This is a genomic window from Marinobacter sp., from assembly GCF_041690455.1.
Taxonomy (GTDB): Bacteria; Pseudomonadota; Gammaproteobacteria; order Pseudomonadales; family Oleiphilaceae; genus Marinobacter.
The window spans coordinates 23,510-79,366 of sequence record NZ_JAWLHI010000004.1 but is presented as its reverse complement, the minus strand read 5'-3'; the positions used below and the strand labels follow the sequence as shown (position 1 = coordinate 79,366).

At 58.5% G+C, this 55,857-nt stretch carries 58 protein-coding genes and 1 tRNA gene (1 of these 59 running past the window's edge); 34 read left to right on the top strand and 25 right to left on the bottom strand.

Going from position 1 to position 55,857, the window contains the following annotated elements:
- On the top strand, positions 1-17 hold the 3' end of the coding sequence (locus ACESMW_RS01680) for an electron transfer flavoprotein-ubiquinone oxidoreductase (RefSeq protein WP_372985354.1). It extends 1,636 nt beyond the left edge of the window; the window shows 17 of its 1,653 coding nt (coding positions 1,637-1,653); its start codon lies beyond the left edge, outside the window; it ends in the stop codon at positions 15-17.
- A gap of 420 nt (positions 18-437) precedes the next feature.
- Here the strand turns inward: ACESMW_RS01680 and ACESMW_RS01675 are convergent, their stop codons facing one another.
- From ACESMW_RS01675 to ACESMW_RS01645, 7 genes are all read right to left on the bottom strand, one after another.
- The gene (locus tag ACESMW_RS01675; RefSeq protein WP_372985353.1) at positions 438-899 is read right to left on the bottom strand and encodes a peptidylprolyl isomerase; all 462 of its coding nucleotides are present in this window, start codon (positions 897-899) and stop codon (positions 438-440) included.
- Positions 900-1,101: 202 nt separating this feature from the next.
- Complete coding sequence (locus tag ACESMW_RS01670) at positions 1,102-1,671, bottom strand: DUF1285 domain-containing protein (RefSeq protein ID WP_372985352.1); 570 nt, start codon at positions 1,669-1,671, stop codon at positions 1,102-1,104.
- Positions 1,672-1,684: 13 nt separating this feature from the next.
- On the bottom strand, positions 1,685-2,581 hold the full coding sequence (locus ACESMW_RS01665; protein ID WP_372985351.1) for a radical SAM protein: 897 nt from the start codon (positions 2,579-2,581) through the stop codon (positions 1,685-1,687).
- Between the two features lie 37 nt (positions 2,582-2,618).
- Complete coding sequence (locus ACESMW_RS01660; RefSeq protein WP_092005980.1) at positions 2,619-3,068, bottom strand: SixA phosphatase family protein; 450 nt, start codon at positions 3,066-3,068, stop codon at positions 2,619-2,621.
- A 21-nt stretch (positions 3,069-3,089) separates the two neighbouring features.
- On the bottom strand, positions 3,090-4,157 hold the full coding sequence (locus ACESMW_RS01655; protein WP_372985350.1) for an NAD(P)H-dependent glycerol-3-phosphate dehydrogenase: 1,068 nt from the start codon (positions 4,155-4,157) through the stop codon (positions 3,090-3,092).
- A gap of 23 nt (positions 4,158-4,180) precedes the next feature.
- The gene (locus ACESMW_RS01650) at positions 4,181-4,672 is read right to left on the bottom strand and encodes an STAS domain-containing protein (RefSeq protein WP_372985349.1); all 492 of its coding nucleotides are present in this window, start codon (positions 4,670-4,672) and stop codon (positions 4,181-4,183) included.
- Positions 4,673-4,686: 14 nt separating this feature from the next.
- The gene (locus ACESMW_RS01645) at positions 4,687-5,895 is read right to left on the bottom strand and encodes a PP2C family protein-serine/threonine phosphatase (protein ID WP_372985348.1); all 1,209 of its coding nucleotides are present in this window, start codon (positions 5,893-5,895) and stop codon (positions 4,687-4,689) included.
- 114 nt (positions 5,896-6,009) lie between these two features.
- Between ACESMW_RS01645 and ACESMW_RS01640 the strand changes: the two genes are divergently transcribed.
- Positions 6,010-7,494: a phosphohydrolase gene (locus ACESMW_RS01640; RefSeq protein WP_372985347.1), complete on the top strand. Its 1,485-nt coding sequence runs from the start codon at positions 6,010-6,012 to the stop codon at positions 7,492-7,494.
- Between the two features lie 5 nt (positions 7,495-7,499).
- Here the strand turns inward: ACESMW_RS01640 and ACESMW_RS01635 are convergent, their stop codons facing one another.
- On the bottom strand, positions 7,500-8,513 hold the full coding sequence (locus ACESMW_RS01635) for an NAD(P)/FAD-dependent oxidoreductase (protein ID WP_372985346.1): 1,014 nt from the start codon (positions 8,511-8,513) through the stop codon (positions 7,500-7,502).
- Positions 8,514-8,619: 106 nt separating this feature from the next.
- On the opposite strand from ACESMW_RS01635, the gene ACESMW_RS01630 reads away from it, so the two are divergent.
- The 10 genes from ACESMW_RS01630 to ACESMW_RS01585 all read left to right on the top strand — a co-directional run bounded on the left by ACESMW_RS01630 (position 8,620) and on the right by ACESMW_RS01585 (position 17,051).
- Entirely contained in the window at positions 8,620-9,576 is a 957-nt protein-coding gene (locus ACESMW_RS01630) for an acyl-CoA desaturase (RefSeq protein WP_372985345.1), read from the top strand.
- Positions 9,573-10,040, top strand: coding sequence for a nuclear transport factor 2 family protein (locus tag ACESMW_RS01625; RefSeq protein WP_372985344.1), 468 nt, complete (start codon positions 9,573-9,575; stop codon positions 10,038-10,040). Before ACESMW_RS01630 ends, ACESMW_RS01625 begins: the two co-directional genes overlap by 4 nt.
- The gene (locus ACESMW_RS01620) at positions 10,037-10,837 is read left to right on the top strand and encodes an SDR family NAD(P)-dependent oxidoreductase (RefSeq protein WP_372985343.1); all 801 of its coding nucleotides are present in this window, start codon (positions 10,037-10,039) and stop codon (positions 10,835-10,837) included. Before ACESMW_RS01625 ends, ACESMW_RS01620 begins: the two co-directional genes overlap by 4 nt.
- Positions 10,834-12,099 (top strand): NAD(P)/FAD-dependent oxidoreductase, encoded by a 1,266-nt coding sequence (locus ACESMW_RS01615; protein ID WP_372985342.1) that lies wholly within the window; start codon positions 10,834-10,836, stop codon positions 12,097-12,099. Before ACESMW_RS01620 ends, ACESMW_RS01615 begins: the two co-directional genes overlap by 4 nt.
- Before the next feature lie 2 nt (positions 12,100-12,101).
- The gene (locus tag ACESMW_RS01610) at positions 12,102-12,986 is read left to right on the top strand and encodes a DUF1365 domain-containing protein (RefSeq protein WP_372985341.1); all 885 of its coding nucleotides are present in this window, start codon (positions 12,102-12,104) and stop codon (positions 12,984-12,986) included.
- On the top strand, positions 12,974-14,251 hold the full coding sequence (locus ACESMW_RS01605) for a class I SAM-dependent methyltransferase (protein ID WP_372985340.1): 1,278 nt from the start codon (positions 12,974-12,976) through the stop codon (positions 14,249-14,251). The genes ACESMW_RS01610 and ACESMW_RS01605 overlap by 13 nt, the downstream gene beginning before the upstream one ends.
- A complete protein-coding gene (locus tag ACESMW_RS01600; protein ID WP_372985339.1) occupies positions 14,248-14,769 on the top strand; it encodes a DUF2878 domain-containing protein in 522 nt (173 codons plus the stop codon). Before ACESMW_RS01605 ends, ACESMW_RS01600 begins: the two co-directional genes overlap by 4 nt.
- Positions 14,766-15,509: a hypothetical protein gene (locus ACESMW_RS01595; RefSeq protein ID WP_372985338.1), complete on the top strand. Its 744-nt coding sequence runs from the start codon at positions 14,766-14,768 to the stop codon at positions 15,507-15,509. Before ACESMW_RS01600 ends, ACESMW_RS01595 begins: the two co-directional genes overlap by 4 nt.
- Positions 15,510-15,590: 81 nt before the next feature.
- On the top strand, positions 15,591-16,403 hold the full coding sequence (xthA, locus tag ACESMW_RS01590) for an exodeoxyribonuclease III (RefSeq protein ID WP_372985337.1): 813 nt from the start codon (positions 15,591-15,593) through the stop codon (positions 16,401-16,403).
- An 18-nt stretch (positions 16,404-16,421) separates the two neighbouring features.
- Positions 16,422-17,051, top strand: coding sequence for a TetR/AcrR family transcriptional regulator (locus ACESMW_RS01585; protein ID WP_372985336.1), 630 nt, complete (start codon positions 16,422-16,424; stop codon positions 17,049-17,051).
- Between the two features lies 1 nt (position 17,052).
- On the opposite strand, the gene ACESMW_RS01580 is transcribed toward ACESMW_RS01585, so the two are convergent.
- Positions 17,053-17,469: a phasin family protein gene (locus tag ACESMW_RS01580; RefSeq protein ID WP_372985335.1), complete on the bottom strand. Its 417-nt coding sequence runs from the start codon at positions 17,467-17,469 to the stop codon at positions 17,053-17,055.
- Between the two features lie 346 nt (positions 17,470-17,815).
- Here ACESMW_RS01580 and ACESMW_RS01575 point away from each other — a divergent pair, with 346 nt between their 5' ends.
- Genes ACESMW_RS01575 through hemH form a run of 4 tightly spaced genes read left to right on the top strand, consistent with a single transcriptional unit; the run spans position 17,816 to position 20,308 of the window.
- Entirely contained in the window at positions 17,816-18,253 is a 438-nt protein-coding gene (locus ACESMW_RS01575; protein ID WP_372985334.1) for a YeeE/YedE family protein, read from the top strand.
- A 6-nt stretch (positions 18,254-18,259) separates the two neighbouring features.
- A complete protein-coding gene (locus ACESMW_RS01570) occupies positions 18,260-18,685 on the top strand; it encodes a DUF6691 family protein (RefSeq protein ID WP_372985333.1) in 426 nt (141 codons plus the stop codon).
- 45 nt (positions 18,686-18,730) lie between these two features.
- A complete protein-coding gene (locus ACESMW_RS01565) occupies positions 18,731-19,162 on the top strand; it encodes a TIGR01244 family sulfur transferase (RefSeq protein ID WP_372985332.1) in 432 nt (143 codons plus the stop codon).
- Positions 19,163-19,198: 36 nt separating this feature from the next.
- Entirely contained in the window at positions 19,199-20,308 is a 1,110-nt protein-coding gene (gene hemH / locus ACESMW_RS01560) for a ferrochelatase (protein ID WP_372985331.1), read from the top strand.
- A gap of 24 nt (positions 20,309-20,332) precedes the next feature.
- On the opposite strand, the gene ACESMW_RS01555 is transcribed toward hemH, so the two are convergent.
- The 5 genes from ACESMW_RS01555 to bhcA form a co-directional block, all read right to left on the bottom strand.
- Entirely contained in the window at positions 20,333-20,563 is a 231-nt protein-coding gene (locus ACESMW_RS01555; RefSeq protein WP_372985330.1) for a hypothetical protein, read from the bottom strand.
- 78 nt (positions 20,564-20,641) lie between these two features.
- Entirely contained in the window at positions 20,642-21,646 is a 1,005-nt protein-coding gene (gene bhcD, locus ACESMW_RS01550) for an iminosuccinate reductase BhcD (RefSeq protein ID WP_372985329.1), read from the bottom strand.
- 10 nt (positions 21,647-21,656) lie between these two features.
- On the bottom strand, positions 21,657-22,826 hold the full coding sequence (bhcC, locus tag ACESMW_RS01545; RefSeq protein WP_372985328.1) for a 3-hydroxy-D-aspartate aldolase BhcC: 1,170 nt from the start codon (positions 22,824-22,826) through the stop codon (positions 21,657-21,659).
- Between the two features lie 25 nt (positions 22,827-22,851).
- The gene (bhcB, locus tag ACESMW_RS01540; RefSeq protein WP_372985327.1) at positions 22,852-23,814 is read right to left on the bottom strand and encodes a beta-hydroxyaspartate dehydratase BhcB; all 963 of its coding nucleotides are present in this window, start codon (positions 23,812-23,814) and stop codon (positions 22,852-22,854) included.
- 19 nt (positions 23,815-23,833) lie between these two features.
- On the bottom strand, positions 23,834-25,003 hold the full coding sequence (gene bhcA, locus ACESMW_RS01535) for an L-aspartate--glyoxylate aminotransferase BhcA (protein ID WP_372985326.1): 1,170 nt from the start codon (positions 25,001-25,003) through the stop codon (positions 23,834-23,836).
- A gap of 297 nt (positions 25,004-25,300) precedes the next feature.
- Here bhcA and ACESMW_RS01530 point away from each other — a divergent pair, with 297 nt between their 5' ends.
- Together ACESMW_RS01530 and ACESMW_RS01525 are read left to right on the top strand one after the other, a co-directional pair.
- Positions 25,301-26,068, top strand: coding sequence for an IclR family transcriptional regulator (locus ACESMW_RS01530; RefSeq protein ID WP_372985325.1), 768 nt, complete (start codon positions 25,301-25,303; stop codon positions 26,066-26,068).
- Between the two features lie 375 nt (positions 26,069-26,443).
- Positions 26,444-27,751 (top strand): carboxylate--amine ligase, encoded by a 1,308-nt coding sequence (locus ACESMW_RS01525; protein ID WP_372985324.1) that lies wholly within the window; start codon positions 26,444-26,446, stop codon positions 27,749-27,751.
- Between the two features lie 42 nt (positions 27,752-27,793).
- On the opposite strand, the gene ACESMW_RS01520 is transcribed toward ACESMW_RS01525, so the two are convergent.
- Both ACESMW_RS01520 and ACESMW_RS01515 read right to left on the bottom strand, forming a co-directional pair.
- On the bottom strand, positions 27,794-28,933 hold the full coding sequence (locus ACESMW_RS01520; protein ID WP_372985323.1) for a histone deacetylase: 1,140 nt from the start codon (positions 28,931-28,933) through the stop codon (positions 27,794-27,796).
- Between the two features lie 214 nt (positions 28,934-29,147).
- Positions 29,148-29,238 (bottom strand) — tRNA-Ser (locus ACESMW_RS01515).
- Between the two features lie 213 nt (positions 29,239-29,451).
- Between ACESMW_RS01515 and ACESMW_RS01510 the strand changes: the two genes are divergently transcribed.
- From ACESMW_RS01510 to ACESMW_RS01490, 5 genes are all read left to right on the top strand, one after another.
- Positions 29,452-30,150, top strand: coding sequence for a Bax inhibitor-1/YccA family protein (locus tag ACESMW_RS01510; RefSeq protein ID WP_343809739.1), 699 nt, complete (start codon positions 29,452-29,454; stop codon positions 30,148-30,150).
- A 90-nt stretch (positions 30,151-30,240) separates the two neighbouring features.
- Positions 30,241-30,657 (top strand): sulfurtransferase complex subunit TusD, encoded by a 417-nt coding sequence (tusD, locus tag ACESMW_RS01505; RefSeq protein ID WP_372985322.1) that lies wholly within the window; start codon positions 30,241-30,243, stop codon positions 30,655-30,657.
- 2 nt (positions 30,658-30,659) lie between these two features.
- Entirely contained in the window at positions 30,660-31,010 is a 351-nt protein-coding gene (locus ACESMW_RS01500) for a DsrE family protein (protein ID WP_372985321.1), read from the top strand.
- 4 nt (positions 31,011-31,014) lie between these two features.
- Complete coding sequence (tusB, locus tag ACESMW_RS01495) at positions 31,015-31,296, top strand: sulfurtransferase complex subunit TusB (RefSeq protein WP_372985320.1); 282 nt, start codon at positions 31,015-31,017, stop codon at positions 31,294-31,296.
- A 3-nt stretch (positions 31,297-31,299) separates the two neighbouring features.
- Positions 31,300-31,626 carry a TusE/DsrC/DsvC family sulfur relay protein gene (locus tag ACESMW_RS01490; RefSeq protein ID WP_372985319.1) on the top strand — a complete coding sequence of 109 codons (327 nt, stop codon included), beginning with the start codon at positions 31,300-31,302 and terminating at the stop codon, positions 31,624-31,626.
- Positions 31,627-31,636: 10 nt separating this feature from the next.
- Here the strand turns inward: ACESMW_RS01490 and ACESMW_RS01485 are convergent, their stop codons facing one another.
- Both ACESMW_RS01485 and nfuA read right to left on the bottom strand, forming a co-directional pair.
- Positions 31,637-32,803 carry a hypothetical protein gene (locus ACESMW_RS01485; protein ID WP_372985318.1) on the bottom strand — a complete coding sequence of 389 codons (1,167 nt, stop codon included), beginning with the start codon at positions 32,801-32,803 and terminating at the stop codon, positions 31,637-31,639.
- A gap of 239 nt (positions 32,804-33,042) precedes the next feature.
- A complete protein-coding gene (gene nfuA / locus ACESMW_RS01480; protein ID WP_372985317.1) occupies positions 33,043-33,630 on the bottom strand; it encodes a Fe-S biogenesis protein NfuA in 588 nt (195 codons plus the stop codon).
- 244 nt (positions 33,631-33,874) lie between these two features.
- Here nfuA and metH point away from each other — a divergent pair, with 244 nt between their 5' ends.
- The 4 genes from metH to ACESMW_RS01460 all read left to right on the top strand — a co-directional run bounded on the left by metH (position 33,875) and on the right by ACESMW_RS01460 (position 40,283).
- Positions 33,875-37,573, top strand: a complete 3,699-nt coding sequence (metH, locus tag ACESMW_RS01475) for a methionine synthase (protein ID WP_372985316.1) — start codon at positions 33,875-33,877, stop codon at positions 37,571-37,573.
- Between the two features lie 18 nt (positions 37,574-37,591).
- Positions 37,592-37,831 (top strand): DUF2970 domain-containing protein, encoded by a 240-nt coding sequence (locus ACESMW_RS01470; RefSeq protein ID WP_372985315.1) that lies wholly within the window; start codon positions 37,592-37,594, stop codon positions 37,829-37,831.
- A 300-nt stretch (positions 37,832-38,131) separates the two neighbouring features.
- Positions 38,132-39,784, top strand: a complete 1,653-nt coding sequence (locus ACESMW_RS01465; RefSeq protein WP_372985314.1) for a nitrite/sulfite reductase — start codon at positions 38,132-38,134, stop codon at positions 39,782-39,784.
- The gene (locus ACESMW_RS01460; RefSeq protein ID WP_372985313.1) at positions 39,777-40,283 is read left to right on the top strand and encodes a DUF934 domain-containing protein; all 507 of its coding nucleotides are present in this window, start codon (positions 39,777-39,779) and stop codon (positions 40,281-40,283) included. The genes ACESMW_RS01465 and ACESMW_RS01460 overlap by 8 nt, the downstream gene beginning before the upstream one ends.
- 65 nt (positions 40,284-40,348) lie before the next feature.
- On the opposite strand, the gene ACESMW_RS01455 is transcribed toward ACESMW_RS01460, so the two are convergent.
- Together ACESMW_RS01455 and sohB are read right to left on the bottom strand one after the other, a co-directional pair.
- Positions 40,349-41,347, bottom strand: a complete 999-nt coding sequence (locus ACESMW_RS01455) for a YhdH/YhfP family quinone oxidoreductase (RefSeq protein ID WP_372985312.1) — start codon at positions 41,345-41,347, stop codon at positions 40,349-40,351.
- Between the two features lie 23 nt (positions 41,348-41,370).
- On the bottom strand, positions 41,371-42,435 hold the full coding sequence (gene sohB, locus ACESMW_RS01450) for a protease SohB (protein WP_372985311.1): 1,065 nt from the start codon (positions 42,433-42,435) through the stop codon (positions 41,371-41,373).
- 183 nt (positions 42,436-42,618) lie between these two features.
- Here sohB and ACESMW_RS01445 point away from each other — a divergent pair, with 183 nt between their 5' ends.
- Entirely contained in the window at positions 42,619-42,933 is a 315-nt protein-coding gene (locus tag ACESMW_RS01445; protein WP_092005880.1) for an SCP2 sterol-binding domain-containing protein, read from the top strand.
- Positions 42,934-42,998: 65 nt separating this feature from the next.
- Here ACESMW_RS01445 and ACESMW_RS01440 read toward each other — a convergent pair whose 3' ends face one another.
- From ACESMW_RS01440 to ACESMW_RS01420, 5 genes are all read right to left on the bottom strand, one after another.
- Positions 42,999-43,646, bottom strand: a complete 648-nt coding sequence (locus ACESMW_RS01440) for a multidrug transporter (RefSeq protein WP_372985310.1) — start codon at positions 43,644-43,646, stop codon at positions 42,999-43,001.
- A 5-nt stretch (positions 43,647-43,651) separates the two neighbouring features.
- A complete protein-coding gene (locus ACESMW_RS01435; protein ID WP_372985309.1) occupies positions 43,652-45,358 on the bottom strand; it encodes a chemotaxis protein in 1,707 nt (568 codons plus the stop codon).
- A 217-nt stretch (positions 45,359-45,575) separates the two neighbouring features.
- Positions 45,576-46,286, bottom strand: coding sequence for a DNA polymerase III subunit epsilon (gene dnaQ, locus ACESMW_RS01430; protein ID WP_372985308.1), 711 nt, complete (start codon positions 46,284-46,286; stop codon positions 45,576-45,578).
- Entirely contained in the window at positions 46,283-46,726 is a 444-nt protein-coding gene (gene rnhA / locus ACESMW_RS01425) for a ribonuclease HI (RefSeq protein WP_372985307.1), read from the bottom strand. The genes dnaQ and rnhA overlap by 4 nt, the downstream gene beginning before the upstream one ends.
- 19 nt (positions 46,727-46,745) lie before the next feature.
- Complete coding sequence (locus tag ACESMW_RS01420) at positions 46,746-47,546, bottom strand: class I SAM-dependent methyltransferase (protein ID WP_372985306.1); 801 nt, start codon at positions 47,544-47,546, stop codon at positions 46,746-46,748.
- A 94-nt stretch (positions 47,547-47,640) separates the two neighbouring features.
- Here ACESMW_RS01420 and gloB point away from each other — a divergent pair, with 94 nt between their 5' ends.
- From gloB to ACESMW_RS01390, 6 genes are all read left to right on the top strand, one after another.
- A complete protein-coding gene (gloB, locus tag ACESMW_RS01415) occupies positions 47,641-48,435 on the top strand; it encodes a hydroxyacylglutathione hydrolase (protein ID WP_372985305.1) in 795 nt (264 codons plus the stop codon).
- 193 nt (positions 48,436-48,628) lie between these two features.
- On the top strand, positions 48,629-50,323 hold the full coding sequence (locus ACESMW_RS01410; RefSeq protein WP_372985304.1) for a LysM peptidoglycan-binding domain-containing protein: 1,695 nt from the start codon (positions 48,629-48,631) through the stop codon (positions 50,321-50,323).
- 7 nt (positions 50,324-50,330) lie between these two features.
- A complete protein-coding gene (locus ACESMW_RS01405; protein ID WP_372985303.1) occupies positions 50,331-52,154 on the top strand; it encodes an extracellular solute-binding protein in 1,824 nt (607 codons plus the stop codon).
- 46 nt (positions 52,155-52,200) lie between these two features.
- Positions 52,201-53,286, top strand: a complete 1,086-nt coding sequence (locus ACESMW_RS01400) for a microcin C ABC transporter permease YejB (RefSeq protein WP_372985302.1) — start codon at positions 52,201-52,203, stop codon at positions 53,284-53,286.
- Between the two features lie 2 nt (positions 53,287-53,288).
- On the top strand, positions 53,289-54,311 hold the full coding sequence (locus tag ACESMW_RS01395) for an ABC transporter permease (protein ID WP_372985368.1): 1,023 nt from the start codon (positions 53,289-53,291) through the stop codon (positions 54,309-54,311).
- A 1-nt stretch (position 54,312) separates the two neighbouring features.
- Positions 54,313-55,857 (top strand): ABC transporter ATP-binding protein (locus tag ACESMW_RS01390; RefSeq protein ID WP_372985301.1); only part of this gene is annotated, 1,545 nt, incomplete at its 3' end.

Genomic DNA, 55,857 nt, shown 5'->3' with positions numbered 1-55,857 from the left:
ATTATCCGAACATGTAAGCTTCGGAGTTCGAGGTGAACATGGGGTCAGATGAAAGCGTTCATCTGACCCCTTTTTTTGCCTGGAATTTGGGGGAAGTCTGAGGTGAAGAAGGGGTCAGAAGAAGGCTTTCTTCTGACCCCGTAGTCCAGGTCAACTCCGAGGTCTGCATAACCCCAGGGGTCTGAAGAAATCCTTCTTCTGACCCCATTTTCAAACGCTCCCCCTTTCTTCCAGGCACAAAAAAACGGCCCACAAGGGGCCGTCTTTTCGCAGAGGCGGGAGGCGGATCCAGGTTGGGGTCAGATGAAAAAATTTCATCAGACCCCGTTGCCATATGGCTGAACCTGGAGGAGGCCTTAAGTTGGGGTCAGATGAAAGATTTCATCAGACCCCGCTGCCATAACCCCGTTGCCATTTTCCCGCCTTCAGGCGCGACTTCAGTGCACGTGGCCGTGCTCTTGCTCTTCTTCAGTCGCGTCGCGGGTCTCGACCACTTCCACGTCGAAGTGCAGGGTCTGGCCAGCCAGCGGGTGGTTGGCGTCGATGGTGACGGTTTCGTCGCCAACTTCCACTACGCGAACGATCTGGGGGCCGCCCGGAGTCTGTGCCTGGAACTGCATGCCCGGCTCGATGGTGTCAACGCCTTCAAAGGCAGAGCGGGGAACCGGCTGGATCAGTTCTTCGTTTACTTCGCCGTAGCCTTCTGCCGGCTCAACGGAAACCTTCACCTGATCACCAGAGTCCTTCTCGGTCAGTGCAGTTTCCAGACCACCGATGATGTTCTGTGCACCTTCCAGGTAAGTCAGAGGCTCACGACCTTCTACACGGGAGGAATCGAGTTGCTCTCCCTGGTCGTTGGTGAGGGTGTAATGAATGGTAACAACACGAGGTTGGGCCATTTTATCTCCTTGCGTGTCGCAATGACTGCATTTATGAATTAAAGGCAATCGAAAGTGATCATGAACAGCCGGACTGCACAGAGGGACTAACGACCACCGGGCCTCGTTAGAGAGCCAGGCTCGATAACAAGTAAGAAAACACAGTTTAACAAGTGACAGGATGCGTTTTCTACCGTGATTGATGGGGGCAGGCCGGAGTTTTTCAACCGCCCTGCCCGACTTTCCAGAACTTTCCGTGGCTCATGACGCCGTAAACGGTCTGGCCACCCTTATTTTTTTGCTCGGTCACCAGGTCAGCGAGCTCGTAGAAAGCTGCCGTAACAATCCGGGCCTCGACACCGTGGCGGACCTTGATAACAGGCCTTGGCTCGCCCGAATCCGGATACTGCCCGACTTCCAGCGGGTGCTCGTCACTGATTTCCAGCCTCTCCCCTACATTGGTTGTCAGACTGAGCACCTGATCATCCCCGGTGCCATCCACTTCCAGAGAATGGGCCAGCAATGGCGTATCCTCTACCTGGATGCGCCATTTCTCCACCGGCGTGACCAGGTAGAACTCCCCGTCCTCCTCACGCCGCAGGATGGTGGAGAACAACCGGACAATGGCCTCACGGCCCAGGGGCTCACCCTTGAAGATCCACTGGCCGTCCCGGCGAATCACCATATCCATGTCCCCGGACAGATCCGGGTGCCATTGATCCAATGGCGGAAGCCCCGGCTTCTTGACGGTCTCCTCGACTTCTTTGGCAAAGGTTTCCGGATTCTTGTTCATGGCTCAGTGCCTCCTAGAGTCGACGCATCCATTCTGCCCGCAGGGGCGCGGCACCGGGATTGCTGATGGCGAGGTTGACCTGGTCCAGCAGCTTCGGCTTGTCCCGGCCGAGAATGCCCTTGAGCACCAGATAGTTGGAGGCGTGGTCGCTCCGGAACACGGTCTTCTCCAGTTCAAGGTGCTCCAGGAACAGGCGAATTTCCTCGAACAGCCCCTGCTGTGACAGCGGTACAAAATCATCCCCGAACCCGGCGCGGAAGCGCTCCTCGCCCTGTGGAAAGCTCACCACCAGGGTCGACAGGTAATCCGGCTGGGTTTCGTTGCACAGCAACGCCGTGTTGATGGCATGCTGACGGGACAGGACTTCACCACCCAGGCCATTCAGCACCATGACAGAGCTGGTCAGCCCCGCTTCCCGGATCTTGACCAGGGCCGAGCGGGTGGACTCCCAGGTTTCACCCTTGTTGACCCGCCGAAGCACCTCGTCATCGCCGGATTCCATGCCCACATACATGATGGCCAGCCCGGCTTCCCGGAGTTCCGCCAGCTCCTCGACGCTTTTCTTCGCCAGGTTCCGTGGCAGGCAGTAACTGGACACCCGCTGCAGGTCCGGGAACGCGGCCTTGAGGTCGGCAAGAATCTCGAGCAAACGGCGGGTTGGCAGGACCATGGCATCACCGTCGGCCAGGAACACCCGCCGGACGCCGCCTAGGGTTTTCGCCGCGTTCTCGATATCCCTGCGAATGTCTTCCGGTTTGCGGGCCCGGAACTTCTTCTGCGGCTGAGTATACATCTCGCAGAAGGTGCACTTGTTCCAGGAACAACCGTTGGTCACCGGCAGTATCAGGGATTTGGCTTCACTCGGTGGGCGAAACACCGGCTCGACATAGTCGATGGGAAAGCTGTACATAGGTGCTTCCGAAATCAGAAAGTGTTTGTGGGTAAGATCAGGGCAAAAACTGGGCTTTCAAGTCCGCGCAACCCGGACCGACCACGGGCATGTCCAGGCACACGGCCTGGGCCGTCATGAAGGGAATGCCACGGCGGTGGCCATCCACCAGCAGTGTGGACAGACTGCCGACAAACGGCATGTGGGAGACAATCAGCAACCGGGATTCACGGACTTCCAGCAGGGCATCCAGGCAGGCGCCGGGATCGTCATCCGGGGTGATGAAGTCCTTCTCGTCAATGCGGCAGTTCAGGATCTCGGACATGATGCCCGCGGTCTGACGGGCCCGGACATAGGGGCTGCTCCAGATCAAGGACGGCCGCCAGGGGGATTCCGCAATCCGGTGAGCGACCGCGCCGACCCCTTCCCGACCGGCTTCAGTCAGTTCCCGTTCCTGGTCCAGAGTGTGCCAACCGGCCTCGCCGTGGCGCATGATGATCAGTTGCACGGGAACCTCCAATCCTTACGGTTACTGGCTGATGGTACGGGGCAGGATGAACTCCACGTCGGAGTTCTGGACTGCCATCATCAGACTGTTGATCACCGCCTTGATCGAGGCTGTACCATAAAGGATCTCGTAGAGGCCGCGTACCAGCGGCATATAGATGCCGATGGACTCGGACTTCTCCTTGACCAGCTTCAGGGTATAGATACCCTCGGCCACCTGCCCCAGTTCCTTGACGGCTTCATCCAGATTCTGGCCCTTGCCGACCGCGTAACCGACCCGGAAGTTACGGCTCTTGGAGGAAGTACAGGTCACGATCAGGTCACCCACGCCGGCCAGGCCCATGAAAGTCATGGGGTTGGCTCCCAGACTCACGGCAAAACGGCTCATTTCCGCCAGACCGCGGGTGATCAGCATGGCCTTGGCGTTTTCGCCCATATCCAGTGCCGAGGCCAGACCTGCAACAATGGCATAGATGTTCTTCAGTGCCCCGGCGAGCTCTACACCATAAACATCGACGTTGGCGTATACACGAAAGTACTCGCAGCCCAGCAGATCCTGAACGGTGCGGCGTACATCCGGATCCTTGGCGGCAATCACTGTGGCCGTCAAATCCCGGGCCGCAATCTCCGCTGCCAGGTTCGGGCCACTGAGTACTCCGATCTGGCAGCGGGGAATTTCTTCCTGCAGGATCTCGCTCATCAGCTTGAAGCCCTGCTCTTCGATGCCCTTGGTGAGACTGACCACAATCTGACCATCGCGGAAATCGTTACTGTGCTCGCGGATAACCGCCCGGAAGGCCTTGCTGGGAATGGCAACAAAGACTACTTCTGCCTTGCTGACGGCATCAGCAAGATCTGTGGTGGGCTCAATATCGCCCTCGAGTTTGACGCCGGGCATGTAGCGGCTGTTGATGCCCGTTTTCCGGATTTCGTCAGCCTGGCCCTGGTCCCGCATCCAGAAGTGCACCCGGTGACCGTTTTCACCCAGGACTTTGGTCATGGCGGTTCCGAAACTGCCACCTCCCAGTACTGCAACGTCATGTGGCGGGTTCTGGGCCCCTGAATCGCGGGACGCGTTAGTATCAGACATAATCATTCCGTGTTGTTATCGGATCAGCCGTGCTCTTCGCATTCCAGAGCACGCACCAGATTCTTGAACTCTTCCCGGTTCTTCCGATTCATGCCCATCAGTACTTTATGGGCGTCGAGAACCTTGTCGCGAACCTGCTGTTCGCTCGCTTTAAGTACCGGAATCTCTTCCAGTTCCTCAATACGGGAGGCGGGTTCCCGGACAATGATGAAGATCTTGTCGAACCCCATGGAGGTAATGATGCGGGTGATATCAGGATTGGTGGAAATAAGCGTCGGCAGGAAATGACTCTGTTTCTGGGCTGCCATGGCGATCTTGGCGAGCAGACCGAGGGTGGTGCTGTCGATAATCTCGGTCTCGGTCAGATCGATAACCACGGTCTTGAACTGAGGATCCTGGGTAATGGACTCAACCAGATTGTCCAGCGTCGAACAAAGGTTCAGCCGGATTTCACCGATAAACTTGAGGACATAGATGCCCTGTTGCTCAGCTTGCAGGATCTTGTAACCAGTCATGTTTCACACTGCCACTATTTAGGGGACGTGCTGCCTGACCTTTCAATGGTATCAGTTACCGATACGATAGCGATATCGTCCGGAAGTTCTGTCATGCCGTCCAGACTCAGCGCCTCGTTGAGGGATGCGATAGTGTGACTACCTCCCGAGACGAGTTCAAGTAGTGTCTTTTCCTTTTCATCAAGGGATTTGGCCCGGATTACCTCCAGAATGCCATCGGAAAACAGCAGAAGCCTGAATGGTTTGTCGAGGGGCACCTCATAAACTTCCCACTGGGGCTCTTCGAACAGCCCTACCGGCAGCCCGCTGCCCTGCAGGAAGGCGGTACTTCCGCCCTCGAAGGAGAGGATCGGCATCGGGAAGTGTGCCCCGACAGCGTACCGGAGCTTGCGCTCGGATTCGGAGATGATGCCCACAAAAACGGTCACATGCTTGCCCAGCCCCGTGTCCAGCAACTCCGAGTTGATTCGTTCGAGAAAGCGCTCCGGATAAAGGATGTCATCACTGGATTGCCGCCGGAGGTTGCGTTGCAACCGGTTGGTCAGGTTCTTGAGCAGCACAGTCACGAAGGCCGAACTCGCACCGTGGCCGGACACATCGGCGATGTAGACCAGCAACTTGTCTTCCGAAATCCGGAAATAGTCGAGAAAGTCGCCGCTGAGGTACAGGGAGGGCTTGATCAGGTGGTCCACATGCAACCCACCCATCATCTGTTCCCGGTCCGGCAGCATCCGCAGCTGTACCTTGCGCCCTGCCCTCTGGTCGGCCCTGAGCTCGGCAATGCCATCCCGCAGGTCCCGGTTCGCCTCCTCCAGTTCCTGACGATAGAGCTGGTTCAACCGGTTCACCCGGACCCGGTCCAGCAATTTGCCGATCACATCGTCCAGGGCCCCCTTGTCATCGCTGCAGGGCTTGAGCACGACATCGGCAGCACCCGCACGAAGGGCGTTCACCACATCGGCACTGGATTCGGTGCTGGAACAGGCAACAATCGGGGTGAATGTCTCGGATTCCTCCAGCCTGGCCGCAAGATCACGGATGGCTTCGGGGTCCAGATCTGCAAAGATGACATCGGGAGTGTTATCGTCAAAGAGGCTCCTGGCTGCAGCCACGTCGGGAAAACCGGTCACGTAGAATCCGCGCGCCTCAAGATACCGGGAGAGGTCGACACGGGCCTTTTCGTCGGCGTCAATAATCAGAATGCGCTCGGTGCGCGATGCCATGGCTGTTGCCCTAAACTACCATCGATAAACGATAAATTGGCTTGATAAAGCCTATTCTGGCACGACCCTGTGATATAACAAGGCCAGTTTCGCGAATTGGGGAGAATCCTGACCATGAGACGTGCGGTAAACGATTTACTCGGGGCTTATGACAAGCTGATCATGGATCCGGTTCACGGCGGGATCCCTTTATACCGGCATGAAATCCAGGTGATCGACCATCCCCTCTTCCAGCGACTGCGCAATATCTGCCAGAACGATATCCTGAGCCTGGTGTTTCCCGGTGCTACCCATTCCCGCTTCCTGCACAGTATCGGGGTGATGCATGTGGGGACACGGATGTTCCGCTCGATGATCGACGCCTATCTGCGGGAACGCCAGCTGAGTGAACAGACCGATCTCACCCTGAGCCAGCTGGATGCCATTGACTACCTGGCCAAGACCATCCGTCTCGGATGCCTGCTCCACGACAGCGGGCACTCCAGTTTCTCGCATCAGTTCACCCAGGCCCGTCGCATCCGCGAGCTGATGTCGCGGCCTGACCGGTTCCGCAATCTCTGGACGGGCGTGGATTTCTCGCAGTATCACCCTGAAGAACCGGAAGAGCTCGAGCACGAACACTACTCGGTGCGGGTTGCCCATGAGGTGCTGTCTGCCGTTGATCTTGAGGGTGCGGGGCTGGACCGCAGGGATGTGATCGGCATTATGGAAACCACCAATGTACGGCCCAGCGAGACCTTCCGTCGCCACGCCGAAACTTTCTGGCACTTTATTGCCGGGGACGAGGCCAAATCGGGCACCATGCCGGACGAGAATATTCCCGGTCTGGTCATGGACCTGCTCTCTTCCATTGTGTCCGGGGAGATCGACGCGGATCGCGCCGACTACATGCTTCGGGACGGGTTCCACTCATCAGTGACGATTGGTGGCCTGAACCTGGATCACCTGCTGACCAATTTCCGGTTCGGCTGGGATGTTTCCGAACCCTGGCTGGGCCTTGCCATCACCCACAAAGGACTGGGCGCACTGGAAGACTTTGTCTACAGCCGTCACCAGATGTACCGGAAAGTTTACGCCCACAAGACTGCACTGGGCTTTGACTGGCTGCTCCGGGAGGCCATCAATGAGGTACTGGAGGATCAGGACAACTTCGAGTGGATCGACACCTGCCTGAGCGACATGCGGTATTTCGCCGAGCTGACTGATAGTTTCTTCTGGGAAGCCTTCCGCAAAGTCGCGCGCCAGAACCCCCAGAGTTACTCATTCTGCATCGTGAACCGGGTGAAGCTCGACCATCTGGACACCCGGGAGGATCTCAGTGACAAGGGAATCGGCCGCCACAGCGAGTGGCTGGCCCGGGAATTGGGCCTGAATCCTGCTCACGTGGTCACCTGCTCCATGCGAGCCCGGTTTTCCAACATCCAGGACAACTTCAACGGCATCAAGGTGCTGGTTCGCGATCCCATCAACCGGACCCGGTCACTCCGCAAGATCACGGAGGTGAGCGCGTTCTTCAGCAAGTTCAGCGACGGGACCATCACGCATTTCTACACCCGGCCCAATATCACCCTCGGGCCGGCTGAAGATATGACCGAATAGCGGGCTCAGGACTTCATGGCTTTGACCAGCCCGCTGGCACTGTTGAAGGCGCCCTCAACCCGGCCACCATCCAACCAGTCGCCGGCCAGCCCGATGCCCAGCTGCTCGAGCCACAGGTGGCCCGGGAAATTCTGGCCTCCGGAGCGGGCATAGAGCCAACGATGGGGGACAAGCTCGTCAGGCTGAACATCAGAACCGATTAGCTCCTGGAACGCCTTCACCAGCTCCGCACCAACCTGCTCCGGCGATGCATCCACATGGGCCCTGGTCCACTCGGCATTGCCGTGCAGGACCCACCATTGCCCGGAATCCTCACGGCCCGGCTTGCTGGAATTGTTGGCGACCCAATACAGCACTGGATGCTGGCAGCGGATGCCGTCAAACCCCGGGTCCAGGGGCTCGCTGAAATGCGCCGCCACTGCCCAGCAAGGCGCCACCGCAGATACCGAATGCTCCAGCCGGCCTGCAACTTCCTCCAGAGCACTCGCCTGCATCAGATCCCTGGCCTGGGCGGGCGGTGCGGTAACGACCACCCGGTCGAAGCGGCCCATATTGTTGCCACCGGTATCGACCAGCTCCCACTGACTGTCTTTATGGGCCATTCTTTCGATGCGAGTCTCGGTGACCAATTCAACATGGGCTGAGAGCGCCCGGCTGATGGCCGTCATGCGGGGAGTTCCGACATAGCGCGCTTCCTTCGGGAAAGGCTCGCGGCTTCCGTCCCGGTGCTGGAACACCAGGCGCCCCTGCCAGCTGGTGAAGCTGCCATCCCCCGCGTACCTGGTCAGAAAGTCCAGAAACGCCGGATTCCTGGCGGTGAAGTACTGGGCACCAATATCCGCGGAGCCTCCGGCAACCCGCTTTGCAGCCAGGCGACCACCGGGGCCGCGGCTTTTCTCGAACACGGTCACTGAGTGGCCCTGTTCCCTGAGCAAAATTGCCGCAGTCAGCCCTGCAATCCCTGAACCGATGACGGCAATACGGCGTATAAGGTGTCTGTCGGGTGCTTCATTAAACATCGTGTTTGGTGCATCCAATTTGAGTAACGATTACGTAAAACCCCTCGAGCGTTGAGCGATGCTTCGCCGACTTGGTTTCACACTGAAGTAGAAGGGCAATCAGGGTATGACCCGAGTGCAACACTGGTTTATAAACATTCTGAGGTGGTTCGACTCTGACGCGGTTTCGGATCACATCGACACGAGCTCCCGCTCCTTCAATTTCATCCGGGTAGTGCCATTCATTTTGCTGCATCTGGTATGCCTGCTGGCATTCTACACCGGGGCGAGTGCGTTCGCCGTCGGCTTTGCCGTGGCCTTTTTCCTGATCCGCATGTTCGCCATCACGGGGTTCTATCACCGGTACTTCGCCCACAAGACCTTCAAGACCAGCCGACCGGCGCAGTTCATCTTCGGATTGCTGGGCGCCAGTGCCGCCCAGCGTGGCCCGCTCTGGTGGGCGGCCCACCACCGCCATCATCACCAGCACTCCGACCGTGAGGAGGATCTCCATTCCCCTCATCATGGCGGCTTCTGGTGGTCACACGTGGGCTGGTTCACCTGCGATGCCGGCTTTGCCATGGACGAACGGCGCGTGCGGGACTGGATGAAGTACCCGGAGTTGCGCTTCATCAACCGTTTCGACTCACTGGTACCAGCTGCGGCCGCGGTGGGTATCTATGGTCTCGGTGAGGCTCTGGCGACCTTTGCGCCTTCCCTGGGCACCAATGGTCTGCAGCTGCTGGTGTGGGGCTTCTTTATTTCCACGGTGATGCTGTTCCACGCCACCGTCTCGATCAACTCCCTGTCCCACGTCTGGGGCAAGCGCCGCTTCGACACCAATGACGACAGCCGCAACAATTTCTGGCTGGCCCTGATCACCCTGGGGGAAGGCTGGCACAACAATCACCACCGCTGGCCCCAGTCGGTCCGCCAGGGCTTCCGCTGGTACGAAATCGACATTACCTGGTACGGGCTGTGGGTGCTGTCCCGTCTGGGCATCATCTGGGATCTGAACCCCATTCCGAAGCACATTCAGGAGGAAACCCGCAAGCTCGATGCGATGAGGAGGAAGCAGTCATGAGCACAGCCTCAGCAATTGAAGTAGGTAAAAAGAATTCGGCCGTTCCGGCGACGATCGAACACTTCAAGGCACTGTTCAACGAGCTGGACAAGGGAAACCTGAACAAACTCCAGGGGGTCTATAGCGAGGACATCCGGTTCCAGGATCCTTTCGGTCAGGTTACCGGACTTGATGAGCTGACCCACTACTTCGCGGGTGCCTACAAAAACGTGATTTCGTGCAGGTTCGAATTCGAACCTGCCGTCGCCAACGGCGGCTCGGTTGCCCTGCCCTGGGTCATGAAACTCCGCCACAAGCGGATTCGTGGCGGTCGCGAAATCTCGGTGGATGGCATCAGCCACCTGGAGATCGAGGACGGCCGGGTAAGCTTTCACCGGGACTATTTTGATGCCGGCCAACTGCTATACGAGAACCTGCCGGCTCTGGGGCGGATCGTTCGCTGGATAAAAGGACAGGCGGGATGAGTACACGATTGCAGGGACCGTCCAATATCTGGATCACCGGCGCCAGTTCCGGAATCGGCGAAGCGCTGACCCGATCCCTGGCCCGAGGCGGGCACCACCTCGTAGTCACAGGACGCCGCGCAGAGGCACTGGAAAAGCTGCGCGAACTGGCGCCCGAGCGGGTCACGCCGGCGGTGGCTGACACCACCAGCAAGGAGGAGCTTGCCGCGATCGCCGCTGAACTGGATTCGGACAAACCTCTGGATATGGCGATCCTCAACGCCGGGACCTGCGAGTATCTGGAGATCGACCAATACAGCAGTGACGTGATCGAAGCGAACATCGTCACCAATGTGCTCGGTACTGCCCGTTCGCTGGACATCGCCCTGCCCGCGCTGCGTCGCACCCGGGCGATGGGGCGGCCGGCCACACTGGTGATTGTCAGTTCCTCGGCCTGGTGGTTTCCCTTCGGCCGGGCAGAAGGTTACGGTGCCTCCAAGGCGGCACTCAGTTATTTTGCCCACTCGCTGCGGGCCGACCTGGCCGCCGAGGGCATCGATGTTGTGGTGGTGTCACCCGGCTTTGTGAAAACACCGCTCACCGATCGCAACGACTTCCCCATGCCTTTCCGGATTTCCGCTGAAGACGCGGCCGAGCGTATCGTCAGCGGTCTGGCAAAGGGCCAAACAGAGATTGCCTTTCCCAAACGGTTCACCTGGATGCTGAAGATCCTGGGCTCGCTGCCCGGGGCACTGGTTGACCGTATGGCCGCCAACATGGCGCGCAAGAGTTCTGATCAACAGGAAAAAACCGAATGACCAACGAACGTCAGCGTATTGCTGTCATTGGGGCCGGCGTCTCTGGCCTCACCGCGGCCTGGAAGCTTGCGGAGAAACACGATGTTCAGCTGTTTGAAGCCGGTGATTATGCCGGTGGCCACACCAACACCGAGCAGGTGGAATCCGGCGGCCGCACCTGGCCGGTCAATACCGGCTTCATCGTCTACAACGACTGGACCTACCCGAACTTCATCAAACTGATGGACCGCCTGGGTGTGGCCTCAAAAGTCAGCGACATGAGTTTCAGCGTGGATTGCCCGTCCACCGGGCTGCAGTACAACGGCACCAGCCTCAACACCCTGTTCGCCCAGCGCAAGAACCTGCTGAACCTGCCGTTCCTGCGCATGATCCGGGAGATCCTGAGGTTCAACCGGGAGACTCGCCAGGATCTTTCTGAAGGCAACATCAGCGACGCTGAAACCCTTGGGGAATATCTGAACCGCAATGGCTACTCGCGCTATTTCCGCAACTACTACATCGTGCCCATGGGCGCGGCGATCTGGTCGGCGCCGGAAATTGTCCTGGAACAGTTCCCGATCCGGTTCTTCCTGCAGTTCTTCAACAACCACGGCATGCTGTCCGTGGATGACCGGCCGACCTGGCGTGTGATCAGCGGCGGCTCAGCCGAGTATGTGAAGAAAATGATGGAGCGGATCGGCGACCGCACCCACCTGAACAGCCCGGTCAGTGCCGTGCGCCGGCATGAGAACGGCGTAACCGTCGAGGTGAACGGTCAGAGCCACGAATTCGACCAGGTCATCCTGGCCTGCCACAGCGACCAGGCGCTGGCCATGCTCGCCGATCCGACCGATCAGGAGCGTGATGTCCTGGGCGCCATCGCCTATCAGAACAACGACGTGGTGCTGCATACCGACAGCCGCCTCCTCCCCTCCAACCGTCGGGCCTGGGCGGCGTGGAACTATTTCATGCCGCAACACAGCACCCAGCCGGTGTCGGTCACCTATAACATGAACATCCTGCAGAACTTCCACGACGCCCGGGAAACTTTCTGCGTGACCCTCAACCGCAGCCAGGACATCCATCCGGACAAGGTCATCAAACGCTTTGAATACGCCCATCCGGTTTTCACCCTGGAGGCGGTCGCCGCACAGCAGCGCTACGAAGAGATCGGCAACCGTAACCGCACCCATTTCTGCGGTGCCTACTGGTTCAACGGTTTCCACGAGGACGGCGTGCGCAGTGCGGTTCGGGTACTGAGTGATTTCGGGATGGAGATCTGAGCATGGGCAGCCAGTGGCTTGAGGGATCTGTCCGGCATCGCAGAATGCAGCCGATCAGCCATGGGTTCGAGTATGGCACCGGGATGTTGGCGCTTGATGTGGACGAATGGGACCGGATTGCCGGCATCAGCCGATTCTTTTCCCTGGAACGCTTCAACTGGATGTCCCTGCGCCGTGACGATTATTTCCGGCCGGAAGTCCGCAACCTGTCCGCCGCCATTCGCGATTATGTGAAGGATGCGACCGGCTGGTACCCGGACGGGACGGTGGAACTTATCACCCATCCCCGCTACTTCGGCTACGTGTTCAATCCGGTCAGCTTCTACTTTTGCCACGAGCATGGGGAGGATCCCGCCGAGGGCGCGGTGCCCCGCGTAATCGTGGCGCAGATCACCAACACGCCCTGGCACGAACGCCATGTCTACTGCCTGGAGACCACCGGAGCGAACGCCAACAGCGCGGGCTGGCGAACCGAGCGTTTCGGTTTCTCCAAGCGCTTCCATGTGTCGCCGTTCAATGGCATGGAACAGGAATACCAGTGGACCTTCAGTTTCCGCGGTCCGGAAATGCGGATCCACATGAACGTACTCCAGGAACAGCACAAGCATTTTGACGCCACCCTGGTGGTCCAGCGCACCCCTCTCACTCGTAAAGAATTGCACAGGAGCCTGCGCCGTTTTCCGGTCGAGGCGATCAAGGTGGTCGCAGGCATTTACTGGAACGCCCTGCGCCTGAAACTCAAGGGCGCCCCGTTCTATACCCATCCGGACAAACTGTCCGGGAACGATCCGGCCTATCGCCGGGGAACCCAAGATGCCGGGCTGGATGTGACCACCGGCAATGACGTAAACACCACTGGTGGAAGGGTAAGCTCATGGAGAACCTGAATACATCCGTCGATACACGCGAACATGCCGACTCCGGCCGTCTGCCATTGATGAGTCGCATCGCCCGGCAACTGGTGCTTCAGCAACTCAAGGTCCTCCAGCACGGCGTGTTGACTATCAAGGAGGCGGGTGCCGAAACCCTCGTCTTTGGCGATGGCGATACCCGTTACGCCCCGGCCGAACTGGTCATCCATGACCACAGTACGTGGCGGGATCTGCTGACTGGCGGCGGTGTTGGCGCTGCAGAAGCCTATGTGGCCGGTGACTGGTCCACCCCGGATCTGGTGTCGCTGCTGCGCTTCTTCACCCGCAATGTCGACCGGATGAACGAATTCGAGGACCGGTTCAGTTGGGTCACCAAGCCGGCCCTCAAGGGACTGCATTGGCTCAACCGCAACACCAAAGAAGGTTCCCGGAAGAACATCAGCGCCCACTATGATCTGGGCAACGACCTGTTCGAGACCTTCCTGGACCCGACCATGATGTACTCCTCGGCCATCTATCCCCGCGAGGATGCCACCCTGGAAGAAGCGGCGGTCCACAAGCTGGATACCATCTGCCGGAAACTGGATCTCGGGCCGGATGACCGGGTAATCGAGATCGGCACCGGTTGGGGTGGTTTTGCCATCCATGCCGCCAGGCATTACGGCTGCCACGTCACCACCACGACCATTTCCCGGGAACAGTTGGAACTGGCCCAGGCCCGGGTCAAGGCCGAGGGATTGGAAGACCGTATTACCCTGCTGTTCGACGACTACCGGGACCTCGAGGGCCAGTTCGACAAGCTGGTCTCCATTGAAATGATCGAGGCGGTCGGACCGCAATTCCTGGACAGTTATTTCCAGCAGATCAATGCCCTGCTCAAACCCGATGGCCTGGCCCTGGTGCAGGCCATCAACATGCCCGAGCAACGCTACACGCGTGCCCTCAAGAACGTGGATTTCATCCAGCGTTACATCTTCCCGGGCAGCTTCATTCCCTCATTCGGTGCCATCCTGGAATCGGTGCGCAACGGCTCGAACCTGGTACTGACCCATTCGGAAGATATCGGCTTCCATTACGCCCGCACCCTGCGTGACTGGTGCGAACGGTTCATGGCGAACAGGGACAATCTGGAGCAAATGGGCTACGACCAGGCGTTCCGCCGCTTTTGGCAGTTCTACTTCGCCTACTGTGAGGCCGGATTCAGCGAGCGGGCCATCGGCGTGTCCCAGCTGGTGTTTGCCAAGCCTGGCAACAAGCGTGCGAACATCCTGAGCGTATGATTGCCTCGGAAACCTCTCGCAAGGTTCTGAACTTCGCCCTGTTCCAGGCGGGCTGGCTTCTTTGTGTGCTTTATCCAAACCGGCTGGCGGTCCTGATCATAGGCCTGTTCCTGATTCTGCACTTCGTACTGGTCAGCCAGAGGCGGTTCAGCGAACTGCAGTTTATCGGCTTCGGCACCGTGGCTGGCGCGGCCCTGGACACGCTCTGGTTCCAAACCGGCGTGCTTCACTCGGAGACCGCTGAGCTGCTGGTCGTGCCCCCGTGGCTCGTGGCCATCTGGGCCATTTTCATGACCACCCTGTGCCATTCCCTGGACTGGATCAGCCGGAACCGCTGGCTGCCCTTTGTACTGGCGCCCATTGCCGGCCCCTTTGCCTACTGGTCGGCCAGCAAACTCGGCGCCGTTTCCCTACCCGATCAGACCCTGTCACTGCTGGCGCTGGCGGCGGGCTGGCTGGTGGTGTTCCCGCTGCTGCTGTTCGTTCGCAGGTACCTTTATCCGGAGCTTGCACGATGAAGATGATGCGTAAGTCGGCCCTGGCACTGTTGCTGCTGGCGGCCACCGGAACCTGTTACGGGAAAACCTTCGAGTTCTCTGGTGAGGCCCGGGGCACCAATGGAAAAGTGCTGTACACCGAGTACCATCGAGTTGAAGGCGAGTGCACCCAAGGCAAGTTTCGGCCCCTGGACCATCGAGTGGATTACCGGCAGCCGGAGCAGGACGACCGCTTTGCGGACAAAGTCCTCCGGTATCAGCGCTCTCCCCTCCAGCCGGAGGTGGATTTCAACCAGCCCCGCTTTGATGAAGCGCTCCGGATCAGCTACCCCGGAGAAGACATCATTGAAGTCGACTGGCAGACGCCCGCAGGTGAAACCCGGGCCTTTAATGTCCCCCTTGCGGGCCGCGCCGTGGTTGATGCCGGTTTTGACAACCTCGTTCGCCAGAACTGGTCCGCCCTGCAATCAGGCCGCTCGGTTGAGTTTCGGTTCCTGGGCCCGACCCGGGGCGAACTCTACGGGTTTATGCTTGAGCCGAACGACCATCCCGACATGGAAGCGCATCTGGAAGTCGCCATCCGCCCAACCAGCATGCTCCTGCGGTTCCTGGTGGATCCCATTCAGCTCGGTTATAACGACCGGGGCGCGCTGACCGATTACCTGGGCCTAACCAATATCCGCAAAAATCCGGACGCCAATTACCTGGCCCACATCCGTTACCAGGTAGCCAATTACCCGGAATGTGAACTGACTCCCTGATCCTGTCTGTGCTGCCAAGGCAGCAACCCGGTACCAGTATGTTAAACTCCGCCGGAACCAACGCCGGAGACCTATGCAGCCATGATGTTTGTATCCTTCAACGTCAACAGTATTCGCACCCGCCTGCACCAGCTGGAAGCCGTCATCAAAGACCTGAACCCGGATGTGATCGGGCTGCAGGAAACCAAAGTGCAGGATGAGAATTTTCCGGTGGAGGAGATCCATCAACTGGGGTACCGGGTTCATTTCCACGGGCAGAAGACCCATTACGGCGTTGCTCTGCTGTCGAAGGTAGAGCCCGAGAAGGTGCTCAAGGGTTATCCCTGGGACGGCGAAGACTCCCAGCGCCGACTGATCACCGGCCAGTTCACCATCAATGGTGAAAAGCTGACGGTCATCAACGGCTATTTCCCCCAGGGCGAGAACCGCGACCATCCGGTGAAATTTCCGGCCAAGCAGAAGTTCTACGCCGACCTGATGCGGTACCTGGACGAGCTGAAAAAGGAAGGCGGCCACGTCGTGGTGATGGGCGACATGAATATCTCACCCACCGACAGGGACATCGGAATCGGAGCCGATAACGCCAAGCGCTGGCTGCGCACCGGCAAGACCAGCTTCCTGCCCGAGGAGCGGGAATGGCTGAGCCAGGTGGAACAGCGCGGCTATACCGACGTGTTCCGGCACCTGCATCCGGAGGAAGACAACACCTTCAGCTGGTTTGATTACCGCAGCCGGGGCTTCGAACGGGATCCCAGACGTGGACTGCGCATTGACCTGATCATGGCCAGCGACAGCTTGCTGCCGAAGGCCCGTGAAGCGGGCGTTTCCTACGACATTCGCGCCATGGAACGGCCTTCGGACCACTGTCCGGTCTGGGCCAGTTTCGATCTCTGAGGCGCGGCCGGGCGCGACATGAAAAAAATCAAAACCCGCGACCGCATCCTCGATACCAGCCTTGCGCTGTTCAATTGTGTCGGGGAGCCGAACGTGACCACCCTGCTGATCTCCGACGAACTGGAGATCAGCCCGGGTAACCTCTATTACCATTTCAAGAGCAAGGGCGACATCGTCGGGGAGCTGTTCGACCGCTTCGAAGAGGAAATGCTGGATCTGCTGGCGGTACCGGAGGACGCTGACATCAGCCTGGACCAGAACGGCTTTTTCCTGCATCTGATGTTCGAGACCGTGGCCCGCTACCGTTTTCTCTATCAGGACCTGGTCAATGTTTTGTCGCGATACGATCAGCTGCAATCAAGGTTCAAGCGACTGCTGAAAAAGAAAACCGCTGCGTTCGAGATAATCTGTGAAAGTTTCCGGCGCCAGGGGATGATGGCAATTAACTCAGAAGAACTTCAGTCCTTATGTGAACAGTTAACGCTAACATCCTGTTACTGGAGTAGTTTTGACACGCTGTCCCACCTTTCTGACCGGGAGGCCGTGGACCCCGGCCGGGGGGTTTACCAGATGATGCACCTGGTCCTGCCCTACCTCGCTCCCGAGGAGCAGGACGAAGTCCGGCTGATGAGCCGGGACTACCTCTGACCTACTCCTCTTCGTCACTCCCGGACCGATTGCGAAGCCGGTTCAGCTCCGTTTCCAGGATCTCGATCCGGCGCTCCAGTGCCTCGATGTCTTCACGACGGTGAATGCCAAGGCGACGCAAGGCGCCGGATACGCGCTCATCAAACATGTTCTCGAGCCTGTCCCAGGTCCCGGTCGCCCGCTCACGGACGCCCTCAACCCGGTCCTCTACCGATTTAATCTGCTTGCCAACCACGCCGCGGGTCTTGCTCTCCAGCTGCTCGCCTTCCTGCACCAGACGCTCGAAAAACCGGCCGGTGTCCTCCTCAGCCTTGGTGTACGCACCCAGCCCCGCCAGCCAGATCTGCCGTGCAGAACCCTTGATCCTGGCGGCCAGCTGCGCATCGGTTTCCGGCTTTGTGGATTTTTCGTCTGACATTTATCAACCTCGGGGTGGAAATTTCGCTTCAGGACCCTATTGTATTACACCCCCGGCGGGATTGCAGTGGCGCTGAAACCCGCACAGGGAAAGGCCGCAGTATAAACACGCATTCGATATGAAAAAATGTTTTCAAACGAAACGGGCTCTCGCTTGAAGTGTTCAAAATATGGTCAATACTTCAGCATACCGGTATCCCTGCTGATGCCGGTTTGTCTGGAAGTCTTTCATGGATACTACTCGCACGCCTCTGCCCGGCATCCCTTGCCGGGCTTTTTTCGTGGTATTATTGCCCGCCTTTATAAGCTTATTCCTGTAATCAAAAAATGTCTTTTCGGAGTAGTCAATGATTGAGATTGCGTGGAGTAATTTCACTCCCTGGTCGGCTCTGGCCGGCGGTATTCTGGTTGGTCTGGCTGCGGCCAGCTTTCTGTTGCTCAACGGCCGTATTGCGGGCATCAGCGGTATCCTCGGCGGCCTGTTAACGCCCCTGAAAGGCGACATTGCGTGGCGCGTGGCCTTCATGCTGGGCCTGGTTGGCGCTCCGGCGGTTTGGCTCCTGGCCGGTGATATGCCCGCCATCGAGATCAACGCCGGCTACCCGGCACTGATCCTTGCCGGCCTGCTGGTAGGCGTCGGAACCCGCTACGGCTCGGGTTGTACCAGCGGTCATGGGGTCTGTGGTCTGTCGCGCCTGTCCCTGCGTTCCCTGGCAGCCACCCTGAGTTTCATGGCCACGGGCTTTATTACCGTGTTCGTTATCCGCCACGTGCTTGGAGTCTGATTGAGTATGAAGTATTCCCTTGCATCCCTGTTTGCTGGCCTGATTTTCGGCTTCGGCCTGATTTTGTCCGGCATGGCCAACCCGGAAAAGGTATTGGGCTTCCTTGATATTGCCGGCCTTTGGGATCCGTCCCTCGCCTTTGTCATGGGTGGCGCCATCATCGTCGGCGTTGTGGCGTTTGCCGTGGCCCGTCGCCGGACTCTGTCATTCCTCGGCTTCAACATTAAGATTCCGTCCCATACCCATATCGACAAACGCCTGGTCATCGGCAGTCTGATGTTCGGTGTCGGCTGGGGGATTGCCGGCATCTGCCCGGGTCCGGGCATCGTTGCCCTGGGCGCTGGCGAGATCAAGGCGGCGGTTTTCGTTGCCTCGATGGTTGCCGGTATGGTGATTTTCGAATTAATTGAGCGGAACCGGGCAAAAGCCTGAGGAATTTCTGGTACTTTAGGCCCACCAAGATCGCGGAGGTTTTCCATGGATATCCGAAAGATTGACGACACCATTTCCGTAGCGCCACAGATCAGCGTGGAAGACGTGGCTGAAGCGGCTCGCCTGGGCTTCAAGACCCTCGTGGCGAACCGCCCGGACCACGAGGAACCCGGCCAGCCATCCATGGCTGACATTGAGGCCGCGGCAAAAGAGCATGGTTTGGAGTGGGTCTATATGCCGGTTGAATCCGGCAACATCACGGATGAGGACGTGGATCGGTTTGCGCCGATGATCCGGGACGCGGCAAAGCCTGTACTGGCTTTCTGCCGTTCCGGCACCCGCTGCACCGTCCTCTGGGCACTGAGCGCCGCCCGATCCAACCCGGCCCAGGAGATTTTCACCAAGGCCCGTAGTGCTGGCTACGACATCAGTGGCCTGGCTCCGAGGATGGCGCAACAGGCACAGAACAAGGGGTAGCTGCACACCCTCAAACCAGACCAGGGACCGACTTGAATGAAATACAAAGGCTCAGAGAGTTTCAGCCACAATCAGCCCGAAAGGCTGGGCGTACTGGTGACCAACCTTGGCACCCCCGACGCTCCCACCACCTCAGCCCTTCGACGCTACCTGGCCGAGTTCCTCTGGGATCCCAGGGTGGTGGAGGTTCCCCGCCCCCTGTGGTGGCTGATTCTGAACGGCATCATCCTGCGCATCCGTCCGAAGCGCAGCGCCGAGGCCTACGCCGGTGTGTGGGAAGCGGAGGGCTCCCCCCTCCTGCTTCACACCGCCAAACAGGCGGAAGGCATCCGCGAGGCGCTAAAGCAGAAGTACGGACCGAACGTTGTGGTCGGATTCGCCATGCGTTATGGCAACCCGTCCATCAGCAAGGTGCTTGATGAAATGCAGGAACAGGGGGTGCGTAAGCTGTTGGTACTGCCACTCTACCCCCAGTACTCGGCTTCGACATCGGCCTCCACGTTCGATGCGGTCGCCAAGGACTTCAGCAAGCGGCGGTGGCTGCCGGACCTGCGCTTTGTTTCGCATTACCCGGATTACCCGCCTTACATCGAAGCCATGGCCCGTCACATTGAGGCGCACTGGGCCAACCATGGCCGCAAGGACAAGTTGATCCTGTCCTACCACGGGGTGCCCCTGAAATATCTCCTGAAAGGCGACCCGTACCACTGCGAGTGCCACAAGACCTCACGTCTGTTGGCTGAGCGCCTGGGGCTCTCACCGGAGGACTACATGACCACCTTCCAGTCCCGCTTCGGGCGCGAGGAATGGCTGAAGCCCTACACGGACGAGACGCTGAAATCGCTTCCGGGCAAGGGCGTCAAATCGATAGATGTGTTCTGCCCGGGCTTCTCCTCCGACTGTCTGGAGACAATCGAGGAAATCAACGAGGAAAACCGCGAGTATTTCATGGAGGCCGGTGGCGAGGGCTTCAGTTACATTTCGGCTCTTAATGCGACACCGGGCCACATCGAGGCGCTGGTAAAACTGATTGAGGACAACCTTGCGGGCTGGCAGATTCCGACCAATGATCCCGAAAGTCTGGCCCAGCGCCAGAAGCGGGCGGACCAGCAGAAAGAAATGACCTACCCCGGCAGATCCCTCTAGGCCAGGGATCCACCGTATCATCGATCAGTCGGATGACTTCTGGCGGTCGGAGTCCGGTTCGACTCCGGCCGTCTTCTCCTTCGCCCCTTCCTGAAGATCCGGAACGGACTGGCAGAAAGTGCATTCCTCGGTATCCACCAGGGCGCCGCCGGTCTCGACATAACGAACCCGGTGGCTGGCTTGGCCACGATTTGCCGACACGGCGAACTTGCGGTCTTTGCGCCCGGAAACGGTGTTGGGTCTGGTATCAGGCATAATTCCTCCTGGTTTGCTACTTATTCCATTATGGGGGCTGCATGAATGCAACCCCAGTAAGCACATACCCTGGGGAGTTTACAGCACAAACCTCTCCACCAATCCCTCTGCGCGCGCCAGCTTCTCTGCCATGGAGGCAACAGCAAGATCCTGCAGACCTACCCCGGTACCGTCAAACAGGGTAATGTCCTGCTCTGATCTGCGCCCCGGATGTTTTCCGTTGATCACATCCCCGATGGCGATGATCCGTTCCGGAGCCAGGATTCCAGTTGCCGCCGCATGCTGGGACTCACCTATGCTGGTGGCCTGGGCTACTTCGTCGGTGAAGATTTCCGCCCGCGAATACAGCATGGGATCAACCTCCTGCTTACCCTTCGTATCTGTCCCCATGCACGCAATGTGGGTACCCGGTTTGACCCATTCAGACATCAACAGCGGTTCGAATGCCGAGGTGATAGTGACGATCACATCGGACCGGGCAGCAAGGTCCGGCAATGAAACTGCCTCGAAAGGGATACCCTGTTCTTCACACACCGCCGCCAGGCGCGCCAGGTTTTCCGGATTCCGATTCCAGCCGACCACCTGATCAAAGTTACGCTGTTCAAGCGCTGCTCTGAGCTGGAACGTGGACTGATGGCCAGCACCAACCATACCCAGAACTCTCGCATCCTTTCGCGCCAGATGAGCAATGGACACCGCCGAAGCAGCCGCTGTCCGGACCGCAGTCAGGTAGTTGCCACCTACCAGCGCCGCCAATCGGCCGGTATCGGGGTCAAACAGAACGACCGTTGACTGATGATTGGTCAGTCCCCGTCGGGTATTTCCAGGCCAGTAGCCACCGGATTTCACGCCCAGGACCATACCCGCCCGATCAAATCCGGACTTGAATCCATAGAGAGCCTCGGCATGCCCGATCGCCTCCCTGACCACCGGAAAATTACGGGCGGACCCGCTCGCCATGGAAGCGAACACCGCCTCGACTGCTTCAAAGGCCTGTTTTCGGCCGATCACCGCCTGACAGGCCTCCTCCGGAACCACAGTTACCTGACAGCCAGCGTTACTCAAATTGCTTGAAGTCTCCATCGCAACCTCCTCAGAAAGCCTTGCCGCGGGCACTGACGGGCCACAGGGTTTCAACTTTGCCGTTGCGCACCCCCACGTACCAGTCGTGAACATTGCAGGTAGGATCACAGTGTCCCGGCACCAGTTTCAGCTTCTCGTTGATGGCCAGAACGCCCTGGGGATCGGCAATGACTCCGTGTTCGTCCGAGCACTTGATGTATTCCACATCGTCCCGCCCGAAGATGAACGGCAGACCACTGTCCACCGACTGGGCCTTGAGGCCGGCATCGCAGATGGCCTTGTCGGACTTGGCGTGGCTCATGACGCTGGTCAGGATGAACAGTGCGTTTCGCCATTCGCCCTGGTCGATGCGGTTACCTTCCTTGTCCTGGATTCGACCGTAGTCTGCGTCCATGAAGGCGTAGGAACCGCACTGGAGCTCGTTATAAACGCCCGAATTGCTCTCGAAATAGTAGGAACCGGTTCCCCCGCCGGACACCAGTTCCGGCTCAAGCCCGACCTCCTTCAGTGTGGATACCGCCTCACGGACCATGCTGATCGCGGCGTCCAGCTTGGCCTTGCGATCCTCATAGGAGGTCATGTGCTGCATCGCGCCCTGGTAGGCCTGGATTCCGGTGAACCGGAGGTTCGGTGCTTCATCAATCGCCTTCGCCAGATCGACGACCTCCTCCGTTGTGGTGACACCGCAGCGCCCGGCCCCACAATCAATTTCCACAAAGCAGTCCAATTGAGTGTCATGGCGCTGAGCGGCCGCCGACAGCTCCGGGACGTTGTCAGGGTCGTCTACACAGACAATGGTCCTGGAGCCCAGCTTCGGGATCCGGGCGAGCCGGTCGATTTTGCCGGGGTCCCGAACCTGGTTGGACACCAGGATGTCCTTGATGCCGCCCCGGGCAAAGACTTCCGCCTCAGAAACCTTTTGACAACACACTCCGACGGCGCCACCAAGTTGTTCCTGCAGCCGGGCGATATCCACGGACTTGTGCATCTTGCCGTGGATTCGGTGGCGCATGCCGTGGGCCCTGGCGTAGTCCCCCATTTTCTTGATGTTGTATTCCAGTGCATCCAGGTCCAGCACCAGGCACGGGGTCTGGATTTCGCTTTGATTCATGCCGATCGCTGCCGGAATGTCATAGCCCACTTCCGGGTTGCCAGTATTCTTCAGATTCATGTTCGTCATTACCGATATCCTCGTTGTTTGTTATTCAGGTCCAGGGAAGTGCGTCCAGATCCACATTGCCGCCGGTTACGATCACACCGACCCGTTTTCCGCGGAACAGCTCGGGGTTCTTCAGAATGGTCGCCAGGGGTACGGCAGAACTCGGCTCCATGACAATCTTCATTCGCTTCCAGATCAGCTTCATGGCGTCGACTATCTCTTCCTCACTGGCGGTCAGAATGTCCGAAACGTGATTGCGCACAAAGTGCCAGGTCAGTTCTTTCAACGGGACTTTCAGACCGTCGGCGACTGTGTCCGGCGCATCGTCCGCAATGATGTGACCTGCCATGAACGATCGGGCAGCATCATCTGCATTGAGAGGCTCGGCGGCATAGATCGCCACATCCGGCGCCGCACTGGATAGTGTCAGGCAGGTGCCCGATATCATGCCCCCACCGCCAATCGGCGCTATCACCGCATCGAGGTCCGGCACCTGCTCAAGCAGCTCCATGGAGCAAGTCGCCTGGCCGGCTATCACCCTCGGATCGTTGTATGGGTGGACAAAGTCCGCACCGGATTGCGCCACAACCTCGGCAAAAACCGCCTCGCGGGAACTGGTAGAGGGCTCGCACTCGACAATGGTGCCGCCGTAACCGAGCACCGCCTCTTTCTTCGCTCGGGGCGCCGTATGGGGCATGACGACGGTAACCGGAATACCCCGCCGGCCCGCCGCATAGGACAGGGACAATGCGTGGTTACCGGAAGAGTGGGTAGCCACACCGATGCGGGCCTGCGCTTCACTCAGCCCGAAAACCGCGTTGCAGGCCCCCCGGACCTTGAACGCGCCGGCCTTCTGGAAGTTCTCACACTTGAAGAACAGTTCGGCGCCGGTCAGTTCGTTGATGAACCGGGAGGTCAGAACCGGCGTGCGATGAATGTACGGCTCTATACGCTCCCTCGCGGCCAGCGCATCTTCAAAGGTTGGTATCTGTTTGATTTGTTTGTTCATGGTTTTCCTCGCCAACTCGTCAGCTTGCTGTCCTGCGGAAATAGTCCTGGGCGGCACGGACACCGCTGCCCAGGTCAATTGGGTAGTTCAGATCCGCCATCGCCATCTCTATGGTTGCCAGCCCGGAGAGCATCATGACGTCGGTGAGCGAGCCCAAATGACCGATCCGGAACGCAGCGCCGTCCTTTTCCCCCAGCCCCACTCCGAAAGACACACCGTATTTTTCAAAGGCGTGGTCAGTAAGTTCGTTACTGTCGAAGCCCTCGGGCACCAGAATCGCACTGACCGTATCCGAGTAGAGGTTGGGAGACTTCGCGCAGAGATCCAGTCCCCAGGCACGGACTGCACAGCGAACCCCTTCTGCCAGCCGGTAATGACGGGCATAAACGTTGTCCAGCCCCTCCTCGAACAGCATCCGGAGGCTTTCCCGGAGACCATGAATCAGCTGCAGCGGCGGCGTGTAGGGGTAGCCACCCTGCTCATTGGCCACCCGCATGACCTGAAAATCGAAGAATGCCCTTGGCAGAGTCGCACACTCCGTTGCCGCCAGTGCTTTGGGGCTGACAGCAAGAATGGCGAGGCCAGTGGTCAGCATGAAGCCCTTCTGCGAACCGGCTACCGCAACATCCACGCCCCACTCGTCCATGGCAAAAGGCATGGACGCCAGCGAACTGACACAGTCGACGAACAGCATGGCCGGATGGGAGGCCCGGTCCAGGGCGCTTCGCACTGCAGCTATATCGCTCTTCACGCCCGTGGCGGTTTCGTTATGGGTGACCAGCAGGGCCTTGATCTCATGCCCGGTATCGGACCGTAGCGCTTCCTCAAACCGGTCCGCCGGCGCACCGCTGCCCCACTGACAGTCAATAACCTGGACCTCCAGGCCGTGCCGGCGGCACAAATCGATCCAGCGATGGGAAAACATTCCGTACCTGGCAACCAACACCTTGTCGCCGGGGGACAGGGTGTTACAGATCGCTGCCTCCCAACCGCCGGTGCCACTCGCGGGGAAGATGATGACTTCGCCGCTCTCGGTACCAAACACCGACTTGCACTGCTGCAACACGGGCCTCAGCGTTTCCACAAAGTCCGGAGCGCGGTGATCACGGGTCTGAAGCTGCATTGCAGAACGCAACCGGTCAGGAATATTGGTGGGGCCGGGTATGAAAACGGGATTCTGATCCGACATTGATTCCACTCCGTTTTTTGTATTTATGTCCGGTGGCGGGATCTGCATTACTGCATGCCGCCTTCAAATCCACCGTAGGAGTGAGGCTATTTTTGCGCAATACGCAAAGATTCCACATTATGGAATTTGAGAAAAAAGTGGTTAACGTTATCTTTTTCCATCGACTTTTCAGCAAGTTAAACCGGCAATAAATAGCTAACGACACATTCCGTATTGTGGAAGCCACCTCCATATGACAAAATTAGCGTCATAAATTTCCCGCGAACCGCTGCTACCTGAAGGGACGAAAACATTTCAATGATGGATACGAAAACGGAATCGAGAATCCAGGTAATCGACCGGGCGGCCATGCTCATGGAAGCCATCTCCCGGTACTCCAAGCCGGTAAAACTGAAAACCCTGAGTGCTGATACCGGGCTGGCACCGTCCACGGCGTATCGAATCCTGCATTCGTTGATCAGCAATCGCTTTGTCGAGCGTGATTCCAACGGCGATTACCGGCTAGGCCAGCGGCTACTGCAGCTGGGCAACCGCCTCCACACAGACATAGACCTGCGGGCTGTGTCCCTGCCCTACATGGAGGCCCTGTGTAAGCAACTGGGGGAAACGATCAACCTCACCATCCGCGAGGGCGATGTTGTGATCTACTTCGAGAAGGTCACCCCGAACCGGATGATGCATGTAAACCAGATAGTGGGAAGCCGGGCGCCATTGCACGTGACCGCCGTGGGAAAACTGATGCTGGGGCTGGCGGGAGAGGAAGCCATCCAGGCCTATGCAAGCCGGACCAACCTGCCGGCCTATACCCGGAACACTCTGTCGTCCTTGCCGGAGCTGGAGGAGGCCTGTATGAAGAGCATGCGCCAGGGCTATGCACTCGACAATGAGGAAGCCGAGATTGGTGTTGGCTGCATCGGGGTGCTCATCTACGACCGTTCCGGAAACGTGAGTGCTGGGCTGTCGGTTTCGGCGCCTATCGAGCGTCGCAAAGATGAATGGATCGCAGAATTGAAACGCGCGGGAGAGGATATTTCACGCCAGCTTGGTTACCGGCCTGACAGGTAGAGGACTAAACAGCAAAGATCAGCAGGGATGCTGGGCAAGACAAAACTACTATGGAGGATGACACCGTAAGCATCCCTGTTTTAGTCCCATACCTGCTTTTAACCCTCCTTTTCGCAGAGCGCTGCTGCCCCCAACAAATACCAGTAAATAAAATTAAATTCCGCTCTCATTATATGAGTTTTATTGGCGAACAGCTGCCGTGTTCCGGTTCCCCTACTCCAGTTTGTTACCAGACCGGTTAAATCCTATATTGAAAATAGGAATGCACTACCCCGCAGAATCTGCCCGATGAGAACTGCCCTACCTAACGGCTCCGCTAACCTGGTGCATTTCGTTGTGGACATAGTTCTGACTTAACCACAAGGAGAAGCTAGCATGTCGATAACGTCAGAAACTCAATTAGCTAAAGATGTATCAGGCTGGCTCGACCCAACCATGGACTCGGTTCGTGGGACGGAAACGCCCAAGAATCCGGACAAAGGTTACATCGCCCTGCTTGGATGGAGCTTAAATGCGGTCAAGGCCGCGCAAAAGTTTGACCGCCGCTACATCGTTGTAGCTCCGGATTGGGCTGCGGATTTCTGTACCGCAAATAAGATCCCTTTTATCCCATGGGATTTTACCCGTCTGAATGACCGGTCCATGGAGATTGCAGAAAGGCTAAAGGCGGAAGGCGTTGATGTAGCGCTACCGCTCTTCGAGGAAACCGTCGAGTGGTCAGGGGCCATCAACTCAATCCTGTTTAACGAACCTCATATGTACGGTCAGTCTATTCTGTTCCGTGACAAAGCTCTGATGAAGCGCCGTGCACAACTTGGCGGTATTCGCGTAGGGATTTTCCAGGAGGCATATGAGAAAGAGGACATCGTCCGCTTCATGAGGCGCGTCAACCAGACACTACTGCACCTTGAGGGTGACCCGGACGACCCGATTCACGTCAAGGCATTCGACAAAGCCGGTTGCCTCGGCCACCGAATGATTCGCAAGATAGAAGACATTGACGCCATTGCGCCGGAAGACTATCCGTTGCTGATGGAAAGTCATCTGAGCGGCTGGGAGTTTGCCGTTGAGGCGTGGATCCACGACGGAAAAATCAAGTTCCTTAATATTTCCGAATACGTAACGCTGGGTTACTCGGTATTCGTCCCGGCTACCAATGAACTTGAGAGCTGGCGTAACGCGATCACCAAGCAGATCGAGCTGCTGATCAAAACCTTCGATATCAAGTTCGGTTTTATTCATCCAGAGTACTTCGTCACCTCTGACGGCGAAATGTACTTTGGAGAAGTTGCATACCGTCCGCCGGGGTTCAAGGTTTTCGAGCTTATTGAGAGAGTCTACGGATTCAATGCGTACCAGGCTTCTATGTTGGTGTTCGATCCTAAAAGCACCAAAGAGGAGGTAGATAGTTTCTTCCCCCGCGAAGTGGTTGACGCGAAGGGCTATGCAGGTTGCTTCGGTGTATATCCAAGACGCCGCGTGGTCAGCAGGCTCGAAATGCCCAAAGAAACGATTGAGCACCCCTATTTCGAGTCCCACGAATTGGTCGCACCTAAAGAAGAGATAGTTCCTGAACGGTTAGCATACGGCACTCATTGGGGCCTGATCTTCTTCTTTGGTGACGACCCCATCAAGATGCGGGATCTGCTGAAAGCCCAGGAAGAGCTGGATTTCTATGTTTAGAGGTTAGCCTCAGTGCGCATGACTTCCCGCCGCGAAGCCACGCTAATCGGTTATTGTGCCGCCGGGCACCAGCGCCGCGATGTACCTGGCATGGAACTCGGCTACATCGGAAACCACCGCACAGCCGGGATCGTCAGCCAGGATGTTAAGCGCATTCACCGGTTTCCCTGACAGCGCTTCGCTCACGGCATAGGCGCTGTCAGCCAAAGCCTTGGCGTTGTAGCCACCTTCCAGCACCAGTACCAGGCGGCCATCACAAAGTTCGTCGGCCAGGGCCCTCATGCGCTGGGTGACGGCGGCATAACCGGTTTCATCCATGTTGCAGACCAGATCGAGGTAATGGCAATCGAAGCCACTGGATACCAGCAGAATATCCGGCCGGAATGCACGTGCCGCAGGGCGCACCACCTGATCGAATACATTCAGCAGCGTGGCGTTGCCAAAACCCATGGGCAGTGGCACGTTGAGATGGTAACCAAGGCCCGCTCCAGCTCCAGTTTCGGCCAGCAGGCCGGTGCCCGGATAGAATGGTGCCGCACAATGGCTATCGACCACGAGCACGCTGGGGTCGTCATAGAAAATGGCCTGGGTGCCGTTGCCGTGATGCATGTCCCAGTCCCAGATCATGACGCGGTCATAACCGAGTGCTTTGCGTGCATGAGCTGCGGTGACCGCCACGTTGTTATACAGGCAAAAGCCACGGGCACGGTCAGCCGGAGCATGGTGCCCCGGCGGTCGCACGACGCAGAATGCCCGCCGGGCTTCACCGGCCGTGATCGCCTCGATCGCGCTGATTCCAGAACCGGCGGCCAGGCGGGCCGCTGTCACGCTGCCCGGCGATACTGCGGTCGTGTCCTTGGACAGCCATCCGGATTTTCCATCCAGCGACTCGATATGGGCCACATAATCTGCATCATGCGCCCGCTCGAGCTGAATGGCGCTGGCCGGGGCCGGCAGCATCCAGCGCATGCCGTCGATGGGATCCATAAGCAGCCGATCGACGATCGCTGTCAGGCGCTCTGGACGCTCCGGATGGGTATAGGTGTCCAGATTGGCATTAGGATACTGCAGCTCAATCATCGCTTTGACATCGTCAGTCCATTCGGGACGATCAGGATCCCAGCCGTGTGGATTGTGACCGAGCATACGGAAGTCGTAATAGAGCAATACGGTCGCTGTCATAGCTGTCATCACAAGACATTATGTTTTGATCTGCCCACCTCGGCAGCGTGGATTATGCTGAAATGGACACATACCAACACGGAGCCATACCGAGAGCGCAGGGTATGACAGAGTCTAATGCAGAAATCAGTGAACACAAAACCTGGTCGGCCTGGAGCATCGATGCAGGCAGGTTTTCAGAAGGAGGTATAAGACTTTGATTTGAAGAGAAAAATGGCGGTGGGCCAGGGATTCGAACCCCGGGAGGGCTACTAACCCTCGGCGGTTTTCAAGACCGCTGCATTCAGCCACTCTGCCAGCCCACCTTTCAAAACCATTGCTGCCGTTGCAACAGCGAGGTGCATGATACCGGAATTGCCTGTGCTGTCAACGCCCTGCATAAATCCCGCCGCACTTTTCAACATTAACGCGGTTTAATGGAATCCGCGGAGCACTTTATTGTCGTAAATGATTGAAAGTTGCGTATTCGACATTATGATTGGGGACAGTATCCAGTCGTTACACAAACGGAGATGACAATGGAAAACAGAAGATTCGGCGCTCAGAACCAGCAGGGTGCCTATTCCGCACCTCAGGCTGAGCGCGCGACTACTGGCATCAGCGCTGATGCAATGAATGTGCTGCGCAACACGTACATGCTCCTGGGCATGACCCTGGCCTTCTCGGCCCTGACCGCGTTCCTGAACATGAACGGAACCCACCCGGGCTTCCTGATCACTATTGTGGGCTACATCGGTCTTCTGTTTGCCACCTATAAACTGAAGAACAGCCCCTGGGGCATCGTGACCACTTTCGCCCTGACCGGCTTCATGGGTTACACCCTGGGTCCGATCATCGGTGCGTTCGTGGCAGCCGGTGCGTCCCAGATCGTCGCCCAGGCGCTGACACTGACTGCTGTCGCCTTCGTTGGTCTGTCCGCAACCGCGATCATCACCAAGAAGGACTTCAGCTTCATGTCCAGCTTCCTGACTGCTGGCGCATTCGTCCTGATCGGTGCCATGGTTCTGGCGTTCATCATGGAAAGCTCTGCCCTGCACCTGGCGGTGTCTGCAGGCTTCACCATCTTCGCCTCCATCATGATCCTGTTCGAGACCAGTCAGATCATCAAGGGTGGCGAGCGCAACTACATCATCGCTACCGTTGGCCTGTACGTCTCCATCTACAACCTGTTTGTCAGCCTGCTGCACCTGCTGTCAGCGTTCAGCGGCGAAGATTGATCGCCACTGAAACCAGGTTAACCGAAGCCCCGGCCTTGCCGGGGCTTTTACTTTGAGTAAACTGAAACCGCTATCAACACGGTACCGGCCATGCAGGATTCCACCCCGTTCTCGTTCACTCTCGTTATCACCGGAGCGCCCTACAGCTCCCAGGCACCCCAGAGCGCACTGAGCTTCGCCGAGGCTGCCATCAGGGCCGGCCATCGGGTAGACCGGGTGTTCCTGTACGGGGATGGCGTACAGCTTGCCTCCGCCCTCGCCTCGCCACCTTCCGATGAACCTCACTGGCCCCGGGAATGGAGCAGGTTTCTTGAGGAACACGGCATTCCCGGCGTGGCCTGCATTGCCTCGGCATTGAGGCGCGGCCTGGTGGATGAAGGCGAGCAGAAACGGTATGAGCTGCCCGCCAGCAACCTCCTGGCGCCATTCACCATCGCGGGCCTGGGCGAGTGGGTTGAGGGCCGGATGGCGTCATCACGAACCGTCTATTTTCACGGGAGCGACTGACCATGAGCACTTTGATTGTCATCGACCAGCCTCCCTATGGCAGTTGGGCCGGGCGGGAAGCCCTGGATATGGCCTTTTCGCTGGCAGCGTTTGATCAGCCCGTGTCGCTGCTGTTCTGTGGTGCCGGGGTGAACTGGCTTCGCAAGGGACAGGAGCCCGGAACGATCCGTCAGAAGTCGGTGGAGAAAAATCTGGCCGCGGCACCCATCTTTGGCGTGGAAGCCCTGCTTGCCGATGGTGACGACTGCAATCGCTATGGAATTGAGGCCGAACAATTGCTGGATGGCGTGACCCTCGTACAGGCCGACTCGCAACTGTTCACAAACTACAGCCACACCGCCTTTGCCGGATAACACCATGAGCGAGATCCAGACCCTGCACATCCTGAACAAATCCCCGGAACACCCGAGGTTTGCCCGCTGCCTGTCGATGGCCGGCCCGGACGACGCCGTCCTTCTGATCGAGAACGGCGTCCTGGGACTTGGTGCTGCGTCCGCCCGCGCCTCTGGCAAACTGATGGCGCTGGCGCCGGACATGGCGGCACGTGGAATGGGCGATCAATCCGGAACAGTGGAAACCATCAACTACGACGGTATGGTCGAGCTGACCACCCGCGCACAACAGGTAATCAGTTGGTAAACCATGAGTGAGCAGCAGATCCCACAGCGGAACAATGAAGGTTTTCTGGAAGATGCCTGGGCGTGGACCCCGGAGGTGGCGGAGGTCATTGCATCCGAAGACGGCATTGAACTATCCGTAAATCACTGGGAAATCATAGAGTTTCTTAGAGGTTTTTATAAACAACACGAAGTATCGCCCCCCTCGAACCGGCTCTTCGTCAAGGCGGTGAAGGAAGCCTTCGGGGAGGAGAAAGGCAACAGCATTTACCTGATGCAGTTGTTTCCCGGCACGCCAGCCAAGACCGCCTGCCGGATCGCAGGACTGCCCCGCCCGACCAACTGCCTGTAACCGAGGGTTCTCAGAACACCAGGTAGGTCAGACTCAGGAACTGGATGAGTCCAGCCACGGCACCGAATACGCCGCCGACTACCATCAGCTGCAGCTCTTCTTCGTGAAATGCCGGGCGCAGGATGCCCTGGAACTCCTTCGGCCCGAGGGATTTCATCTGTCCGGCCAGGACTCCCGCCACCACCGGTGCCCGCTCCCGGTTGAACGCCGGGTCCGAGAAGACATCCCCGGTGGCCACCACGGCTTTCTGGTACAGCGCTTTCTTCAGCTCGGTATAGCCGGTGACCCCGACCGAGACCTGTGCCGTCAACTTCATCACCGGAGAGCTGTCCAGCAGCGGCCGCAGGTGTTTCTGGATGATCGCCCGGGTACGATCGCCATGGGCGCCGTTGATCATGGCGTCGGCAACCCGCTCGACCGTAATCAGCTCTTCCGCCACCAGGCGTGCCCAGACATCGCTGATCTCGGGCTGTCGGCGCAGGAACAGGCCCTGAATCTTCCAGAACAGGAAACGGCGGGGTTCAACCGGAGTGAAGATCAGGTTGATGGCCAGCCAGTTGGTGAGGAAACCGACGGCAAACCCGCCAAGGGGAAGCAGCCAGGGTTCGGGATACCGGACCCAGAGCGGCACGAGCGCGGCACCCAGCAGTCCGCCGATGATCGCACCAAGATTGATTACCGACTGCAGCTCTACCGCCCCCGCCTCCTTGAAGATCCGGTTCATCAGATCCGGATGACGCTGGAGTTCCCGGCTTAACAGGGCCTTGAGGTCCACCAGCTCGTCCAGGTCGTCACCGAAGTCCTCCACCAGTTCCTCGACCCGCTCCGGCAACGCCTCCCTCGCCCACTTATAGATCCGGTTACGCACGAACAGGGGCGCGTTATCCCACAGGACCGGGTGATTCTCGTACATGATTTCATCGATGTACTCATCCACCCTCGGGGTCACCTGTGAGATCACCTGCTCAACGATGCGATGGGGCTCAAGTTTTTCGTAGACGGAATTCAGATCGCCGAATTTCTGCAGGGTTTGGTCAATGCAGATGTGCGCCATCTTCTCCGCTTTCCGGGGGATCACACCCTGCCAGCCAATCACACCGAAGCCGACAAAGCGGACCGGATAGAAGGACATCTGGATTGCCAGCCAATTGGTCACCCAGCCGGTGACAGCTGCCATGACAGGCACAGACAGGAGTGCTAGGTCGATCAAGTGTTACCCCGGTTGAAATTGCGGCCAGAGGCCGATGAAAGTTTGGTTCTTGGGTGCCAGCCAACAGTGTAGCGGGCCGGCATGTCAGTTTATGTGACTGATGATGAAGTAACTGAAATGTCACAACATTGGCCGTGAAGCCATGGGAGGCGGGGAATTGCGGCAGCAAAAACCCCGGCCTGATGGCCGGGGCTCTTAGAGACAACTTACTGGTAGTAAGCGTTTTCGGTGTAGGAGTGGTCTGTTACGTCGCGCACGGCGGTAATTTCCGGGACCCGCTCTTTCAGGGTGGTTTCAACGCCCTGCTTGAGAGTCAGGCTGACAGCCGAACAGCCCTGGCAGCCACCGCCGAAGCGCAGCACGGCAACAGACCCGTCGACGATCTCGACCAGAGACACATCACCACCGTGGGCCGCGAGGTTCGGGTTGATCTCGGAGGCCAGCACGTAGTTCACGCGATCCGGCAGCGGTGCGTCGTCGTCGATCTTGGGCACCTTGGCGTTCGGGGCCTTGATCGTCAGCTGGCCGCCCATCTGGTCCTTGGAGTAGTCAACGTACGCCTCTTCCAGGAACGGGACCGAGTTATGGTCCAGGTAAAGGGTGAACTTGCCGAGATCCAGCTGCTCGTCCGTCGGGACGACTTCATTGGGCGGGCAGTAGGCCAGGCAGGTCTCGGCATTCTTGGTGCCGGGCTGGGTGACGAAGATCCGTACGCCCATGCCCTCTACATCCTGCTTTTCAATGAGTTGCGCGAGGTAATCCCGCGCGGAATCTGTCACGGTAACCAATGCCATGTTTCCTACCCGTTTCGAAGTTTGATTCCTATTTTAAGAGAGTTCGCGGGAACATGAAAGACCAAGTAAAATAGTCGGGATTTAATCAGGTAATGAATTTCCCGTATGACCGCCTGCTGCAAGCGCCGGAAACCCGGCACTTGATATTGATCATTCGGACTAAGACGGAATCCGGCATTTTTGCTATGATCCCGCGCCATTGACTGAAATACGACGTTAGCCACGACACCCGGAAGATTTCCCTATGACCGATCGCACTACCCGTCTGGAACAGCTTCATCAAGCCCTCAAGGAACGCATTGTGATTCTTGACGGTGGCATGGGCACCATGATCCAGAACCAGAAGCTGGATGAAGCCGCTTTCCGGGGCGATCGGTTCAAGGATTTCGAACGGGAGGTGCAGGGCAACAACGACCTGCTGAACCTGACCCAGCCGGCCCTGCTTCGCAACATCCATGCGGACTACCTGGACGCCGGCGCCGACATCATCGAGACCAACACCTTCAACTCCACCCGCCTGTCCCAGGCCGATTACGGCATGGAAGATCTGGCCCGGGAGCTGAACGTGGCCTCGGTCAAGCTGGCGCGGGAGATCGCCGACGAATTCACCGCTAAGGACCCGAGCAAGCCCCGTTTCGTCGCCGGCGCGGTTGGACCCACCTCCCGTACCGCGTCCATCTCACCGGACGTGAACAATCCCGGCTACCGCAACGTCGACTTCCAGTCCTTGGTCGACAATTATTACGAGGCGGTATCAGGCCTGATGGAGGGCGGTGCCGATCTGATCCTGATCGAAACCATCTTCGATACCCTGAATGCCAAGGCGGCCATCTACGCTACCCAACAGGTGTTCGAGGATACCGGCATCGAGTTGCCGATCATGATTTCCGGCACCATCACCGATGCCTCCGGGCGCACCCTGTCCGGCCAGACCACCGAGGCCTTCTACAACTCCATCGCCCATGCCAGGCCCATTTCCGTGGGTCTGAACTGTGCCCTTGGTGCCGATGCATTGCGCCCTTATATCGAGGAGTTGTCCACCAAGGCCGAGACCTATGTGTCCGCCCACCCCAACGCGGGTCTGCCCAACGAATTCGGTGAGTACGACCAGACTCCGGAAGAAATGGCGGAGATTATCGAAGGCTTCGCCAAAGACGGCTTCCTGAACATTATCGGCGGCTGCTGCGGTTCCCGCCCAGATCATATCGAGGCCATTGCCAAAGCCGTCGCCAAGTACCCGCCCCGGCAGATTCCCGAGCGCCCCAAGGCCCTGCGCCTGTCCGGCCTCGAGCCGTTTACCGGTGATGAGAACACCCTGTTCATCAACGTCGGTGAGCGTACCAACGTCACCGGCTCCAAGCGGTTCCTGCGCCTGATCAAGGAAGAGCAGTACGAGGAAGCCCTCAGTGTCGCCCGGGACCAGGTGGAAAACGGCGCCCAGATCATCGATATCAACATGGACGAGGGCATGCTGGATTCGAAGGAGGTGATGGTCACCTTCCTGAACCTGGTTGGCTCCGAACCGGATATTTCCCGGGTGCCGATCATGATCGATTCCTCAAAATGGGAGGTGATCGAGGCCGGCCTGCGTTGTATCCAGGGCAAGGCGGTAGTGAATTCCATCAGCCTGAAGGAAGGCGAAGAAGAATTCATCAAGCGGGCGAACGATTGCATGCGCTATGGCGCGGCCGTGGTGGTCATGGCCTTTGACGAAGATGGCCAGGCCGATACCTACGAGCGCAAGACCGAGATCTGCAAGCGCTCCTACGATGTGCTGACCGGTATCGGGTTCAATCCTGCCGACATCATCTTCGACCCGAACATCTTTGCCATTGCCACCGGCATCGAGGAACACAACAACTACGCGGTGGACTTCATCAACGCCACCCGCTGGATCAAGGAAAACCTGCCCCACGCCTCGATTTCCGGCGGTGTGAGCAACGTGTCGTTCTCGTTCCGGGGCAACGATGCCGTGCGCGAAGCCATCCATTCCGTGTTCCTGTACCACGCCATCAAGGCCGGTATGAACATGGGCATCGTCAATCCCGGGCAACTGGTGATCTATGACGAGATCGAGCCGGATCTGAAAGAACTGGTGGAGGACGTGGTACTCAACCGCCGGGATGACGCCACCGATCGCCTGCTGGAAGCGGCCGAAAAGTTCAAGGGCAAAGGCGGCAAGACCCAGGAAGAGGACCTGGCCTGGCGCGAATGGCCGGTGGAGAAGCGCCTCGAGCATGCCCTTGTCAAAGGCATCACCAACTATATTACCGAAGACACCGAGGCGTGCCGCCAGAATGCCACCCACCCCATCGAGGTCATCGAAGGCCCGCTGATGGACGGCATGAACGTGGTCGGCGACCTGTTCGGCGACGGCAAGATGTTCCTGCCCCAGGTGGTCAAGAGCGCCCGGGTGATGAAGCAGGCCGTGGCCTACCTGATTCCCTACATCGAGGCGGAAAAGTCCGAGGGCCAACAGGCCAAGGGCAAGATTCTCATGGCCACGGTGAAGGGCGATGTGCACGATATCGGCAAGAACATCGTGGGCGTGGTGCTGCAGTGCAACAACTACGAAGTGATCGACATGGGCGTGATGGTGCCCTGTGACAAGATCCTGGAAACCGCAAAGAAAGAGAACGTCGACATCATTGGCCTGAGCGGCCTGATCACCCCGTCCCTCGACGAGATGGTGCACGTAGCCCGGGAGATGCAGCGCCTGGATTTCAAAATCCCGCTGATGATTGGTGGCGCCACTACGTCCAAGGCGCACACGGCGGTAAAGATCGAGCCCCAGTACAAGAATGACATCGCCCTGTATGTCTCCGATGCCTCCCGCTGCGTTAACGTGGCCTCCCAGCTGCTCAGCAAGACCGCCAAGCCGGCCTTAGTAGAAGCAGCCCGTACCGAATACGACGAGATCCGGGAGCGCCGGAAGAATCGTGGAGAGCGGACCAAACTGGTTTCTCTGAAGGAGGCCCGAGCCCGCGCACCGGAAATCACCTTCGAAGGTTATGAGCCGCCAAAGCCGTCCTTCACCGGCATCCGGGTGTTCGAGGACTATGACCTCGAAGAGCTTGTCGACTACATCGACTGGACTCCGTTCTTCATTTCCTGGGACATCTCGGGCAAATACCCGGCGATCTTTGACGATCCCAAGCGCGGCGAAGCAGCCCGCAGCCTGTTCAATGACGCCCGGAAGATCCTGAAGCAGATGATCGAGGAGAAACGGGTGACTGCCCGGGGCGTGATCGGCTTCTGGCCGGCCAACCGTCGCGGCGATGACATCGTGGTCTACACCGACGAATCCCGGACCGAGGAGCTGACCACCCTGCACCACCTGCGCCAGCAGGATGAAAAGGCACCCGGCAAGCCAATGATGGCCCTGTCCGATTTCGTGGCGCCGGAGGATTCCCAGAAAGTCGATTATGTGGGTGGCTTTGCGGTGACCACGGGTATCGGGGCCGAAGAGTTCTCACGGGAGTTCAAGGACAAGCACGACGACTACAACGCCATCATGGTCAAGGCCCTGGCCGATCGCCTCGCCGAGGCCTTTGCCGAGCGGATGCACGAACGGGTGCGCAAGGAATTCTGGGGCTACGCCACCGACGAGCACCTGGGCAATGACGATCTGATCAAGGAACGCTACCGCGGTATCCGTCCGGCCCCGGGTTACCCTGCATGCCCGGACCACACCGAGAAGGCGACCCTGTTCCGTCTGCTTGAGGCCACCGGCAAGATCGGCCTGGAGTTGACCGAGCACTTCGCCATGTTCCCCACCGCGGCGGTGTCCGGCTGGTACTTCGCCCACCCGGAGTCCAAGTACTTTGCCGTCGGCAAGATTGGCGTGGACCAGGTTGAGGACTATGCTGAACGTAAAGGTATATCCAAAGCGGAGGCGGAGCGCTGGCTGATGCCAAGCCTGGCCTACGATCCGGCAGAATAGACGGGGACAAAGCACGCAATGACCGACACGACCGACAATGAAAGCAACAAGAAAGATCGGAAATCGGGCTCACCGGGCGTTCTGAAAATAATGCAAAGCATCCTGGCCGGCGCTTTCGGGGTTCAGTCCGACAAGCGCCGGCAAGAGGATTTCTCCAGTCACAGTCCCCTGCCCTATATCATTGCCGGACTATTGTTCACTGCGGCCTTTGTGGGCGGACTGATTCTGGTGGTACAGGCTGTGCTCGCCAGCCAGTAGGCTATTGGCCCGAGACCCAGACAACGGCGAAGGCGACCACCAGTACAACTACCAGGACTGCAGCGATGGCGTCTGCCTGACTGTCTGAACGCATGCTCTTCTTCATGGAAGCACCCCTTCTCACTTTTTTTCAGGTCATTGTTGTTGTCTTATCAGTTAAGCAGGAAATTGATATTCGTCCAGCCTGCGCCCCGCCCACTTATCGCCTGAATCGATAAACATATTTTGAAATAATCATTTTGGAAATAAAAACCTGGTGATATCCTGCGATCCAGATATAAGAGGCAGGACATTACCCCTATGTACGTATACGACGAACACGACCGGCAAATGGCAGCGGAACGGGTGGCCCAGTTCAGGGACCAGACCCGACGGGCCCTGGCGGGCGAACTCAGCGAGGAAGAATTCCTTCCGTTGCGCTTGCAGAATGGACTCTACGTCCAGCGCCACGCTCCGATGCTGAGGATCTGTGTGCCCTACGGCATGCTGCGCTCCGACCAATTGCGTCGTCTCGCCCGTATCACCCGGGATTACGACAAGGGCTACGCCCATTTCACCACCCGGCAGAACGTGCAGCTCAACTGGCCGGCCCTGGAGGATGTACCGGACATTCTGGCCGACCTGGCGGAAGTGGAAATGCACGCCAACCAGACCAGCGGTAACTGCATCCGGAACACCACCACGGACCAGTTTTCCGGTGTTCAGGCCGATGAGATTACCGATCCCCGGCCCTACTGCGAGATCATCCGCCAGTGGTCCACGTTCCATCCGGAGTTCGCGTTCCTGCCCCGTAAATTCAAGGTGGCTGTGAATGCTTCTGAAAAAACCGACCGTGCGGCAATCCGCATCCATGACATCGGACTCCAGATCGTTCGCAACGACGCCGGCGAACTGGGCTTCCGTGTCCATGTTGGTGGCGGCCTCGGCCGGACACCGATGGTTGGCCCGGTGATCCGCGAATTCCTGCCGGAACTGGATTTGCTGACCTACCTTGAGGCGGTCCTGCGTGTCTACAACCGCTATGGCCGCCGGGACAACAAATTCAAGGCGCGGATCAAGATCCTGGTCAAGGCCCTGACTCCGGAAGGTTTTGCCGAGAAAGTGGAAGCCGAGTGGGCGCACATCAAGGATTCGCCCACCCGTCTGACACCGGAAGCCATTGAGCGGATCAAGGGATTCTTTACCGAACCGCCTTACGAGGCCCTCGACAACGCAACCGATCTTCTGGCCCGGCAACGGTTCGAGAACCGCGGTTTTGACCAGTGGCTGAGCCAGAACGTGGACGTTCACAAGAAGCCCGGCTACGCCATTGTCACGCTGACCCTGAAAAAGACCGGCACACCGCCGGGCGATGTCACCGACGGTCAGCTCGAGCAGATTGCCGACCTGGCTGACGAATACAGCTTCGGGGAGGTCCGGGTCACCCACCATCAGAACGTGGTGCTGGCCGATGTGCGTCAGGACCGCCTGCTGGAACTGTGGGAAGCCATTACGCCCATGGGCTTCGGGACCGCCAACCTGAATACCCTGACCGACATTATCTGCTGCCCGGGCGGCGATTACTGTGCCCTGGCCAACGCCAAGTCGATCCCTGTGGCCGAGGCCATTCAGCGCCGGTTCGATGACCTGGACTATCTGTATGATCTGGGCAACATCGATCTCAACATCTCCGGCTGCATGAATGCCTGCGGTCATCACCACGTCGGCAACATTGGCGTTTTGGGTGTCGACAAGAAGGGCGAGGAGTTCTACCAGGTCAGCCTGGGCGGCTCGTCCCACCACGATGCGGATATCGGCAAGATTCTCGGGCCCTCCTTTGCCCGGGAAGACATGCCGGAGGTTATCGCCAAGATTATCGATGTGTACGTCGACCAGCGTACCGAGGAGGAGGAATTCCTCGATACCTATCGCCGTATTGGCATCAAACCTTTCAAGGAGCGGGTCTATGCCTGACGTAATCAATGCAGACGGCACTGTCCGTCAGGACGAGTGGGTTGTGGTTCCGCGCCCGGAGGATGGTGAGTCTCTCGACATCCCATCGGACCAGCCGGCGATGATCCCGGCCGATCTATGGCTGGCCGGCTATGAGCATTTCACCGGTAACGACCGGATTGGTGTCTGGTTCGACAGCCACGACGAGCCGGAAATGATTGCCCATAAGGTTAATGAACTGCCGCTGATCGGGGTGAACTTTCCCCGTTTTGTGGATGGGCGTGGTTACAGCATCGCGCGGCTGCTTAGGGAACGATTTGGCTATCAGAACGAGCTGCGGGCGATCGGGGATGTGTTGCTGGATCAGCTCCAGTTCATGAAGCGCTGCGGGTTTGACTCGTATGTGCTGCGGGCCGACAAGGACATTACGCAGGCAGCGAAGTGCCTGAATTTCTTCAGCCAGGGGTATCAGGCGGCGACGGATACGGATTTGCCGCTGTTTCGGCGCCGGGCCGGGTGAGCTGGAGTTTGGTTGAAGATGGGGTCTGATGAAAGCCTTCATCTGACCCCTTCTTGGAGCTCACCTCACCGGCTATGATCCAACACAATCTTGCCGGCAGACGCCCCCTTCAGAAACGCCTTCAGCGCCTCATCCAGCTCGGAACGGCCGATATCCCGAGCAGAGGCTTCGGTCTTCGGGCACTTCCACTCACCGGCGAATTTCTCCCATACCGCCTGCTTGTCAGCCAGCGGAATCTCCACGGAGTCCACACCCAGCAGGTTCACGCCGCGGAGGATGAACGGCAGCACCGTGGTCGGAAGCTGAGGGCCGGCCACCAGGCCGCAGCAAGACACTGAGCCACCCGGCTGGATCTGCTTGAGCAGCTCTGTCAGGGGTGTGCCACCCACGGTATCAACCGCATTGGCAAAGACCGGCTTGAGCAGCGGTTTCTTTTCTTCCGCCAGGGCGTCACGGCCCAGGACTTCAGTGGCGCCGAGTTCCTTGAGACTGTCGGCATGATCGGCCTTGCCACTGATCGCGACCACGTCAAAGCCCAGGTTGGACAGCAACTCCACGGCCACACTGCCAACGGCACCGGAGGCGCCACTGACAGCCACCTTGCCCTGTTCCGGGCTGGCGCCCATTTTCAGGAGTTTGCCGACGCACAGGCCTGCGGTCAGGCCGGCCGTGCCATAAATCATGGCCGTACGGGCATTCCAGCCGGAGGGCATCGGCACACACCAGGCAGCCGGCACACGGATGTACTCACCAAAACCGCCATCAGTGTTCATGCCCAGGTCGTAACCGGTGACGATCACCTGGCTGCCCACCTTTGGTTCGCCGGTTGCAGATTCCACCACTTCACCAGCAGCATCTATCCCCGGCGTATGGGGAAACGTGCGGGTAACGCCCTTGTTGCCGGAAGCGGACAGGGCATCCTTGTAATTCAGTGACGAATGACTGACCCGGATCAGAACCTCGCCCTCCGGCAAATCGGCCGTGCTGAGGGTCTGCTCGCTGCCCTGGTATTCGCCATCCTTCTCTTCCACCCGCCAGGCTTTGAATTCGCTGTTCGTTGTCATGGTGTTACCCCGTTTGTTGTCAGCTACTGAATCTTCTGGTTCCGGAAAGCACTGAGCACGCGCCAAACCGTGTGCTCCAGGGCTGCGCTGGTGGCCAACCCGAGCTTTTCCGGGAGTGTCCGCTTGCGTTGGTATGTTACTGACACTACGTCGGCACGATCGCATGCCTCAATGAGATATTCGTCGGAGGTCTTGATCTCGTCGATCAGATTGACGTCCAAGGCCCGTTTGCCAAACCAGATGTCGCCGTTAGCCACCTTGGCAATATCGACACTGGGCCGGCGCTCGGTGACGTACTCCTTGAATAGCCCGTGGGTGTCTTCCAGATCCTCGAGGAATTTCTGCCGACCTCTCTCGGTATTTTCCCCGAAGATGGTCATGGTGCGTTTGTGCTCGCCGGCGGTCAGCACTTCGAAATCCACATCATTCTTCTTGAGGAAACGGTGGAAGTTCGGCAACTGGGCAACCACCCCGATGGACCCGAGAATGGCAAAGGGAGAAGCGACAATCCGGTCCGCAACACAGGCCATCATGTAGCCGCCACTGGCAGCCACCTTGTCGACGCAGGCCGTCAGCGGGATGCCCTTGCTGCGAATCCGGTCCAGCTGGGCCGCTGCCAGACCATACGAATGCACCAGCCCGCCCCCGCTTTCCAGGCGGATGACCACCTCGTCCTGATCCGGCTTGGCAACACTCAGCACCGCTGAAATCGACCGACGCAACTGATCGGTATCACTGGCCTTGATATCACCGTCAAAATCGAGCACGTAGACCCTTGAGCGACCTTCCTGCTCGTCACTGCCACTTTTGGCCTTGGCTTTTGCGGCCTTTTTCTCGGCTTTGGCTTCCTTTTTACGTGCTTTCTGGAAGGCTTTGCGCTCGCCCTCATCCATCAGGCGCGCCTGAATGGTTTCCCGCAACTTCTGGTATTTTTCGTTGAGTTTCCGGATTCTCAACTCGCCCTCGCTTTCATGGTCCTCACGCTCTTTCTGGGCAGCAGAGAAGATGACGGAAATGATCACAAGGGCGGCAACCCCGAAGGTCACGACCTTGGCCAGGAACAGGCCGTATTCTGTCAGAAACTCCAAAATGGCTTCTCCAAATGGTTATGCAAAGACGAGAGTGTAACTTACCGAATTGACACTGATAAGCGGAGCAAAAAAATTAAAACAAGCGTTCGATCGAGCTTGACACGACCCTCTGCTGACCATAAAGTCGAATTGCGAGATCGGCTTCGCCAAGACAAGACAACCATTCAGAAGGGCAAGATAATGTCTGTAGCTCAGGTATTTGAAAAACTCGAACAGAATTTCAACGCAGACGCAGCTCAAGGCCTCGATCTGGTGTTCCAGTTCGACATTGAGGACGACAAGAACTACCACCTGGCCATCAACGACGGCTCCTGCAAGCTGCACGAAGGCTCTCATGAAGACCCTTCCGTTACCCTGATCATGAACTCCGATACTCTGCAGGGCATCGTTTCCGGCGAAACCGACGGTATGCAGGCGTTCATGGCTGGTCAGCTGCGCGCCGAAGGCGACATGATGCTGGCAACCAAGCTGGGCGAGTTGTTCAACATGGGCTGAAGCCCTGCCCCGCTCATAAAAAAACCTGCGCACGCCGCAGGTTTTTTTATGCGTAAATGTCCGGCTCACTCATCCCAGAGCTGTACCGCCTGCCGTGCCGCTTCGTTCTGGGGAGTCGCCACCAGCCCTGACCCGGACAGCCGAACATCGAACAGGGCGCCGTCGCGCATGGGCATGAACGTCGCATTGCCATAAACCCCCTCCACAAACGGCAGGTTGAATTGCCGGTCCAGCTGCCAGAGATCCGGCCACTTCTGTTCGCTCAGCCCGATCACCGTCCTGGGCATGCTCTGTTCATTCTCAAGCGAGGTATAGCGTCCACTCAAGCGTTCCAATCGGTATCCCGGGGCAATGCCGAGCCAACGAATGGGGCCGGCGAAGCGGATAATACGGGCATCCAGCTGCCACTGGTCACCCCTGACCGACTGGATGACCGGTGCTTGCTCTCCGGTCTGCAGTGTCACCACCCAGAGTTGCTCGCCCTGCCGCTGGGTGGAGACCGTTGCAACGGTTTTCATCCCTTCCAGCGATTGGTAACCCATCAGGTTGACGGCAATCACCAGGGTATAGATACCGATCACCAGCACGGAAAACACCGCCATGCCTTTGAGCCAACCGAGCAGCCAGCGAGGACGGAGGAAAAACAGAAGGCTCGCAATCACCAGCACCGCGCCGACGACTGCCAGAACGATGGTTGCGAGCTCATGGGACATGGGGATTACAAGCCAACGTCGTCGAGAGAGGATTCAGCCAGCTTGAGCAGATCGGGGTTGCGGTCTTCCCGCTTGCCGATACTTTCGATGTAATACTCAAGCGACGTCAAAGCATCCGCCAGCGCCTCGAGCACCTGGTGGGGAGGTGCCTGGCGGGCATCCAGAAGTCGGTCCTGGATCGAGGCAGCAACACGCTTGAGCACGCTGGCCGCGCCGGGATCATTGACCATCTGCAGGCCACCCCAGATGCTGTGCAGGGTTGCCGGCAGGTTGGCCAGGTGCAGCTTTTCGTAATCCGATTCGATAAAGGCCGTGATGGCCCGCTTGGCCAGTGTCAGTGCGCCTCTGGCCTCGTCCGCCACCACGAACATTGCTTCCTGGAGGTAGACCGATTCATCCCGGTTACGACGGCTGCCGGCAAGAGCATCTGTCTCCGAAGTAATACCCCTAGTGACGATCTGCATCACCGCATCCTCGACCCCGAGAACGGAGTCGGCGAGGCGATACAGCTCGTCATCTCCGGGCAAGCGGTTGTCTTCTTCCCACTTACGCAGCTTGGCGGCTTCATCACGGGAGATACCGGCAAGCTTGTTGAGATCCAGCATCACCAGGGTGTTGGCAAGGCGCTCGAGCGCATCGGCGATGGACGACAGCTCTGCCAGATCCGGCTCGATACCCCGTTCGATGATGTCGAGCTTGTCCTTGAGCTGGTTAAGCTCATCCTGGAGTGCGTCCGACAGGGACTTGAGCACATCGCTACCCGGGCCATAAAGGCGGCGGGCATGGGCCTCCAGCATGGAATCCGGGAATTCGGCGGGCGCCAGGCTATAAGCGGAAAGAATGCGCGTCACTTCCGGATTGGCAGATCCGCTGCGGTAGAGCATGTAGATCAGATCCCGGATCAGCGAATCCGGAGCATCCTTGGCCGTGGCCACCTTGCCGACATAAACCACTTCCCGGCCGTACCGCTCTATGCGCATGAGCATGCGCTTGCGGGCCTTGGTGAAGATCATCGCCCGGTCGAGCATGGTATCCGCAACGATCGCCAGCAGGCACCACATCTGCCCCATGGGCGCGCCCTGACACAGCCGCGCAAATCCTCTGGCCGCGCGGGCAAACAGTTTCTTGCTGACCGCATCATTGCGATCCCGCAGAACCCCCAGCAAGGCCACCTGGAAAGTCAGGCGCATCCGTCGGGCCAGGACTTCGTAATCCGCTTCATTGCCTTCAAACGCATCCAGTTTGAGGTCCGCGCAGAAATCCGGGCGCTCCTTGACATCGACATCGAAGAAGCAGGATTCCGGGTAAGGTTTCTCGCGCCGGGCTTCGCGAAGTTCGTTGATTACCGGCAGCAACAGTTCCGGATGGTCCTCGCGCTGCTGGTGGTAGTACTCAACGTAGCGGCGGAGAATAAACAGGGCGCTGTTCAGGGTGGTGAGCAGAATGTTCTTGTCGTCATTGGCACCGACAGGAACATCGTTGGCCATGGCAACCGCTTCCTGGCACAAAAGGGTGCCGCCACGAAGCTCAACGAGGATAAAAATACCCCGCAACTGATTCAGGTAATCGACGCAGTTCTGGAGGTCTTCCCCGCTCTCGCGATTTTCCTGGAAACGCTCAAGGCTGGATTCTGCCTGCTTGATGGTCTGCTCTATCTCACTCTTGACCAGATCAAACGACTGCGATTTCGTCGCCAGAGACGATTGAACCATAAACGCTTCCTGTTTAATTCGCGGAGACTACCGCGTCCCGTGCCTGACATTCAGCCCGGCCACGAAGTGCCGGACTTTGTTGTTATGGATCGGTTACACCCTGACCGATCAATTCTCTGTTCGCAAAAAACTGGCGAACTTATCATTACTTATAACACAAAACTCATGTCGCTCAACAAAGGCGGAGTGTAACAATTGGTACACGCTGACCCAGTTCTCATTCCGCCTGTTCGAGCTTGCTCCAGAGGCTCTGGCCGGCCTGTTTGTCCAGCATCGCGATGAACTCGTCATGGGCACTTGCCTCTTCACCGGAGGCCCGTACCACAGAGAGCCGCGGGCGGTCTGCCTTGAGCCGGCGGATACCACCGGATGCGCCACCGTCTTCCGAGCCGGCATCCAGGGAAAGCGCGGTCTGGCCGCCGGTCATCAGCAGGTAGACATCGGCCAGGATCTCGGCATCCAGCAGTGCGCCGTGGAGTTCACGGTTGCTGTTATCCACCCCGTAGCGTTTGCACAGGGCGTCCAGGCTGTTCCTCTGGCCGGGATGCTTGGCACGGGCGATGGCCAGGGAATCGACGATGCCGCAATGGTCGGCAGTCTTGCGGACCGGTTTCATGCGAGAGAACTCGGCATCCATGAAGCCCACGTCAAACGCGGCGTTATGGATAACCAGCTCGGCACCCTTGATGAACTCGAAGAATTCCTCGGCGACCTCGGCGAACTTCGGCTTGTCCGCCAGGAATTCATTGGTGATGCCGTGAACGGTGATGGCTTCGGCCTCCACCTCCCGCTCGGGGTTGATATAGACATGGTAGTTCCGGCCGGTCAGCTCACGTTCGACCACTTCCACACAACCGATTTCAATGATCCGGTGCCCTTCATTGGGATCGATGCCGGTGGTTTCGGTATCCAGTACGATTTGTCTCATGCTTCACTCAATTCCGCTACGCCACGGTTTGCCAGCTCATCAGCCAGTTCGTTGTCGGGTACGCCGGCATGGCCTTTTACCCAGTGCCAGTTGACGCGGTGCCTGGCGGTTTCCGCATCCAGCTCCCGCCACAGGTCGTCATTCTTTACCGGTTTTTTCGCCGCGGTCTTCCAGCCGTTGCGTTTCCACCCGGCCATCCATTCGGTGATGCCCTTACGCACATACTGGGAGTCCGTGTAGAGCTCCACATCACAGGGCCGTTTGAGGGCCTCGAGACCACGAATCGCCGCCATCAGTTCCATGCGGTTGTTGGTGGTGTGCAGCTCACCGCCGTGAAGGGTCTTCTTGGCATCGCCGTAACGCAACACCACGCCCCAACCTCCACGACCGGGATTACCCTTGCAGGCACCATCGGTGTAGAGAATTACCTTATCCGCCATTCATACTCCTGAATCGTTGTTAATCCTGAGCTTCGGGGCTCACTCCGCCCGCGTCACGGTAGCAACCCCGCGAGGCGCCGACTGCGCCCCTTCCGGGCATGGCAATGACCTTGCTCTTGCGCCAGGCCGGCTGCCTGGGAATCCGGCCATAGACCCGTTTTTTGGCAAGGATACAGTAATAGGCGCCAAGAGGCAGGAAACGATTGCCTGCCAACCGGGTATCGATCCAGCGATAGCTATGCCTGCCGGAGCGCTGCATGGGGAACCTGAGAAACCGGGTCACCGACGTTTCCACACTGAACCCGAGTAAGCGGAGCCAGTCTTCCATCCGTCGGCGCAGCAGGAACCGGCCGCCCCAGGGGCCCTCATGCTGCCTGGACAGGAGCCGGCGCACGCCCCACAGACTCATCGGATTGAAGCCAATCAGAGCAATGGTGCCCTCACCGCGCAATACCCGGGCAGATTCCCTTAACACCTGATGTGGGTACGGGGAAAAGTCGGGAGTATGGTGCAGGATAACCAGATCCATGGAATCCGAGGGGAAAGGCAGCTCATCGGCATCGCAGACCGCCACGCCTTCAGGCATATGGGGGAACCATCGGGGCGTGGTCATGATCTTTTGCGCGAAATCGGTTCCGGTGGCCAGGGGCAGACGGTGACTGACACCAATCTGCAGCTGCCTTGCCCCGATCAGGCTGCCCAGCTCGTAGTCGCAGAACCGGCGCTGATCCGCCAGCAGCGCCCGACCAAGTGGGGACTGGAACCAACGCTCGAAATTCTCGTGCCTTGCCGGATAGTCAATATCACCGGATCTGACCACTACCCTGCCTCCTGCCTTCTCAGCCTCCAGGTTGGGGCCACAGATTTATTGCTCTATCATAACAGTCACATTCTACTAACACATGTGGGGCCGTATGCTGACCATTTCCGCAATTCCTGCTTTCAGTGACAACTACATCTGGTGCCTGGCTGATTCCGACACCAGAAAAGCACTGATTGTTGACCCTGGCCAAGCTGCGCCTGTGGAGGAACATTTGGCCGCCAAGGGCCTGACCCTGGATACGATCCTGGTCACCCACCACCATCCGGACCATGTTGGCGGCATCAAGGAACTGGTCAAGGCTCACCCGGACTGCCGGGTAACCGGCCCCGCCGAGTCCCCGTTCAAGGGTTCCACCAACCTCGTGCATCCCGGTGACGAGGTTGTCTGGGAATCGATCACCTTCCAGGTTCTGGGCGTTCCCGGTCACACCCTGGACCATATCGCCTACTTTACCGACGTCGAGGTCGACGGCCGCCCGGTGCTTTTCTGCGGTGATACGCTGTTCGTCTGCGGCTGCGGGCGGTTGTTCGAAGGCACCCCGGAACAGATGCGGCAATCCCTTCAGACCCTGCGCAACCTGCCGGAAAAAACCGCGGTCTACTGCGCCCACGAGTACACCCTGGCCAATCTAAAGTTCGCCCGCAGCTGGCTGCCCCGGGACGAAGGCCTGAAGGACTTTGAGGAACAGTGTCTGAAAGCCCGGGAAGCGGGCAAGCCCACGGTGCCGTCGGTGCTGGGTGATGAAAAGCGCCTGAATCCGTTTCTCCGGTGGGACGATCCTGTGGTCATGGATGCTGCCCGGAACTACTGCGCGCAGAATGGGCTGCCGGCGGATTCGGAGAATGCCATTTTTGCGTCCATTCGGCATGGCAAGGACAATTTCTGAAGACAGGATGGGGTCTGAAGAACACTTTCTTCTGACCCCATGTTCACATTCCCTTTCCTCATCGTAACGAGCCGTTTCTTGACCCCCGGAAAAGCGCTCTCATAGAATCGGTTTCACTTTTGTGACCCAACCCATTCAACAGGTCAGGTTTTCCAAGCTATCATCTGACCAAAGCCCTGATCCGGAAATGCCTATGTCGGTCAACCGATTTTCCTTTTTGCTGCTGGCCGGTGCCCTGACCACCGGTTGCTCCACATTTTTCTCCCCGACCAACGATCCACTGGAATCCCGGCAGGTTACCGTCGCCACCGGCGATGACGACCTGAAAGATGCCGTGGAATCCGGCAGGGCCGCAGATGCCACTTCCGATGAGCCGCTGGATGAAGCCATTGCAGCGGATCTTCAGGCGACCGCACGGGATGCCCGGGAGAAGCTGGATAATCCCGAACAGCAGTCCGACGAGGGCGAAAAGGAGCGCGATCTCTGGAACCGCATGCGCCAGGGTTTTGCCCTGGATCACGAGGTTGATAATGAGCGGGTCCGGGACCAGTTGAACTGGTATGCAAGCCACCCGAAGTACATTGACCGGGTCGTTGACCGGGGCAGCCGGTATCTGCATCACATACTCAACGAGACCGAGAAGCGCGGTCTGCCAGCCGAATTTGCGCTGCTCCCGGTTGTCGAAAGTGCGTTCGATCCGTTTGCCTACTCCCACGGCCGGGCTGCGGGAATCTGGCAGTTCATCCCCTCTACCGGCAAATACTTCGGCCTGACCCAGAGCTGGTGGCATGACGATCGCCGCGACATCATCGCCGCAACCGACGCAGCCCTGCGCTACCTCGAGCGCCTGACCGAGCGATTCGACGGCGATTACACGCTGGCGCTTGCCGCCTACAACAGTGGCGGCGGTACGGTTTCCAGTGCCATGCGGCGCAACCGCAAAGCCAACCGGCCAACCGATTTCTGGTCCCTTCAGCTGCCCCGTGAAACCCGGCACTATGTTCCCAAACTGATTGCCCTCGCCAAGATCTTCGACAAGCCGGAAGAGTATGGCGTCACCCTGCCGCCTCTTGAGGATACCCCCTACTTCGAGGTGGTCGAGACCGGCTCACAACTGGATCTGGCCCAGGCGGCCGAACTCGCGGGCGTCGATATCGACGAGATCTACCTGCTTAACCCGTCCTACAACCGCTGGGCGACCAACCCCGACGGGCCACACCGCCTGCTGGTCCCGGTGGACAACGCCGAGAATTTCCGCACCGCACTGGCCAACTTCCCGGTCGACCAGCGGGTTTCCTGGCAGAACTACAGTGTCCGCTCCGGCGACAGCCTGATCACCATTGCCCGCAAGTTCAACACCACAACTTCGGTGATCCAGCAGGTCAACAAGCTCAACTCCGACCTGATCCGCATTGGCCAGAACCTTCTTATCCCCTCCGCTTCCCGTGGCTCGGATGCCTATGCACTCAGTGCCTCCCAGCGCCTGGAGCGTAAACAGGAGCGCAAGCGTGACGGCAACCGGGTCCAATACACCGTACGCCGTGGCGACACCTTCTGGGATATTGCCCGGGAGCATCGGGTCTCTGTCCGGGAAGTGGCTGCCTGGAACGGCATGGCACCAGGCGATCCGCTGATCCCGGGCAAGCAGCTGGTGATCTGGTCCAAGACCAGTCAGCCCACGGTGCTGGCGTCCAACAGTGCGCGGGGCAAGGCCATGGTCCGGAAGGTGGGTTACCGGGTTCGCAAGGGTGACTCCCTCTACGCCATTGCCAACCGTTTTTCCGTGAACGTGAATGACATCGCAAGCTGGAACGACCTGAATAAATCACGTTATCTCCAACCCGGACAAAGTCTGGTACTCTACGTGGACATTCGTAACAGTCCGTAAGCGAACTATGACAAGAACACGGAAAGCCTCGTACCTTACGTCCATCGTTGCATCCCTGACCCTGTTGGCGGCCCCGGTAACCCAGGCCGCCAGTGATACGGAAAAGCCGGCGTCCCAACACGGTATTGCCATGCATGGGGAGCCGAAGTATCCGGAAGGTTTTTCCAGCTTCGATTACGTCAATCCGGACGCACCCAAGGGCGGAACCCTGAAAATGGCCGTGGTCGCCAACGGCTTTGACTCGTTCAACCCCTTCGATATCCGGGGTGTCGCGGCAGCAGGCATCAGCACCTATCTCTACGATACCCTGCTGGAATCCTCCGACGACGAGCCCTTCTCTGCCTATGGACTGATTGCCGAATCCCTGGAGACCCCGGAAGACCGGAGCTACGTGGTCTATAACCTGCGCGAAGAAGCCCGCTTCAGCGATGGCGAGCCGATCACCGCAGCGGATGTGAAGTTTTCCTTTGAGGTCCTGACCACCAAGGGCCACCCCTTCTATCGCAACTATTACGCCGATGTGAACGAGGTTGTCGTCGAAAGCCCGAAGCGGGTGCGCTTTAATTTCGGTGAAACCACCAACCATGAATTGCCGCTGATCATCGGCCAGATGCCCATTCTGCCGGCTCATTACTGGGCAGATCGCGAGTTCGGGGAAAACGGTCTTACACCTCCCGTTGGCAGTGGTCCCTACCGTATCGGCGATTTCGAAGCGGGTCGTTCAGTCACCTACGAACGCATTGATGATTACTGGGCCAGGGATCTGGGAGTGCGCAAGGGCCGCTTCAACTTCGAGCGTATCCGCTACGATTACTACACCGACGACACCGTTGCCCTGGAAGGCTTCAAGGCCGGTAACTTTGATTTCCGCCTGGAATCATCCGCCAAGAACTGGGCAACGGCGTATACCGGTCCCATGTTCAAGGATGGCTCCGTCATCAAGGAAGCCATCGAGCACCATCGGCCGTCCGGGATGCAGGGTTTTGTGTTCAACACACGGAAATCCATCTTCAGCGATCCGAAGGTCCGTGAGGCGCTCGCCTACGGCTTTGACTTCGAGTGGGCCAACAAAAATCTGTTCTTCGGTCAGTACACCCGGACTTCCAGCTATTTCGAGAACAGCGAACTGGCTTCCGATGGCCTGCCCCAGGGCCGCGAACTGGAGATTCTTAACCAGTACCGCGACCAGTTGAGCGAGGACGTTTTCACCGAGGAGTACGCGCCTCCCACCACAGAGGGCCAGCAGGGTCTTCGCGAAAATCTCCGCACCGCATTGCAGCTGCTGCGCTCGGCCGGTTATGCCATCAAGGATGGCAAGATGGTGCACACGGAAACCGGAGAACCCCTCGCCTTCGAGATTCTGCTGTTCCAGAAAAGTTTCGAACGCATTGTGCTGCCTTTCAAGAACAACCTCGCCAAACTCGGCATCGATGTGACGGTTCGCCTGGTCGACAGCAACCAGTACATCCAGCGGGTGCGTCAATTCGACTACGACATGATCACCCAGGTATTGCCCCAGTCCGATTCACCGGGTAACGAGCAGCGGGAGTACTGGCATTCCTCCACCGCCAACGTCAATGGTTCCCGGAACTACATGGGCGTTCAGGACCCGGTGGTTGATGAGCTGGTGAACATGGTCATCCAGGCACCGAACCGGGAAGAGCTGGTGCAGCGTGTACGGGCCATGGACCGGGTCCTGCTCCACGGCCACTACGTGATTCCGCACTGGCACCTGCGTAAGGACCGGGTGGCCTACTGGAACCAATTGGAGCGCCCCGAGGTCACACCGAAGAACGGCATCGACCTGAACAACTGGTGGGTAAAACCCTGACCCAGTGTCCATGACCCAAGCAGTAACGGAAGGAATCCTCCGCTAGATGGGCATTTACATCCTCAGACGCCTGGCGCTGATCATTCCGACACTGATCGGAATCATGCTGCTCAACTTTGTCATTGTGCAGGCAGCACCGGGCGGGCCGGTTGAACAGCTGATTGCTGAAATGGAAGGCCACGGCAGCAGTGCCCTGGCCCGGGCGGCCGGTGGCGATACCGGCGGCGAAGTGGCCACCGGGTCCGGTGACAGTCGCAGTTCCCGGGGCATCCCCGAAGAGCTTCTGAAGGAAATCGAAGTCATGTACGGCTTCGACAAACCGGCTCACGAACGCTTCTTCAAGATGCTCGGCGACTATGCCACCTTCGATTTCGGCGACTCCTTCTTCCGGGAACGCAGCGTCATCGACCTGATTCTGGACAAGATGCCGGTATCGATCTCCCTGGGGCTCTGGTCCACCCTGATCATCTATTTCATCTCCATACCGCTGGGCATCCGCAAGGCAGTCACGGACGGCTCCCGCTTCGATGTCTGGAGCAGCTCGGCCATCGTGATCGGCTATGCCATCCCCGGCTTCCTGTTTGCGATCCTGCTGATCGTCCTGTTCGCCGGCGGCAGTTATTTTGATTGGTTCCCCCTGCGCGGGCTGACCTCTTCCAATTTCGATGAACTGACCTGGTACCAGAAGATCGGTGACTACTTCTGGCACCTGGCACTGCCGGTGACGGCCAACGTAATTGGAGGCTTTGCCACCCTGACCCTGCTCACCAAGAACTCGTTCCTGGATGAAATCAGCAAACAGTATGTGGTGACTGCCCGGGCCAAGGGCCTGGATGAGAAGCAGGTGCTGTATGGCCATGTGTTCCGGAACGCCATGCTGATCGTGATCGCCAGCCTGCCCGGGGTGCTGGTCGCCCTGTTCTTTACCGGCTCGCTGCTGATCGAGGTCATCTTCTCCCTCGACGGCCTTGGCCTGCTGGGCTTTGAGGCGGCGCTCAACCGGGATTATCCGGTGATCTTCGGTACCCTCTACATCTTTACCCTGATGGGGCTGATCCTGAAACTGGTCAGCGACATCACCTACGTGCTGGTGGATCCGCGCATCGATTTCGAGAGTCGGGAGGGCGCGTGAGCATGAAAACCCTGACTCCGATCCAGCAACGCCGCCTGCGCAACTTCCGGAATAACCGGCGCGGTTACTGGGCACTGTGGATTTTCCTGGTGCTGTTCGGGTTGTCGCTGCTCGCCGAGGTCATCGCCAACGACAGGCCGCTGATCGTTTCCTACAACGACGAGCTCTATTTTCCGGTGGTGGAGTCGGTGCCCGAAGAAACCTTTGGCGGCTTCCTGCCCACCGAGGCCGATTACCGGGATCCCTTTATCGCTGAGGAGATCCTGGACAATGGCTGGATGGTCTGGCCGCCGATCCGCTTCAGCTATGACACCATCAACTACGACCTGGAAATCCCCTCTCCGGCACCTCCGAGCCCCGAGAACTGGCTCGGCACCGATGACCAGGGCCGGGACGTGGCCGCCCGGGTCATCTACGGCTTCCGGATTTCGGTGCTGTTCGGCCTGACCCTGACCCTGGCCAGCTGTGTCGTTGGTGTGGTGGTAGGCGCCATCCAGGGCTACTACGGCGGCAAGGTGGACCTGCTTGGTCAGCGCTTTATCGAGGTATGGTCCGGGCTTCCGGTGCTGTACCTGCTGATCATCCTGTCCAGTATCGTCCAACCCAACTTCTGGTGGCTGTTGGGCATCATGCTGCTGTTCAGCTGGATGGGACTGGTGGATGTGGTGCGCGCAGAATTCCTGCGGGCCCGTAATTTCGAGTATGTCCGGGCCGCCCGGGCGCTGGGCCTGGAAAACCGCAAGATCATGTTCCGGCATATCCTGCCCAATGCCATGGTTGCGACGCTCACTTTCCTGCCCTTCATTCTGACCGGCGCTATCACCGGCCTCACATCCCTCGATTTCCTGGGTTTCGGACTGCCATCCGGCTCCCCCTCCCTGGGTGAACTGATTGCCCAGGGCAAGGCCAACCTGCATGCTCCGTGGCTTGGCATATCCGCCTTCGTGTCCCTCTCGGTGATGCTGACCCTGCTGGTGTTTGTAGGTGAAGCGGTCCGCGACGCCTTTGATCCCAGAAAGAGTTGATATGAGCGACCTGCTGCAGATTTCCAACCTTTCCATCTCGTTTGACCAGGCGCCGCCGGTGGTGGAGTCCCTGTCCTTTTCGGTGCGCGAGGGTGAGACGGTCGCCCTGGTGGGTGAAAGCGGCTCAGGCAAGTCCATCTCGGCGCTCTCGGTGCTGCGTCTGCTGGATGCCAGGCACGCCAGTTATCCTTCCGGCGAGATCCATTTCCGGGGCGAGAACCTGCTCCACGCCAATGACAAACGGCTGCGCCAGATCCGGGGACGGGAAATTGGCATGATTTTCCAGGAGCCCATGACGTCACTAAATCCGCTGCATACAGTGGAGAAACAGATTGGCGAAACCCTGGCCCTGCACAAGGGTATGCGGGAGACCCAGGCACGGGAACGGACGATCGAACTGCTGGAACTGGTCGGCATCAAGAACCCCGAATCCCGGCTCAAGAGCTACCCGCATCAACTCTCCGGTGGCCAGAAGCAACGGGTGATGATCGCCATGGCCCTGGCCAACGAGCCAGACCTGCTGATTGCCGACGAGCCCACTACCGCACTGGATGTCACGGTGCAGAAACAGGTCCTGGAACTGCTCAAGAGCCTCCAGAAAAAGCTCGGCATGGCCATCCTGCTGATCACCCACGACCTGAGCATTGTCCGGCGCTATGCGGAGCGGGTCGTGGTGATGGAACAGGGTCGGCTGGTGGAGGAAGCAGAAACAGCCCAGCTGTTCGAGAATCCGGAGCACAGCTATACCCGGAAGCTTCTGGACGCCGAGCCCCCCGAAGCGCCACTGCCGGCTCAGGAGGAAGGAGAGATCCTGCTCAGCGTGAACGACCTTGATGTTCGCTTTCCGATCAAAAAATCCCTGTTCGGCAAGGTCAAGGAATATTTCCATGCCGTTCAGCAGGCGAGTTTCGAACTGCCCAAAGGCCAGACCCTCGGTATCGTGGGCGAAAGTGGCAGCGGCAAAACCACCATCGGCCATGCCCTGCTGAAACTCACCGCCAGCACCGGACGATTCACACTCGGTGGCGACGAGCTTTCCGATCTCACCCAGAAAGAATTCCGGCCCTACCGGAAACGGATCCAGATCGTCTTCCAGGACCCCTTCGGCAGTCTCAGCCCGCGAATGTCCATTGCGGAAATCGTGGGTGAAGGGCTGGAGATCCACGATCCCGAAGGCAAGGATACCCATGAGCAGCAGGTGATCCGTGCCCTGAAGGATGTGGGGCTCGACCCGGAGGCCAGACACCGCTATCCCCACGAGTTCTCGGGTGGCCAACGCCAGCGAATTGCCATTGCCCGGGCCCTGGTGCTGCAACCGGACCTAATTATACTTGATGAGCCCACCTCGGCCCTGGACCGCACAGTCCAGAAACAGGTTATCCAGCTGTTGCGGGATATCCAGTCCCGTTATGGTCTAAGCTATATCTTCATCAGTCATGATCTGACGGTGGTCCGGGCGCTGAGCCACAAGCTGCTGGTGCTCCAGCATGGCGAGATCGTGGAGTACGGTGATGCCGCTGACATATTCCGGTCACCAAAGCAGCGG

What these genes read in the sequence shown, in the direction of transcription:
- ACESMW_RS01675 (WP_372985353.1), bottom strand. Translation starts at nt 899, where the DNA reads ATGGCCCAACCTCGTGTTGTTACCATTCATTACACCCTCACCAACGAC.
- ACESMW_RS01670 (WP_372985352.1), bottom strand. Translation starts at nt 1,671, where the DNA reads ATGAACAAGAATCCGGAAACCTTTGCCAAAGAAGTCGAGGAGACCGTC.
- ACESMW_RS01665 (WP_372985351.1), bottom strand. Translation starts at nt 2,581, where the DNA reads ATGTACAGCTTTCCCATCGACTATGTCGAGCCGGTGTTTCGCCCACCG.
- ACESMW_RS01655 (WP_372985350.1), bottom strand. Translation starts at nt 4,157, where the DNA reads ATGTCTGATACTAACGCGTCCCGCGATTCAGGGGCCCAGAACCCGCCA.
- ACESMW_RS01650 (WP_372985349.1), bottom strand. Translation starts at nt 4,672, where the DNA reads ATGACTGGTTACAAGATCCTGCAAGCTGAGCAACAGGGCATCTATGTC.
- ACESMW_RS01645 (WP_372985348.1), bottom strand. Translation starts at nt 5,895, where the DNA reads ATGGCATCGCGCACCGAGCGCATTCTGATTATTGACGCCGACGAAAAG.
- ACESMW_RS01640 (WP_372985347.1), top strand. Translation starts at nt 6,010, where the DNA reads ATGAGACGTGCGGTAAACGATTTACTCGGGGCTTATGACAAGCTGATC.
- ACESMW_RS01635 (WP_372985346.1), bottom strand. Translation starts at nt 8,513, where the DNA reads ATGTTTAATGAAGCACCCGACAGACACCTTATACGCCGTATTGCCGTC.
- ACESMW_RS01630 (WP_372985345.1), top strand. Translation starts at nt 8,620, where the DNA reads ATGACCCGAGTGCAACACTGGTTTATAAACATTCTGAGGTGGTTCGAC.
- ACESMW_RS01625 (WP_372985344.1), top strand. Translation starts at nt 9,573, where the DNA reads ATGAGCACAGCCTCAGCAATTGAAGTAGGTAAAAAGAATTCGGCCGTT.
- ACESMW_RS01620 (WP_372985343.1), top strand. Translation starts at nt 10,037, where the DNA reads ATGAGTACACGATTGCAGGGACCGTCCAATATCTGGATCACCGGCGCC.
- ACESMW_RS01615 (WP_372985342.1), top strand. Translation starts at nt 10,834, where the DNA reads ATGACCAACGAACGTCAGCGTATTGCTGTCATTGGGGCCGGCGTCTCT.
- ACESMW_RS01610 (WP_372985341.1), top strand. Translation starts at nt 12,102, where the DNA reads ATGGGCAGCCAGTGGCTTGAGGGATCTGTCCGGCATCGCAGAATGCAG.
- ACESMW_RS01605 (WP_372985340.1), top strand. Translation starts at nt 12,974, where the DNA reads ATGGAGAACCTGAATACATCCGTCGATACACGCGAACATGCCGACTCC.
- ACESMW_RS01600 (WP_372985339.1), top strand. Translation starts at nt 14,248, where the DNA reads ATGATTGCCTCGGAAACCTCTCGCAAGGTTCTGAACTTCGCCCTGTTC.
- ACESMW_RS01595 (WP_372985338.1), top strand. Translation starts at nt 14,766, where the DNA reads ATGAAGATGATGCGTAAGTCGGCCCTGGCACTGTTGCTGCTGGCGGCC.
- xthA (WP_372985337.1), top strand. Translation starts at nt 15,591, where the DNA reads ATGATGTTTGTATCCTTCAACGTCAACAGTATTCGCACCCGCCTGCAC.
- ACESMW_RS01585 (WP_372985336.1), top strand. Translation starts at nt 16,422, where the DNA reads ATGAAAAAAATCAAAACCCGCGACCGCATCCTCGATACCAGCCTTGCG.
- ACESMW_RS01580 (WP_372985335.1), bottom strand. Translation starts at nt 17,469, where the DNA reads ATGTCAGACGAAAAATCCACAAAGCCGGAAACCGATGCGCAGCTGGCC.
- ACESMW_RS01575 (WP_372985334.1), top strand. Translation starts at nt 17,816, where the DNA reads ATGATTGAGATTGCGTGGAGTAATTTCACTCCCTGGTCGGCTCTGGCC.
- ACESMW_RS01570 (WP_372985333.1), top strand. Translation starts at nt 18,260, where the DNA reads ATGAAGTATTCCCTTGCATCCCTGTTTGCTGGCCTGATTTTCGGCTTC.
- ACESMW_RS01565 (WP_372985332.1), top strand. Translation starts at nt 18,731, where the DNA reads ATGGATATCCGAAAGATTGACGACACCATTTCCGTAGCGCCACAGATC.
- hemH (WP_372985331.1), top strand. Translation starts at nt 19,199, where the DNA reads ATGAAATACAAAGGCTCAGAGAGTTTCAGCCACAATCAGCCCGAAAGG.
- ACESMW_RS01555 (WP_372985330.1), bottom strand. Translation starts at nt 20,563, where the DNA reads ATGCCTGATACCAGACCCAACACCGTTTCCGGGCGCAAAGACCGCAAG.
- bhcD (WP_372985329.1), bottom strand. Translation starts at nt 21,646, where the DNA reads ATGGAGACTTCAAGCAATTTGAGTAACGCTGGCTGTCAGGTAACTGTG.
- bhcC (WP_372985328.1), bottom strand. Translation starts at nt 22,826, where the DNA reads ATGACGAACATGAATCTGAAGAATACTGGCAACCCGGAAGTGGGCTAT.
- bhcB (WP_372985327.1), bottom strand. Translation starts at nt 23,814, where the DNA reads ATGAACAAACAAATCAAACAGATACCAACCTTTGAAGATGCGCTGGCC.
- bhcA (WP_372985326.1), bottom strand. Translation starts at nt 25,003, where the DNA reads ATGTCGGATCAGAATCCCGTTTTCATACCCGGCCCCACCAATATTCCT.
- ACESMW_RS01530 (WP_372985325.1), top strand. Translation starts at nt 25,301, where the DNA reads ATGATGGATACGAAAACGGAATCGAGAATCCAGGTAATCGACCGGGCG.
- ACESMW_RS01525 (WP_372985324.1), top strand. Translation starts at nt 26,444, where the DNA reads ATGTCGATAACGTCAGAAACTCAATTAGCTAAAGATGTATCAGGCTGG.
- ACESMW_RS01520 (WP_372985323.1), bottom strand. Translation starts at nt 28,933, where the DNA reads ATGACAGCGACCGTATTGCTCTATTACGACTTCCGTATGCTCGGTCAC.
- ACESMW_RS01510 (WP_343809739.1), top strand. Translation starts at nt 29,452, where the DNA reads ATGGAAAACAGAAGATTCGGCGCTCAGAACCAGCAGGGTGCCTATTCC.
- tusD (WP_372985322.1), top strand. Translation starts at nt 30,241, where the DNA reads ATGCAGGATTCCACCCCGTTCTCGTTCACTCTCGTTATCACCGGAGCG.
- ACESMW_RS01500 (WP_372985321.1), top strand. Translation starts at nt 30,660, where the DNA reads ATGAGCACTTTGATTGTCATCGACCAGCCTCCCTATGGCAGTTGGGCC.
- tusB (WP_372985320.1), top strand. Translation starts at nt 31,015, where the DNA reads ATGAGCGAGATCCAGACCCTGCACATCCTGAACAAATCCCCGGAACAC.
- ACESMW_RS01490 (WP_372985319.1), top strand. Translation starts at nt 31,300, where the DNA reads ATGAGTGAGCAGCAGATCCCACAGCGGAACAATGAAGGTTTTCTGGAA.
- ACESMW_RS01485 (WP_372985318.1), bottom strand. Translation starts at nt 32,803, where the DNA reads ATGGCAGCTGTCACCGGCTGGGTGACCAATTGGCTGGCAATCCAGATG.
- nfuA (WP_372985317.1), bottom strand. Translation starts at nt 33,630, where the DNA reads ATGGCATTGGTTACCGTGACAGATTCCGCGCGGGATTACCTCGCGCAA.
- metH (WP_372985316.1), top strand. Translation starts at nt 33,875, where the DNA reads ATGACCGATCGCACTACCCGTCTGGAACAGCTTCATCAAGCCCTCAAG.
- ACESMW_RS01470 (WP_372985315.1), top strand. Translation starts at nt 37,592, where the DNA reads ATGACCGACACGACCGACAATGAAAGCAACAAGAAAGATCGGAAATCG.
- ACESMW_RS01465 (WP_372985314.1), top strand. Translation starts at nt 38,132, where the DNA reads ATGTACGTATACGACGAACACGACCGGCAAATGGCAGCGGAACGGGTG.
- ACESMW_RS01460 (WP_372985313.1), top strand. Translation starts at nt 39,777, where the DNA reads ATGCCTGACGTAATCAATGCAGACGGCACTGTCCGTCAGGACGAGTGG.
- ACESMW_RS01455 (WP_372985312.1), bottom strand. Translation starts at nt 41,347, where the DNA reads ATGACAACGAACAGCGAATTCAAAGCCTGGCGGGTGGAAGAGAAGGAT.
- ACESMW_RS01445 (WP_092005880.1), top strand. Translation starts at nt 42,619, where the DNA reads ATGTCTGTAGCTCAGGTATTTGAAAAACTCGAACAGAATTTCAACGCA.
- ACESMW_RS01440 (WP_372985310.1), bottom strand. Translation starts at nt 43,646, where the DNA reads ATGTCCCATGAGCTCGCAACCATCGTTCTGGCAGTCGTCGGCGCGGTG.
- ACESMW_RS01435 (WP_372985309.1), bottom strand. Translation starts at nt 45,358, where the DNA reads ATGGTTCAATCGTCTCTGGCGACGAAATCGCAGTCGTTTGATCTGGTC.
- dnaQ (WP_372985308.1), bottom strand. Translation starts at nt 46,286, where the DNA reads ATGAGACAAATCGTACTGGATACCGAAACCACCGGCATCGATCCCAAT.
- rnhA (WP_372985307.1), bottom strand. Translation starts at nt 46,726, where the DNA reads ATGGCGGATAAGGTAATTCTCTACACCGATGGTGCCTGCAAGGGTAAT.
- gloB (WP_372985305.1), top strand. Translation starts at nt 47,641, where the DNA reads ATGCTGACCATTTCCGCAATTCCTGCTTTCAGTGACAACTACATCTGG.
- ACESMW_RS01410 (WP_372985304.1), top strand. Translation starts at nt 48,629, where the DNA reads ATGTCGGTCAACCGATTTTCCTTTTTGCTGCTGGCCGGTGCCCTGACC.
- ACESMW_RS01405 (WP_372985303.1), top strand. Translation starts at nt 50,331, where the DNA reads ATGACAAGAACACGGAAAGCCTCGTACCTTACGTCCATCGTTGCATCC.
- ACESMW_RS01400 (WP_372985302.1), top strand. Translation starts at nt 52,201, where the DNA reads ATGGGCATTTACATCCTCAGACGCCTGGCGCTGATCATTCCGACACTG.
- ACESMW_RS01395 (WP_372985368.1), top strand. Translation starts at nt 53,289, where the DNA reads ATGAAAACCCTGACTCCGATCCAGCAACGCCGCCTGCGCAACTTCCGG.